This window comes from Mammaliicoccus sp. Dog046, assembly GCF_034039665.1.
In the GTDB taxonomy this organism is placed as follows: Bacteria; Bacillota; Bacilli; order Staphylococcales; family Staphylococcaceae; genus Mammaliicoccus.
The window spans coordinates 2,076,175-2,133,845 of sequence record NZ_CP120131.1 but is presented as its reverse complement, the minus strand read 5'-3'; the positions used below and the strand labels follow the sequence as shown (position 1 = coordinate 2,133,845).

Below are 57,671 nucleotides of genomic sequence, written 5' to 3'. Positions count from 1 at the left end.
TTGTTAGCTGTCTTACTACTTAGGGCGTGTTTTAATTATTTTAATCAATTATCAGGACAGAAGCTTTCTTATAAAGTGAAAAGGGATGTTAGACATCAATTAATGGATAAAGCATCACAACAATCTAAAGTAACTATACTTACAGAAGCAGTAGAAGGAATTCATCCTTTCTATGAATCTTATTTACCTCAAGTATTTAAATCAACAATCATTCCAATTGTTATTATCATTACATTGCTGTTTGTTCATTGGCCAGCAGCGGTAATAATGATGATTACTGCTCCGTTTATTCCTTTGTTCTATATTGTTTTCGGATTGAGAACGCGAGATAAAGCGAAAAATCAGATGCAATCATTAGATCGATTTGCAGCAGAATTTGTTGATTTAACAAAAGGACTTGTTTCATTAAAGTTGTTTAATCGAACACAACAAACAACGAATAAAATTCATCAATCTAGCACGTCTTTTAGAGATTTAACGATGGATATTTTGAAAAGTGCTTTCCTATCTGGTTTGATGTTGGAATTTATTTCTATGCTTGGGATAGGTATCGTAGCTTTAGAAGTTGGACTAAGATTAATTGTTTTTCACGATGTTTCATTTTTAGTGGCAGTGATTACATTATTATTAGCGCCTGAATTTTATAATGCGATTAAAGATTTAGGGCAAGCTTTCCACACAGGAAAACAAAGTGAAGGATATATTGAAATTATAGAAGATATAAACCAAAATCAAGAACTACAGAAAGAAATTCAAGTTGATTCTAAAATGGAAACTGATAAAATCATACAATTTAAAGATGTATCATTTTCATATCCAGAGCGTTCGGATTTCGCTATCAAACATTTGAATTTAGATATTATTGAAAATAGTCATACAGCTATCATTGGTAAAAGTGGTGCAGGGAAATCAACACTCATTCGATTAATACTTAATGAATTAAGTCCCAATGAAGGTGCGATTTATTATAAAAAATCATTAAAGTTGGGTTACTTATCCCAAAGACCTTATATTTTTAGCGCTACTTTAAAAGAAAATGTCACGATGTTCCAAAATGATGATGAACAGCAAGTTTTAGAAGTGTTAGATCAAGTTGGACTTACAGATAAAATTAATCAATTGAACAAAGGTATAGATACGATGATTGGTGATGGATATGAAATGCTTTCAGGTGGAGAAATGAGAAGAATCGAACTTGCACGTATCCTGTTACTCAATCCAGATGTTGTTGTTTTTGATGAACCAACGACAGGTTTAGATATTCAAACTGAGCAATTAATTGTAAATGCGGTTAATCAGTTTGCAAAGGAAAAAACAGTACTTACAATTGCGCATAGTGCATCAGTCATTAAATATGCAACGCACTTTATAAAGGTCGAGGATGGCGAAGCGTTTGAAGTGGGGAATCCTAGTGAAGGTGGTGACCAACTATGAAGAAATTAACCATTAAATTTGATAAAGACTTCTACCTTTCCATATTAATTGGTGTAGTTGGTATGTTAACAGCACTTGGTATGTTTGCATTAAGTGGTTACATGATTTCAAAAAGTGCACTCGGGACACCGCTTTATGCACTTATGATACTTATCGTATCCATTAAGTTATTTGGATTTGTAAGAGCAATAACACGTTACTTTGAACGTTTATACTCACACCGATCAACCTTTACGATGTTAAGAGATATACGTGTAGAGTTATTTAATTATTTAATTCCTATTGTTCCAAACATCTTTAGAAAATATCGTACGAGTGATTTGCTTACACAAATGGTTAACAATGTAGAACGATTACAGAATATATTATTGCGCGTGTATTATCCTCCGATAGTCATATTGATTACGACAGTGATAACAATATTAGTTATGATTCAAGTCAATATTTATTCTGGCATTATAATTGGTCTTTCAATGTTTATTTCAGTCATTTTAATACCAACATTGTCAGCGCGACGTGCACAATATTTAGCCACACGTGTGCAATCACATGAGGAAGCGTATATCGCAACATATTATGACTTTGAAAAAGGGCAATCAGAATTAAATAGATTTCAACGAGGTAAATATTTTAAAGATCAAGTATTAAATAAACAACATCAATACGAAGCTGAAAAATATAAAGAGCAGAGATTTTTAAGTACGTATGATTTTATGTTAAACGTAACATCTATGATCAGTATTTGGTTGATGACGATACTTTGTATTTGGCAAATTCTAGACGGTAAGCTAGATGCTGTGTTCTTTGCGAGTATGTTGATGATTACAATAACGTTATTTGAACAAGCGATTCCGATGACGAATGTTGCATTTTATAAAGCAGATACTGCGAGTAGTCTAGCAAATATAGAAGAAGTGATTAATCATACAAATAATGATGTGGCAACAGCGCATGTGAATAGTGACAGTCTTTATAAAGCTGAAGGATTAACATTTAAATATGACTATCAAGAACGTGCAACTTTGAAAGATATTTCATTTGAAATTAATGAAGGTGAGAAAGTTGCTATTATCGGTCCATCAGGTTCAGGCAAGACAACGTTGTTGAATTTGTTAATGGGCTTATATCAATCACATCAAGGTGCATTGTCATATCGAAATCAATCACTATCAAACTTGAATAAAGAACAGTATTTTGACCAATTGAATACAATGTTGCAGCACAATCATTACTTTGAAGGAACAGTAAGAGAGAATTTACTCATTGATGTAAATGATGATGAAATGAAAGCTGTGCTAAAAAGTGTGAATTTAGAACATATGCAATTAGATCAAATGCTAACTAAAAATGCAGAAAATATTTCAGGTGGAGAAAGACAGAGATTATCACTTGCGAGACTGTTTTTGAGAAATGCACACATATGGTTGATGGATGAACCAACAGCGTCATTAGATGATACAAATGAAGCAATTATAATGGAAAGATTATTTAACAAACAAGATACGATAGTTATCGTTACCCATCAATTAAAATATTTGCATCAATTTGATCACATCATTGTAATGAATGAAGGGCAAATATTAGAACAAGGCAGTTATAGCCAATTGTTAAATGAACAAGGATATCTGTATCAAGTTATGAATTATAATCAGTTTGATGTAGAAGGTTAGATGTCTTGATTACTTCAGAATGGGAGCGGGACAGAAATCTAATTTATAAAAAAAGATTTCGTAGTCCCGCCCCGGCAAAGATGACTAGAGTTGAAAAAAGCTTGATACAAGCGCATTTTCAACTCAGTCATCTACTGCCAAGATACTACAAGAGTCTGAGATATTACATTATGTCCCAGACTCATTTTCTTGCGTCGAACATTGCAAGTGAGGGTCGACAAGCAACATTGAGTATGGATTATGAGATAGTTCTGAGAAACAATCCTGTTAGCGTAATTTACTCATATAAAAATCGTTTTTTTTACAGTGAAAAAAGAGATTAAGACATAAACGTGTCTTAATCTCTTTTTAATTATTTCTCTTGATTAACGGTGTCTACATTTGCGATGAGTTTTTGTAACAATGTATTTAATTGCTCTGTTTCTTCATCGTTAAGTTTAGAAACATCTTGTATTAATTCTGGTGCTTTGTGTAGTTCTTGCTTCATTTGTTTGCTTTTTTCAGTTAAATGCACAAATACTTCACGTTGATCTAATTCAGATCTCTCACGTTTGATTAAGTCTATGTTTTCCATTCTCTTTAGTAAAGGAGAAACTGTACCTGTATCCAGTGCTAAGTCAGTGACTAGCTTTTTTACGTTGACCGGCGCTGAGTCCCATAAAATTGTAAGGACTAAATACTGAGGATATGTAATTTGATACTCTTTGAAGATTTTGTTTGAAAAATAACGGTTGACTTGTCTTTGTGCATTATATAAATTAAAACACAATTGCTTTTGGATACTTAAGTTATCCATCATAATCTTTCCTCCAAACTAAAATACAATGGTTCAAAAAAATTTCATTTCATCGTAATCATTATATAATGATTAAATTTAGTTTGTAAATATTTTTAATAAAGGTAATTTATTTGTAAAAATTAAGTCACAATTTCGGTTTTGACGGTAAGTTTTGTAGTTTAGTTTGATATATCATATAATTACGGAAAGGTGGTTTGAAAATGAGTACGAGTAACGAAACAAAAAGTAAAATGTCCGTCACAGTGTTGACTGGATTTTTAGGAAGCGGCAAGACAACTTTATTACAGAGATTAATTTTAAAAGCGAAATCATCTGGACAGAAGGTTGCAATTATAATGAATGAATTTGGTTCATTTGATGTAGATAGCAATTTGTTAGGAGATGATGTTACAAGTCAAAGTTTATTAAATGGTTGTATTTGTTGCTCATTAAAAGATGATATCGAAGTTGTGTTACACAATTTATATCATAAAGACAACCCGGATATCGTATTTATAGAAGCGACAGGTATTGCACATCCAGTAGAAATTATGGATGCATGTCAAAATCCTACATTAATAGATAAAGTGAATATGCCATTTATGATTGGTGTAATGGATGGTAAGCGATTTTTACAGCGTGATAAGTATACAAATCAAACGAAACATTTGATGGAAGAACAGATGACGTACTCACATTTTATTATTGTTAATAAAGATGAGGAGTTAACGGACGAAGAACGTGCTTCAGTGAAAGCAGCGATACAAACTTCTAAGAGACAACCTGAACTTTATTTTACAAACTACGCTAAAATAGATGATATAGATTTAAATGGTAAGGAAACTTGGTCAATAGAATCGCAGCATAAACATCAGCATGTAGGTATTCAATCAATGAGCTATACGTTTAGTGGGCCGATTGAAATGGCGCTGTTGATTCAATTCTTAAAAGATTTACCAGATTCAATATTAAGAATTAAGGGTTTCATGAAATTTAAAGAAGAGCCTGAACAAACGTATTTATTCCAATATGCTTTTGGCGTGCCTCAGTATGAACCTGAAATGATGAATATGCCATTAACAATTGTAATTATCGGTGAATCTTTAGATAAAGCAAGTTTGCGTAATAAATTAGATATGCTCAATTTTTCATAGGAGATGATGGGATGGAACGTATTCGTATAAATCAACATGTAAGTTATTCAAGAATTGTGCAAGGATTTTGGAGATTAAATGAATGGGGATTTAGTAACCAACAATTGAATGATTTTTTACACGAGTTAGTAGATCGTGGTATTACGACGATGGACCACGCAGATATTTATGGTCAATATACATGTGAATCTTTATTTGGCGATGCACTTGCATTAACACCAAACTTAAGAGAAAAAATTGAAATCGTTACGAAATGCGGGATTATTTTACCAAATGACAGTCACCCACATTTTACAGGTCACCGTTATGATCAAAGTTATGAACATATCATACAATCGGTCGACCAATCATTATTAAATTTAAAAACAGATTATATAGATACTTTATTGATACATCGACCTTCACCACTTATGGATCCTGAAGAAGTAACACGTGCCGTGATGGATCTCGTCAATGAAGGGAAAATCAGAGCATTTGGAGTTTCGAACTTTAAATGTAATCAATATGAACTGTTAAATGAAAGTTTGAAAAAAGAAAAATCACATATTTCGGTGAATCAAGTAGAAGTATCACCGTTGCAACTAGAAAATATTGAAGATTGTACTTTAAATAGAATGTTACAACACGATGTTAAAGTGATGGCGTGGAGTCCATTAGCTGGTGGTAAAATTTTCGATAAAGAAGATGAAAAAGCACAGCAAGTACTTTCCGTCATACAACCATTAGCAACGAAATATCAAGTTTCAGTTGGAACAGTTATTTATAGTTGGTTGTTAAGATTACCATCTAAAGTTATGCCAATTGTAGGATCAAGTAAATTAGATAGAGTAGACGAAGCAATAGCAGCAACAAAACTACAATTAACAGACCAAGAGTGGTTTGATATTTATGTAGCATCACGTGGAACAGATATTTTATAAGTATAAATGAGGGCTGAAACAATTTTTGTTTCAGCCCTCTACTATAGACAAATGATGAATGTATAGAACAATCCCGCTAACGAGATTGTTTCCGAGAACTATCTCATTAGCCATATACCTCAAGCATTTTTAGTGCTGACTTATGTGAGAAAGTGCCCACAGAAAGCATTCGTATAAAAAATGCCGGCAAAGTATATAACTTTGTCGACAATAGAGAAAGCGTGGAATAAAATTCCACGCTTTCTTTTTATATATTATTTTTTCTCTAATCTGTCTAGAGTGATTTCTCCTAGTGATTTAGCTGCTACTTGGAGACATTTTTCGTTTACATCGAATTTTGGATGGTGGTTCATATATGGTTCTGTTACGCCTTCTGGTTTACTACCTACGATATAGAATGAACCAGGGATTTTTTGTAAATAGTATGCGAAGTCTTCAGATCCTGTTACTTGTGGTATTTCAACTAGTTGATCGAAATAATCACCTTTACTTTGAGATAAAATTTCAGCAACTTTATCAGCTTGTTCTGGATGATTATAAAGTACAGGGTAACCGTAGTTGTAGTCTAGGTCATATTCGATATCGAATCCAACCGCAATGCTGTCGGCTAACTTTTTGATTTCTAAATACATTGTTTCTTCAAGTTCTGGATTTAAATATCTCGCAGTACCTTTAATTGTTACTTTATCTTGTATGATATTGTATCCGCCTGGTGCTTCGAATGCACCGATTGTAACAACACCCATATCAAGAGGGTCGATTCTACGTGAAACAATTGTTTGAACAGCATTCACGAAGTTTGTTCCTGCTACTAATGCATCATGTGTTTTATGAGGACTTGCTGCATGTCCACCTAAACCATTAATTGTTAATTTAAATGTTGAACTTCCTGAGAATGAAGGTCCTTTATTGTAACCGATAAATTCTGGACCTGCGACAGGTACGATATGGATACCATATACTTCATCTAAATCATCAAGTGCACCTGATTCGACGATTGCTTTTGCACCGCCTGGAGGTTTTTCCTCAGCATGTTGATGGATGATTTTGACTGTTCCTGGTAGTTCTTCTTTGATTTCGATAAGTGCGTCAGCAAGTCCCATTAAATATGCAGTATGCGCATCATGGCCACAAGCGTGCATAACACCTTCATTTTCTGATTTGAATGGTACGTCTGTTTCTTCAACAATTGGTAAAGCATCGAAGTCGGCTCTTAAACCGATTGTTCTACCTTCATGACCACCTTTAATTTCAACGATAATTGCATGTGCGTCATCGATAGGTTGCGTTACAGTTACATCTTTGTCCTTATAGAAAGCCTTAATGAAATCTGCTGTTTTAACTTCTTCAAAAGACAATTCCGGATGCTGGTGCAAGTGTCTTCTGATTTCAATGATGTCGTTTTCTTTCTCTTCAATCAACTTAAATAACTTTTCTTTTAAACTTTTCATAATACGCCTCCTAAAAATATACTAAAAAAGTATACCAATAATCGTTTAGTGCATAAAATATTTAGACTTATAAAACGAAAAAAATTTTTTGAATGATTTTGAATGAAAGTGGTTGAATGTGATTGACATTTGAATGAAAACGTTTTATTCTATCATAGAACAGGGGTGATTGTATGTTGACAGCGGAACGACATCAATTAATCATCGAAACGATAAATCAACGGGAAACAGTATCGCTACAAGAGCTTATTCAATTAACAGAATCTAGTACTTCTACTATTAGAAGAGATTTATCACAATTGGAGAAGAATGGCATGCTGAAACGTGTTCATGGTGGTGCAATGCATATAGCACAGCGTCATGAAGAAAGAAACATGACAGATAAAGAATTAAGACATCAAGATGAAAAAAGGGAAATTGCTCAATCAGCAGCACGACTTATTTCTGATGGAGATACGATTTACCTCGATGCAGGGACTACAACTTTAGAAATGATTTCATTTATTGATCAGCAAGACATTATTGTTGTAACAAATGGACTTACGCATGTAAGACCTTTATTAGACAAAGGCATTCGTGTGTATATGACCGGCGGAGAAGTGAAATCGACTACTTATGCAAATATTGGTGCTAATGCAGTGAAATCACTAGAAAGATATCGTTTTGATAAAGCTTTTATAGGAATGAATGGTATTGATTTGAAATATGGACTTACAACACCAGATCCTAATGAATCTGAAATGAAAGAAAAAGCAATACATTTATCTTCACAAGTCTATGTATTAATTGATCATTCGAAATTTAATGAAGTATCATTTGCTGAGGTTACTTATGAACATTCTATTGAAGTGTTAACATCTGAAAAGGCAGTAAATAATATTAGCAACATGGATCAATTTAAAGAAAAATATAATATAAATGGAGGATTATGATGATATACACAGTTACGTTTAATCCATCAATTGATTATGTAATGTTTACAGAACAATTTGAAGTCGGTGAATTAAACAGAGCGCACGAAACAAATAAATTTGCAGGTGGGAAAGGCATTAATGTTTCAAGAGTACTTAAGACATTAAATGTAGACAACACTGCTACAGGTTTTGTAGGTGGATTCCCAGGTGAATTTATTAAAGACGCATTAGCGCAATCGGATATTCAAACCGATTTCGTTGAAGTTGAAGATGACACTAGAATCAATGTTAAGTTGAAATCTGGTTTAGAAACTGAAATTAATGGACCAGGTCCAGATATTAGTTCTAATCATTACGAGCAATTTTTAGAAAAAATGAAAAATACAAGTGCAGCAGATACAGTGATTATTGCTGGAAGCGTGCCAAGCTCGTTAACGAAACCGGTTTATCAAGAAGTTGCTGAAATCTTGAAAGCTACTGGCGCAAAATTGATTGTCGATGCAGAAAAATCATTAATGAAATCAATCCTTTCTTATGGACCTGCATTCGTTAAACCGAACAAAACAGAATTAGAAGAAATATTTAATAAAAGTATAGATACAGATCAAGAAGTCATCGACTGTGCTAAAGAACTATTAAGTGAAGGTGCACAAGCAGTTATCGTATCACTAGGTGGCGAAGGTGCCATTTATGTAGATGCAAATACTAAATTAAAAGCAATCGTACCAAACGGACAAGTAGTCAATACAGTAGGTTCTGGAGACAGTACTGTAGCAGGTATGGTCGCTGGTTTAGAAACTGGAAAAGATATAGAATCATCATTTAAATTAGCCGTAAGTTGTGGAACAGCAACTGCATTTAATGCTGACTTGGCAGAATTGAATGATATAGAGAAAATTATTTCTGAAGTGGTTATTAAACACATTTAATACAGGGAGGGCATTACATTGAGAATAACTGAACTATTAACTAAAGAAACCATTGCAATGGATTTATCAGCACAAAGTAAAGATAATGTGATTGATGAATTAGTATCACAACTTAATGAAGCTGGGAAATTAAGTGATGAAGCAACATTTAAAGAAGCAATTCATGCTAGAGAATCACAAAGTACAACTGGTATAGGTGAAGGAATAGCGATTCCACATGCCAAGACAGATGCAGTTCAATCAGCAGCAATTGCTTTTGGTAAATCTATTGAAGGTGTAGATTACCAATCATTAGATATGCAACCAGCACATTTATTCTTTATGATTGCAGCACCAGCTGGAGGCGCACAAACACATTTAGATGCACTTGCTAAATTATCAGGCATTCTGATGGATGAGAATGTGAGAGCTGAATTGTTACAAGCTAAGAGCAAAGAAGAAGTACTTGATATTATTAACAAGCATGACGATGAAGCATCAGACGAAACGACAGAAGCTGCCGTTGCTACGACAGACGAAGCGGATACGGATAATGAAGGTTTAGTATTAGCTGTTACAGCTTGTCCAACAGGTATCGCTCATACGTACATGGCTGCAGACGCATTGAAAAATAAAGCTAAAAAAATGGGTGTGCCAATCAAAGTTGAAACAAATGGTTCAGGTGGAATTAAGAACCATTTAACTGATGAAGATATTGAGAAAGCTTCAGGTATTATTGTAGCTGCGGATGTGCATGTTGAAACTGACCGTTTTGATGGAAAGAATGTCATCCAAGTACCAGTTGCAGACGGTATTAAACGTCCTGAAGAATTAATTAACATGGCACAAGATACGTCACGTGAGCCATTTGTGGCTAAAGGTGGAAAACAAACAAGTTCAACAAGTAATGAAAAACAAAAAGTTTCTAAAGTCATTTATAAACATTTAATGAACGGTGTTTCTAATATGTTACCACTTGTTATTTCTGGTGGTATCTTAATGGCAATCGTATTCTTATTTGGCGAAAATTCATTCGATCCAAAAAATGCGCAATATAATGAATTTGCTGCAAACTTATGGAAGATTGGTAACGAAAGTGCGTTCCAATTAATCATTCCAATATTAGCAGGTTTCATCGCACGTAGTATTGCGGATAAACCAGGGTTCGCATCTGGTTTAGTCGGTGGTACGTTAGCAGTAGCTGGTGGATCTGGATTTATCGGTGGTTTAATTGCCGGTTTCCTTGCAGGTTATCTTACTGAAGGAATTAAATATGTATTTAAAAAGTTACCACAAATGTTCGAAGGTTTAAAACCAACATTAATTTATCCATTATTATCAGTAGGTATTACAGGGTTATTAATGATTTATGTGATTAATCCTCCAACATCATGGTTGAACAATTTACTATTAGATGGATTAAACAGCTTGTCAGGATCTAATGTAATGTTATTAGGATTAGTATTAGGTGCAATGATGGCTATCGATATGGGTGGACCATTTAACAAAGCTGCTTATGTATTCGGTACAGCTGCTTTAACAGAAGGTAATGCAACAGCAATTACTGCAGCAATGGTAGGTGGTATGATTCCACCAATCGCAATTGCAACAGCGATGCTTATTTTCAGAAAGAAATTTACAAAAGCACAAAAAGGTTCAATCGTTCCAAACTATGTGATGGGTCTTTCATTTATTACTGAAGGTGCCATTCCATTTGCAGCAGCCGATCCTTTACGTGTAATTCCATCAATGATGGTTGGATCAGGTATTGGTGGTGCATTGGCATTAGGATTAGGTTCTAATATCCAAGCACCTCACGGCGGAATATTTGTTATCTTTGCAACTGACTTTGGTCATGTACTACAAACGTTATTAGCAATTGTTGTCGGTGCATTGATTTCAGCAATCATTTACGGTTTAATCAAACCAAAATTAACAAAAGAACAATTAGAAATAGCTGAAGAAGCAGAATAATGAAAGAAATGAACACACGGATAACATAGGGAAAGCCATTCTATGTTATCCGCGTGTTTTTTTATGTTTTAAAATTGAATTATGAGGTAAATTTTTATATGATTAACTTACATATCAGCTCGTTATGTAGAATATGGTAAACATGGGGATAGATGCTAAAAATGTTATATTATAAAACGATAATAAAATCAGATGACTCAGAATGGGTTACATTGCTTCATGGTGCAGGCGGCAGTTCCTCAATTTGGTTTAAACAAATGAGATATTACCGAAAACACTTTAATGTTTTATTGGTAGACTTACGCGGTCACGGTAAATCTGCTAATAAAGAATGGAAGAAAAATGATTCATTTAAGCAATTAGCGAAAGAAGTCGTAGATGTATTGAATCATTTAAATATTAAGCAAACACATATTATAGGTATGAGTCTAGGTACTATAGTAGGCCAAACGATGGCTGAATCATATCCAGAAAAAATATCAACATTAGTACTTGGTGGCGCGATTATAAATGTTAATTTAAGAACAAAATTTTTATTAGCCATCGGGCGAACGATTATGAATTTTGTACCTTACATGTTGCTTTATAAATTATTCGCATACATTATCATGCCTAAAAAATCACACGAAGAATCTAGATTGAGATTTATTAATGAAGCTAAAAAAGTTTCTCAGAAGCACTTTATTAAGTGGGTGAAATTGACGAGACTTGTAAATCCATATTTAACGCATTTACAAGTTGCGACACGAGACATACCCACGCTTTTTGTTATGGGAGAAGAAGATTATTTATTTATGCCTCCAGTAGAAAGATTAGTAAAGGAAAACGAGAATTTTTCTTTAGAAGTTATCGAACAAGCAGGACATGTGTGTAATATTGATCAGCCAGACGCATTCAATAAGATTAGTACGCAATTTATTGTGAAGCATCAGCAAACAGCTGTGATATAATCAACAATGAAGAGATGTTTAATTTGAATTGGTGTAAAAATATGTTATACTTGAAATAATATGCTAATATCGGGGGAGGTGACGCTCAATGGGAAGGATTTAGTTTTAAATACAGAAAAAGTTGCACAATCAGTAGGACAAAATTATAACCAGGTGACATTGACGTCACCGCAAAATATTTGGAGGTGAATCCCTAGAAATAGGGAACTAATTGGAAATTTCGACCATAATAAACTTTATTATTTTCTTTGTATTAATTGCATTTACAATGGTATTTGTAGGATCTGAATTCGCACTTGTTAAAGTCCGTATGACTAGAATTGAACAATTGATTTCAGAAGGAAGTAAGTCAGCAAAAATCGTACACAAGATGGTAAAAGAACTAGATTATTATTTATCTGCGTGTCAGCTTGGTATTACAGTAACATCACTAGGATTAGGTTGGATTGGTGAACCAACATTTGAAGTGTTGATTCATCCAGTATTAGACTTTTTCAGTTTACCAGATGCTTTAACGACTACATTTTCAATGATTATTAGTTTTCTAATTGTTACTTTTATTCACGTAGTTGTTGGTGAACTTGCACCTAAGACTGTTGCGATACAACAAGCAGAACGACTTACATTAGTCTTCGGTAGACCATTGTACTATTTTGGTATCGTGATGAAACCATTAATTTGGTCAATGAACGGTGCGGCACGTATTTTAGTAAGGATGATAGGTATTCAGCCTACGAATGAAGAACAAGCAATGTCAGAAGAAGAATTAAAGCTTATCATGACACAAAGTTATCAGAGTGGTGAAATTAACCATACTGAACTTGCTTATATGCAAAATATTTTCTCATTCGATGAAAGATTAGCAAAAGACATCATGGTGCCTAGAACACAAATGATTACTCTAACAGAACCATTTAATATAGAAGAATTGTTAGATATCATAAACGAACACCATTACACACGTTATCCAATCACAGTAGATGGAGATAAAGACCATATTAAAGGATTTATTAACGTAAAAGAATTTTTAACAGAATATGCTTCAGGTGCACATATTAAAATTAACAATTATATTCATGATTTACCTTTAATACATGAGGTTACAAGAATCAGTGATGCATTGATAAAAATGCAGAAAGATCATGTTCATATGGCATTAGTTATAGATGAATATGGTGGAACAGCTGGTGTAATCACAATGGAAGATATACTTGAAGAAATTGTTGGTGAAATTCGTGACGAATTTGATGACGATGAAGTGAACGATGTCATTAAGACTGGTGAAGATACGTATCAGATTAATGGACGTGTGACACTATCCGAGATAGAAGAACAATTTGGAATTGAATTTTCAGACTCAGATGATATAGATACAATCGGTGGATGGTTACAAGCACATAATCCAGAAATTGAGAAAGATGACTATATCGATACGGACCATGATAAGTGGGTAGTTATAGATGTTGAAAATCATCAAATCAAAACAGTTGCACTGCATAAAGAATTTATTAAAGAACGTAAAAATATGTTAGATTTAGACGAAGAAGATGAGGACTAAAAAGTGAACAAAACAACTTTAACATCATTATATAGATTTACAGGATATTTAGAAGGTGGCTCATTATTGTTATTAGTGTTAATAGCAATGCCAATTAAATATATGTTGAATAATCCCAATGTTGTTACAGTCGTCGGCATGATGCACGGAGGATTATTTACACTTTATGTTATCACGCTATTCATTATGGCCTTTATTGTAAAAGTTCATTTGAAGTGGCCAATCATGTCATTTGTATTAGCTTTCGTACCATTTGGAACGTTTATATTAGATAGATACTTTGTAAGAAGCAATGCGTACCAGAATATAATAGAATAAATTGAAAGCCACACCCTTTAGAGGTGTGGCTTTTTTTATTTTTTACAAGTCTATTTTAACCTAAAAAATGGAATTTTTGTTATTTTTATTAGAAATCTTTTAAGCAAAGTCGTCGCTTAATGAAAGAGTTAATCTACGACATGAGCCAACTCTTGGATTAACTAAGGAATTAACTTACGACATGAGCCAACTCTTGGATTAACTAAGGAGTTAACTCACGACATGGCTCAACTCTTGGATTAACTGAGGAGTTAACTCACGACATGGCTCAACTCTTGGATTAACTAAGGAATTAACTCACGACATGGGCCAACTTTTGGATTAACTAAGGAATTAACTCACAATATGGGCCAACTCTTGGATTAACTAAGGAGTTAACTCACGACATGGGCCAACTCTTGGATTAACTAAGGAGTTAACTCACGACATGACTCAACTCTAGGATTAACTGAGGAGTTAACTCGCGATTCAACCAAACATCCACCTCACCCAAATCATTTTAATCCTCCAATATTTGTTTCTTTTTTTGTTTTAATGAAACGCATCATGTAAAATAGAAATATAGTAGATGAGAGAGGTACGCATAGTTATGAGAATTAATAAATTTCTAAGTGAAGCTGGCGTTTGTTCTAGACGTGGTGCTGATAAATGGATTACTGATAAAAGGGTGAAGATCAATGATGAATTTGCTACATTGGGTTCACAAGTAGAAGATTCGGATGTTGTTAAGGTTGATGGTGAGGTTATCACGATTGATAAGGGCTATGTCTATATCGTTTTAAATAAACCGCGTGGTATTACTTCAACAACTGAACGTCATATTAAAGGTAATGTTGTTGATTATGTTAATCACTCTGAACGTATTTTTCATATTGGTAGATTAGACAAAGATTCTGAAGGATTGCTTTTACTTACGAGTGATGGCGATATCGTGAATGAAATTTTGCGCGCTGAAAATGCACATGAGAAGGAATATGTCGTTTCTGTTGATAAGCCGATTACGAAAGATTTTATTAAACAGATGTCTTCTGGTGTGGAAATCTTAGATCAAACGACACTTCCAGCAAAAGTGGAACAAATCAATGATCGTACGTTTAAAATTATTTTAACGCAAGGGCTTAATCGTCAAATACGTAGAATGTGTGAAGCGTTAGGATATAACGTTAACAAGTTGAAAAGAATTCGTATCATGAATATTAAAGTGGATGGACTTAAATATGGTGAATGGAGAGACTTAACGAAAGAAGAGTTTGAAACGTTAACGTCAATGCTTTCATATACACCAAAAAGAGATCGTATGATATCCCAATAAGGAGCGGATGTACATGGTAAAGTTAAATAACAATATCGAAATTCCAGAGTTAGGATTAGGCATATATAAAATTGAAGAGACTGATGTTGAAAGAGTTGTAACTACAGCTATTCATGCGGGTTATAGAGCAATTGATACAGCATGGTTCTATAAGAATGAAAAAGCACTAGGTACAGCTTTAAAGAATATCAATATTGACCGTGAAGACTTATTCATTACAACGAAATTATGGAACGATTTTCAAGGGTATGATGAAACATTGAAAGCATTTGACGACTCAATGCGTGCATTACAACTTGAATACTTAGATATGTATTTAATTCATTGGCCATGTCCAGAAGATGAATTATTTATCGAATCATACAAAGCTTTAGAACATCTTTACAAAGAAGGAAAGGTTAAAGCGATTGGTGTATGTAACTTTAAAGAACATCATTTAGAAAAATTAATGGCAGAAACTGAGGTTGTTCCGGCGGTTAATCAAGTTGAATTGCATCCATTATTTAACCAAGCAGAATTACAAGCTTATTGTGAAAGTAAAGGGATTAAAGTGATGGCATGGAGCCCGTTGATGCGAGGTGGAGAGTGGCTTGAAAATCCTATATTAAGTTCACTAGCAGATAAACATCGTAAAACTGCAGCACAAATTATTATTAAATGGCATTTACAACAAAATCGTCTCGTTATTCCAAAGTCACAAAATGATGACAGAATTAAAGAGAACTTTGACGTATTTGATTTTGAATTAAGTAAAGAAGATTTAGAAGCAATTGATTCACTACACACAAATGAACGACAATTTAGAGATCCAGATGACGTTAAAATTGGTGACATGAAATAAAAAAATAAAACCTTCACATTTTTGTTTGAATTAAAAGATATTAAAAAAATATTTTTTAGTAAAATAAATATGTGGAGGTGTTTTTATATGAAATTTAAAAAGCCTAATCAACATGGCGTATGGTCGATGATTATCATACCGATTGCATTTGGTATCGCTGTAAGTGGTTTTACGTTTTATCATTTATTATTATATTTAGGTTTATTAGCATCATATTTTATGAGTGATCAAATCTTTTTCTATTTAAAGAAACGAAAAAAAGATTCAGGCTATTTGATGACAGCGAGTATATTTTTACTAATAGTAATATTCTCGTTCATTCCAATTATATTGTACAAACGAGAGACGTTAATGATTTTTATATTAATGGTGCCACTTTCGTTAATGAACGCTTACTTTGCAAAAAATAAAAAAGAACGTGCATTTACAAATGATTTAATTGCTGTGTCCATCTTTTGTTTGTTTGGTGTTTTGAGTACAATATTAAATGTTTCAATCACATCAATTCAAATATGGTTTCCTGTTTTTATTTTAAGTTTCCTTTATTATTTTGGAACTATTTTATATGTTAAAACAATGATTAGAGAAAAGAAATCAGCACTGTATAAGTGGAGTTCTTGGATATATCATTTATGTCTAGTAGTAATTGGACTAATGATCAGTCCATTGATAATGGTGATGTATCTGCCTAGTTTAATTAGAGCTGTACTGTTGTATGGTAAAAATATAAAAATCATGCATGTAGGTATAATAGAGATAGTTAATTCAGTTTTCATATTAATCATTGGAATTATTTATTTACATTAAAATAAGGAAGGCGCGAAATTTATTCTATGTCTAAAATACTTATATATGGCTAACGAGATAGTTTTAGAAAACAATCTTATTAGAAATTCTAACGAGATAGTTCATGGAAACAATCCCGTTAGAGCAAAAATAGACAGTGAAAAGCCCAAATGAACTGTAAAATGTGAGAAAATGACACGTTAACGAGATAGTTTTAGAAAACAATCCTGTTAGAAAATCTAACGAGATAGTTCTGAAAAACAATCCCGTTAGAACGGAAATAGCCCATATAAAAGCCTAATTGAATTACAAAATGTGAGAAAATGACACGCTAACGAGATAGTTTTAGAAAACAATCCTGTTAGAAAATCTAACGAGATAGTTCTGAAAAACAATCCCGTTAGAACGGAAACAGCCCATATAAAAGCCTAATTGAATTACAAAATGTGAGAAAATGACACGCTAACGAGATAGTTTTAGAAAACAATCTCTTTAAAAGAATTTTTTTAGGAATAGAGAAGAGGATTGGCCTATATTGCAAACGAAAAAAGGCATGGAATTTTATTCCGTGCCTTCTTTTCATTTAGTAATTTTATTCAAAACTTAGTTGTTACTATTTTTTTCTAATTAATTTTAAGATGAATGATAGTACAAGTATTAAAATGATTGAACCAATTAAAGCTGGTATAATTGCTACGCCACCCCATACTGGACCTAAATCACCTAATAATGCGCCACCGATTGCTGAACCGATTAAACCGGCGATGATGTTACCAATGATGCCACCAGGAATGTCTTTACCTAAAATGACACCTGCTAGCCAACCAATCAGACCGCCTACAATTAACATTAATATAAAGCCCATGAGCGTACCTCCTTAGTTTATCTTGTCTGTCTACAATTACCCTTTATGAATCTGCCGAAACATAGTATGTTGTTTTGAATAATTTTTGCCATAAAATAAAAGTAATATAAAAAAGAAATACAGGGACAAGAAGGAACCAATGTGGTGTAAGTACAATCATACATATTAATGATAAGGTGAACATGACTTCTCCTACTAATTGTGGATGGATAAAGTATCTGTATATACCTTGTTGATACATTTTAGCTAATCGTTTACCATCTGCTTCAATTGCTTTCGTAAATAAAGAAAGGTAAGCGATGATTTGTCCGAAAATAAATAAACTGACACCGAAATAAGGTACAGATTGATAAATTGAAAGTTTACTGTCTAAATAAACAATGTTTAAAGACATGCTAAATACAATTGTAATGATATATAGTACGAAAAATTGGTTTTCTATAATATTTGGAGCATATTTAATTTGAATCCATGTATGTATGAATGCCCATATAAGTAACATTGCTGTTACAGCGATCGTGATGAAATTGATTTCTTTGATGATTATAAAGGATATTAAACCATTCAAAGCAATTGTTATTGAAATGGCGTAATGATTGATACGCTTTTTCTTATTCATGACTACATAGTTATATGACATTAAGACGATACACAGTATGATATTAATTGAAACGAGAAATGCCATATCTGTCTCCTACCTTAAACTAGTCTCTAAGAATTATAACAATAACTTAACATTTAAGCACTTAATATATATTTGAAGAACTTTAAAGGCACTATGAGTGTGGAAAATAATATGATACAATCATACTAACTTGTAATACAAAGTAGTTATGTGAATTGGAAGAGGTTGAGTCTATGTCCATAAGAACACAAATGCGAAAGGGTCTGTTGGATGCGTGTATATTGGCAATCATTGAAACGCAACCCGTATACGGTTATGAACTGTCGAAGATATTAAACGAACGTCATTTTAAAGATGTGAGTGAAGGTACTATTTATCCTATTTTACTGAGGTTGTTAAATAAGCAGTTGATTTATAGTGAATTTCAAACGAGTGAAAAAGGACCAAAGAGAAAATATTATTACATCACTGAAGACGGAAAAAAAGAATTAGATACCGTTAAGCACGAATGGAATCAAATGCAAGCACCAATTAATGCTTTATTAAAAAAGGAGTACTAAAGATGACAACAAGAACGACGAAACAATTGATCGAAGAAAATAATATAAAGAGAAAACAATTAAATGAAGAAGATTTAAAAGTTTACGAAAATTTCTTGTTATATTTAAGAACAGATTTAAGGGTAAGTGAACACGAAACTGAAGTGATATTGATGGATGTATTAGACCATTTATTAGAATCGGTTTCTAATGGCAGCTCTGCAATTGAATTTTTCGGTCATGATGTTAAAGGACATGCTGATGAAATATTAAAAGCATTACCGAATGAATCTCGAAAAGCCATTTTTAAAATGTTGTACATGGGGATTTCATATTTCTATAGTATTTATTTTATCATTACAGGTTTAGTATTAATGTTTACGAATAGTAAGACACCTGTTATCTCAACTTTATTGTTAATCATAATGGTACCAATTGGTGGGTACATCATTATCAAATTGTTATATAGTGGCATTCAACGATATATCTTCGATCAGACGAAGTTTAAACAATATAAAGAAATGCTGTATTCTGGTGTTGTAGTAGGTATATTACCTGCGCTATTAATGTTAGTACCGTATATGATTTTTAAAAATAAGATGCTGGTGGATATACCTGGATGGGTCTTCATTGCGCTTAGTTTAATCATATTCATTGTTTATAAATTAACGAAAAAGAAAACGAAATAAGAAAAAGCGTATAACATTTCCTAGGAAATGTTATACGCCTTTTTTATTGCTCCAAAGCAATGTGTGTAATTGAGGTAATACATATATGTCATTGAGCGTGTCGTTCATAACTTTATCAATTAATGCTTCGTATTTTTCTAGTAGCTTTTCAGTATGATTCGAAACGCGATCGTCTAAATAAGGATTTCCGACTTGTACATAGAACGGGATAGACGGGTATCTTGCATGTATATCTTTAGCGAATTGATAGTCATCGTCATCGAATACAACGACTTTTAATGAAAGACTTTCTTCAACACACTGTGATATCACATCATCAAGGATAGGTAAGTTTGGTTTCATACCTGAACTTGGTGGTTTAGGGCTGATAGTTAAGTCATCAATTTGCGTCATCCACGATTGAAATTTAGATCCTTGTGTTTCTAAAGCAGTCTGAATGTTTCTTTCATTTAACGCTTCAACTAATGGACCGATATTTTTAATCAATGCTGGATTTCCTCCAGAAATCGTAACATGTTGATATCGTTGTGGCGCAAGTGCATCTAATTCGGCGATGATTTCTTCGGGTTCTAATAAACGAATGTCGTCCTTAGCAGAGCCGTCCCAAGTGAAACTTGAATCACACCAACTACAACGGTAGTCACAGCCACTCGTTCTGACAAACATCGTTTTCTTACCAATCACTGCCCCTTCGCCTTGTATTGTTGGGCCGAACATTTCTAGTACAGGTATTTTAGGCATGGTTATCTCCTTGATTTACAGGACGATACACAACATAACTTGTAGGTGTTTCTCTTACAAATACTTGAACGCATTGTGGCTTATTGTCACGTTGATCTAAAGATTCTTGTACGATTTTATATATCGTCTGTGCAACTTGTTCTGTAGAAGGGCTATGATCTTTAAATTCATCAAAATCATTAAGTAATTTGTGATCATAACGTTTGTGTATTAACGTTTTTAATTCGCTAAAGTTTACGAGAAATCCCATCTTATCTAATTCGTTACCTGCAATAGTTAAGTTAACAAAATAAGTATGCCCGTGAATGTTTTTGCATTTACCAGCTTCATCAAATGGAATGTAGTGTGCACTAGAAAAGTTAAAATCTTTATTTAATTCGAAAGCATATGGATGTTGTACGCTAGGGTATATTTGTTGTAGCATTATAAACTTCCTTTCGTTTCGAGGTATTGGTCAAGACCTTGTTTTCTTAATTGGCATGCTGGGCATTCTCCACAGCCATCACTCATAACACCATTATAACAAGTCAGTGTTTTTTCTCTTACATAATCAAGTGCACCTAATTGATCACTTAGTGCCCAAGTTTCTTTTTTATTTAACCACATAAGAGGTGTGTGAATCACAAAGTCTTTATCCATAGATAAGTTTAATGATAAGTTCATTGATTTAATGAAACTATCTCTACAATCTGGATATCCACTAAAATCAGTTTCACATACACCTGTAATAATATGTTTTGCGCCGATTTGATAAGCGAGTGCCCCAGCAAAAGATAAGAATAATAAATTTCTTGCAGGAACAAATGTATTAGGTATACCGTTCTCATCGTTTTCAATTGTCATAGAATGATCTGTTAATGCATTTGGTGACAATTGTGAAAGTAAAGACATATCAAGTAAATGATGCTTTAATCCTTGTTCTTGAGCGATACTTTCGGCAACTTTAATTTCTAAGTCATGTCTCTGTCCATATTGAAAAGTGACTAACTCAACTTCCTTGAAATGTGCTTTTGCATAAAAAAGACACGTCGTACTATCTTGTCCACCACTAAATACAACGAGTGCTTTTTCATTTTTTAATGTTTCTGACATGATGTTTCTCCTTTATAAAGGCATAAAAAAAGCCTGCCTTCTATAAAAAAGGTAGACGTGTGTGTCTAGTTTTTTATAGAGGGTGTAAGCTAGTAACCTCTGAGTTTATTGAATATACAAATGATAATATAATCATTGTGTAAAAGCAAGTTTAGAGTATGTTATGATTAGTTTGAAATTTAGGAAAGCAGAGCGTGTATACATATGATAATGATGATCGATAACCATGATTCATTTACATACAATATCATCGAATATATTAAAGTGATTACCAACAATAGTGATATTTGTGTGTTGAAATCTGAAGAAGTGACATTTGATAAAATGAAAGACATAAACCCAAAAGTGATTATTATCTCTCCTGGACCAGGACATCCAGATGATTATGTGAATTTAAAATCTTCTATAATCGAAGTTTATAAAGATATACCTATCTTAGGCGTGTGTTTAGGGTTTCAATTATTGATATCTGCATTTGGTGGCAATGTCATTAAAGGATTACGTCCAATACATGGACATACGACAAGTATTAGTCATGATGGGGAAGGTATTTTTGAAGATTTGCCACAGTCATTTCAAGTAACGCGTTATCATTCATTAATTGCAGATAAAAATCAGATCCCGGAAGATTTTATTGTCACTGCGTACAGTGAAGATGACATTCCTATGGCGATACGTCATCGTTCATTACCGATTGAAGCAGTACAATATCATCCGGAATCTATTTTAAGCGAATTTGGGATGGAACAATTTGCAAACTTCTTAAGGAAGGTAGGCGTTGAAGTTGAAGACACATATACAGTATAAATACATGTATGACCAACAAAATGTGGAACAACTGGATTTAAAATTTGAACATCCGGTTAAGCAATATGTTGCGAAACAGTTGGATGATGTCCCAACTTTAATCGAACAAGCAACACAATATCAAGAACGTGGATATTATGTTGTATTAACATTGCCATACGAAAGCGCGCCAGCTTTTGATGCATCGTTAGCTGTTTCATCGAATGAAGCAGGGAATTACGGCGTGATGCAAGTGTTTCATCAACCAGTTGAACATTTTGAGGAAAGAGTTGAACAATATCAACAAGAGCATATCAAATGGACAGCTACACATACAGATGATGAAATTGCGAATCACATTAAAGAGATTCAAGACCAAATTACATTAGGAAATACGTATCAAGTCAACTATACGACCCGATTAAAGGCACAGCCAATTACTAATACGTATGCGTATTTTTTAAATTTAATTTCAGCTTCAAATGGGGATTATAAAGCGTATATCGAACATGAAGATGAAACAATGATGTCGATATCTCCAGAACTGTTCTTCCAATATGGCCCTTATGAACAAGTGGCGCATATATTGTTGACGAAACCAATGAAAGGTACGATTGCGCGAGGAAGTAATGAAACTGAAGATGCTGATAATTTTCTAGCATTAAAAGCGTCTAAAAAAGACAGGGCAGAAAATGTAATGATCGTTGATTTGTTAAGGAATGATTTAAGTAAAATTTCTATTACGGGGACTGTAACAACAAAATCATTATTTGAAATAGAAAAATACCAAACCGTATATCAAATGACGAGTACAATTACTGGTCAATTGAAAGAAAATCATCATTTATTGAATATGCTTCAAGCGTTATTCCCATGTGGTTCCATTACAGGTGCACCAAAAGAATCTACAATGAAAATCATTAAAATGCTTGAACAACAACCAAGAGGCATATATTGTGGAACAATCGGTATTTTAATGCCGGACGGAAGAATGGTATTTAACGTCCCGATTAGAACGATTCATCAAAGGCGTGACCATGCCGTGTACGGTGTAGGTGCAGGGATTACGATAGACTCTGTTGCAGAATCTGAAATCAAGGAGTTCAAAATGAAATCTAAAATACTACAAAGCTCAAATGTACATTTAATAGAGACAATGAGAATGGTAGATGGTGTCATTCAAAGGCGTGCTGAACATACAAATCGTATTTCACAAAGTGCTAATGATTTAAATATACCGTTTCAATTAGAACGATGGGAACAGGTGTTGAATGAAGCGGAACAAAGTAGTAAAGTAGGTACTTACAAATTGCGAGTCGAATTAACACAACAAGGTGAATTCGATGTTGATTTACAACAGCTCATTGATTCTGATCAACCACTCACTTCTATATTAAAGAAAGCACAAACGGTACCGCCTGTATTTATCACAAATAAAACAACGGAACGACAACATTTTGCACATGATGGAGAAACGGATGTAGTTTTATATTATAATGAAGCATCTGAAATTACAGAATTTAATATTGGCAATGTCGTTGTTAAAGTAGATGATTCATATATAACACCACCCTATGAAGGTCAGATGTTAAATGGTTGTATGAGACAGTCACTTATTAAACAAGGTATACTTAAAGAACAAACGATAGAAGTAAAAACACTAATTAATGGTATTAAAAATCAAACGCATGAAGTATTTATGGTTAATAGTTTGAGAGAATGGACACGCATAGATTTAAAATTATGATGGTAATCCATAGGTACAAATAGTAAAATAGTAAACATCAAATAAGGACGGGTGAAAATATATGTTCTTAGCATTATTATATTTAGTCATTGTGATCGTAATTGCATTTTTCTTAAAACGCATCGTATTAAAGCAATTGAGAAATAACAAGAATAAACAAGGATTTGCATACTTATTCCTAGGATTTGTAGTTGCAATTGTGTTTGTTGGTTTATTCGTTAATCAATTGTCACATGTGTTTATCGATTTAACAGATGTATTTTACCGTAAACAATGATGCTATTTAAGGAAAATAGAATGAGGTGTCTTTAATGCGCATTTATCCAAAAGGAGATTCTGCACTTACTGTAATTAGTGATCGAGAAGCTTCAAGGCAATTAACGCATGAAATTAATGAATTTAGATTAGAAATATTGAAACAAGATATGCCATTTATTGATGAAGTCATTCCAAGTGAGACGAGTTTGATGGTCGTATATCATCCATATAGCATGATGATGAACCATAATATCGATAAACCATTTCAATATATGACTGAATTTGTAGAACGCATTATATATAAGAAGAAACAATATTTGAAAGATAGAGAAATCGTTAAGACATCAAACGTAGTCGAAGTTGTTATAGGTGGAAAATATGGACCGGACTTTAATGCATTAACAGATCTATCTATAGAAGAACAGAAGCAAGTACTTGAATCAAGAACTTATTTTGTCTCTATGATTGGTCATACACCGGGTTGTCCTTATTTATCAGGATTAAGCCATCGATTACATGCTACTAATAGCGATTATAAACAGTTCATTCCTAAAGGCTCTGTATGTATTGAACGTGATAAATTATTTATCACTACAACGAATACAAGTGGAAACTGGCCAGTTATTGGGTGGACGAATGATGAAATTTTTGATGTCGAAAGTAGTGACTGTAAGCTGAAATTTGGCGATGATGTTGTTTTGAATATTGTTGAAAACTTTTCAGATGAGGATGGAGGATATGAGCCATGTCAATCATAATTAGAGAACCTGGACTATACACTTCCATTCAAGATCTAGGCAGACAGAATCATCAACATTTAGGCATAGTGAAAAATGGTTCGATTGATCAATTAAATCATAGGCTTGCGAATATGTTAGTTGGGAATAAGGAAGATGAAGCACTTATTGAAATGACTTTTAAATTACCAACTATTCAATTCACAGAGCCTACACTTATTGCTATTACGGGAGCCAATTTTCCAGCGTATAAAGATAATAAAAAAATAACACCATATAAGTTACACTTAATGAATAAAGGTGAAGTACTGCAATTTAGCGATGCTGCAAAGGGCACAAGAGCTTATTTAGCAATCGCGGGTGGTATTGTTGCAGATGAGTGGTTAGGGTCTAAATCAACGAGTATCAGACTAGGTATGGGTGGTTTTAATGGACGCATCCTCCAATCAGGTGATGAAGTTGAATTTTGTAGAAGCTATACAACGCTTCAAAAGAAATTATTCGAGAACTTAGAATTTACACAGTCCGCTGAGTGGGGTGTAGATCAATATACATTGGCTATGAATTATTTTACGGATATCTTCCATGTTATATCAGGAGAAGGTGCGACGCATTTTAAATTTGATGAAGTAAGAAGTCTCGAAAATCAAATTTATAAAGTGTCTCATCGATTTAATAGAACTGGACTTACACTTGAAGGCAATCCTGTTATAGATAGACAAATGAATGATCAGTCATTCCTTAGTGTGAAGAAAGGAACTGTTCTACTAAACCAAGATCAGCAACCTGTCGTTATGCTGAATGATCATCAATCATTATCTAGTTACCCACAACTTGGGACAATTGCGTCATACCATATTGATAAATTAGCGCAAAAGAAACAAGGATCAAAAATGATATTTAAAATGATAACGATTCAAGAAGCGGAAAAGAATATGAAGAAACATGCACAGTTTATAAAACAAATCAAAACAGGTATCGAATATAAATTAAAAGAAGAACTTAATAAATAAATGGTGTTAAAATTGTGTCTATTATGTGCACTTTTTACACATTTTTAGTTTGGATTTTAGGTTTTTAGTTGAAATTTATTGTAAAGTAGTATAAATTAAAATACTGAACGTATAATGTTACGAGAATATTACAACTTTCAATAATATGTAACAAAATGATAAAGATACTTGTTATGAGTTGAGATACGGAGGAAAGGTATGAAAACTAAAGATAGGAAGATCGGCGTCTTTACATTCTTCTTGCTAACGATTTTAGCAATAGCATTAAAGACTTATTTTGCCTATTATGTAGACTTGTCACTAGGAGTAAAAGGACTTGTACAGAATTTAATTTTATTAATGAATCCATATAGCTTAATTGCTTTAATTTTAAGTGTGTTCTTATTCTTTAAAGGGAAAAAGTCATTTTGTTTCATTTTTATAGCCGGATTTGTATTGTCATTTTTACTTTACGCAAACGTAGTATACTTTAGATTCTTCTCAGATTTCTTAACATTCAGCACTTTAAATCAAGTGAGTAATGTAGAATCTATGTCAGGAGCGGTATATAGCTCATTTTCTTGGTATGACTTTATTTACTTTATAGATACAATTGTATTTTTATTTGTACTTATATTTAAAAGTAAATGGTTTACAACAAAAGCATTTCCAAAGAAATTTGTCCCAGTTGTTATGGGTGTAGCAGTTGCACTATTTTTCTTAAACTTAGCATTTGCTGAATCTGATAGACCAGAATTATTAACAAGAACATTTGACCATAAATATTTAGTGAAATATTTAGGACCATACAACTTCACAGTTTATGATGGTGTCAAAACGATTCAAAATAATTCACAGAAAGCATTAGCAAGTGAAGACGATTTAACAGAAGTTAGAAATTACACTAAGCAGAAATATCAAGAACCAAACAAAGAAACATTCGGTATTGCAAAAGATAAAAACGTAATCAAAATTCATTTAGAAAGTTTCCAATCCTTCCTAATTAATTTCAAAGTTAATGGTGAAGAAGTAACACCATACTTGAATTCATTAGCTAAAGGAGATCAAGGATATAAATATTATCCGAACTTCTTCCATCAAACAGGACAAGGGAAAACAGCAGACTCAGAATTAACAATGGATAACAGTATTTTCGGGTTACCACAAGGATCTGCGTACTCATTGAAGGGCGATAATACGTATCAATCATTACCTGCAATATTAAATCAACAGCAAGGGTACCAAACTTCTGTTATGCACGGTGATTACAAAACATTCTGGAATAGAGACCAAGTTTACAAGCACTTTGGTGTAGATAAATTTTATGATGCAACATATTATGATATGCAACAGAAAAATCTTGAAAACCTAGGCTTGAAAGATGAAGTGTTCTTTGATGAATCAATTGCACACTTAAAAGAACAGAAACAACCTTTCTATTCTCATCTCATAACGTTAACGAACCACTATCCATTTACATTAAGTAAAGAAGATGCAACAATCGCTAAACCTAATACAGGTAGTGCGACATTAGATGGATATGTTCAAACAGCACGTTATTTAGACCAATCATTAGAGAAATTTATGACTCAATTGAAAAAAGAAGGTCTATATGACGATTCAGTTATTATGATATACGGTGACCATTATGGTATTTCTGAAAATCATAATAAAGCAATGGCCAATCTGTTAGGTGAAGATGAAATCACACCTGCGAAATTTATGGACTTAAATAGAACACCATTCTTCCTAAAAGTTCCTGGACTTAAAGGTGGCGTTGATAAGACATACGGTGGTCAAACAGATGTAATGCCTACATTACTTGATGTATTAGGTATTAAATCTAGCAATTACATCATGTTCGGTACAGATTTATTATCAAAAGGACATGATCAAACAGTAGCATTTAGAAACGGTGACTTTATCACACCTCAATACAAATCAATAGGTAGTACTGTATACGACAACAAGAATAACCAACCAATGAAAACAAAACCTAAAGATTTAGATAAGAATAAAGATAAAGTTGAAAAAGAACTTGAACTATCCGACCAATTATTACACGGAGATTTATTCAGATTCTATAAAAATCCAGACTTCAAAAAAATAAATCCATCTGATTATTCATATAAATCAGGTCATGGCTATGAAGAAAAATAAAAAGAAGCTCGCAGCTGCGAGCTTCTTTTTTTGATAAATTATTGTGGAAGATAAGATAATGTAAAGGACAAAACAAGAGAGAAAAGTCCGCTAGAGCAGTGTAAAGGACAAAACAAGAGAGAAAAGTCCGTTAAAGCAGTGTAAAGGACAAAACAAGAGAGAAAAGTCCGTTAGAGCAGTGTAAAGGACAAAACAAGAGAGAAAAGTCCGTTAGAACAGTGTAAAGGACAAAACAAGAGAGAAAAGTCCGTTAGAACAGTGTAAAGGACAAAACAAGAGAGAAAAGTCCGTTAAATCAACATAAAAGACAAAAAAGAAGCCCATTACTATGAACTTCTTTTTATATTAACCTAATGCTACGTCTAATATCATCATGATAGTAAATCCGCCCATTAAACCTAATGTTGCTAAATCAGTATTATTACCTGATTGTGATTCTGGAATGAGTTCTTCTACTACAACGAATATCATAGCGCCTGCAGCAAATGCGAGTGCATAAGGCAGTATTGGTGTTGCGATGACAACTAACAATGCACCTAACATAGCGAAGACGGGTTCGACTAATGCTGAAGCTTGTCCGTAATTAAATGATTTCCATCTTGATAATCCTGAAGCGCGAATTGGCATAGATAATGCTGCACCTTCAGGAATATTTTGTATCCCGATTCCTATTGCTAAACCTAACGCTCCTAAAAGTGTTGCACCTTCATTACCTGTTGCAACTCCCCCGAAAGCAACACCGATAGCCATACCTTCAGGGATGTTATGTAGTGTAATGGCTAGGAACAGTAAAGTATTCTTACCTAATTTAGTATCCGGACCTTCGACTTTTTGATTTTTATCTACTGCATTTTGATGTGCGTGCGGTATAACAAAATCTAACAGTCTAATAAATAAACCACCTAATAAAAATCCAACTGCCGCTGGTAACCAAGGCATGGCTGAATGTGAACTTTGTTCTATGGATGGTTGTAACAACGACCAAAAACTCGCAGCGATCATAACACCAGCAGCGAATCCTTGCATTGTGTTAATGACCTTTGTATCGATATTTTTAAACAAGTATACAAACGCTGCGCCTAAAGCTGTTAATAGCCATGTGATAATACCAGCAAATAGTGCTTGTAAATATGGTGGTAACGTTGTGAAAAACTCTTGCATAGTTTGGGCTCCTTCATATCATTTGTTTGAAAAAAAGTGTATAATATATTAATTGAAAACTGAGAAAACTAAAGGATGTTTAATCATGGAAGCATACAAAATTGAAAAGCTTAATAAGCAATATGGTGATAAAGTTATATTTAATGATTTAGATTTATCCATTTCCTATAAAGAACGTATTGGATTGGTTGGCATCAATGGAACAGGTAAAAGTACATTACTAAAAGTAATCGCAAATTTAGATGATGACTTTGATGCAAAAACATCATATCCAAATCAATATCAAATCGCTTATGCAAGTCAAAAACCAGAACTCAACGGTGACTTAACTGTTATAGATGAAGTGTTGAGTAATGAAACTGAAATGACAAAAGTCATTACGAAATACGAAAATGCACTTAATCAATATCAACTGTCAGGTGATTCAAAAGATCTAGATATGATGATGACTTATCAATCAGAGATGGATCGATTAAATGCATGGGATTATAGTGCAGACGTTAAAACTATTCTATCAAAACTAGGCATCAATGACTATCTTAAAAAGATTTCTATGTTAAGTGGTGGCCAACAAAAAAGAGTTGCGCTAGCAAAAGAATTAATCAGAAAACCAGACTTATTATTATTAGATGAGCCTACGAACCATTTAGATATAGAAGGTATTGAGTGGTTAGTTAATTATATTAAACAGTATCCACATACGATTATGTTTGTAACACATGACCGTCACTTCTTAAATCAAGTTTCTACAAGAATTGTTGAATTATCAGATGGAAAATTAACAAGTTATCCAGGTAACTACGAAGCTTACATTGAAGCAAAAGCTGAAAAAGAAGAAATAGAAGCTCAGCAACATGTTAAGAAGAAAGCATTATATAAGCAAGAATTAGGTTGGATGAGACAAGGGGCAAAAGCAAGATCGACAAAACAACAAGCACGTATTCAGAGATTTAATAATTTAGAAGAAGATTTATCTAATAAGAAAATACAAGGTGAAGCAAGTTTAAATTTAGCGCATTCACGACTTGGAAAACAGGTCTTTGAACTTGAAGATATCTCTAAAACAATAGGCGACAAAACTTTATTTAAACCTTTCACAACGATTATTCAAAAAGGTGATCGCATTGGTATAGTCGGTGAAAATGGTGCGGGTAAAACAACGCTTTTAAATATTATAAGTGGACTAGACCAAACCTTTGATGGCTATTTAATAACAGGACAAACTGTAAAAATTGCATACTTTAAACAACAAGACGAAAGTTTGACTTCAAATAAACGAATGATTGATTATTTGAGAGATGAAAGCGAAGTAGCGAAAGAGAAAGATGGCACGGTTGTATCTGTTACGCAATTATTAGAGAGATTTTTATTCCCGAGCCAGACACACGGCACTCAAATTAGTAAATTATCGGGTGGAGAACAGAAACGTTTATATCTCTTGAAGTTATTAGTACATGAACCGAATGTATTAATCCTGGATGAACCTACAAATGATTTAGATACAGAAACATTAACGATTTTAGAGGCGTATATTAATGAATTTGGCGGGACAGTGATTACAGTCAGCCATGATAGATATTTCTTAAATAAAGTAGCCAATAAATATTGGTTTATACATGACCAACAAGTAGAACCTATGCTAGGTGATTTTGAAGATTATTTAACATATAAACGTAAGTTAGATAAAAAAGAAAACCAACAACAGAAAGAAACACAACAAAACGAACCACAAGCACAATCAAAAACTTCTACACGATTGTCATATAAAGAAAAACGAGAAATTGAACAATTAGAAAAAAATATTGAATATATAGAAACAAGATTAGAACAAATTGATTTAGAAATGGTTGAACATGCGACTAATTATGAAAAATTAAACGAACTCACAAATGAAAAGACATCAATTGAAACGCAATATGAAGAAGATTATGAGCGTTGGTCATCCTTATCAGAGAGATTATAAGCGTACAGAGGTGTATATATAGATGCAAAACATTTTAAAAGAATATTTCGGTTATCAAGAGTTTAGAGACGGGCAAAAAGATATTATAGATAGAGTAATTAATCATCGTCCGACGTTAGGTGTCATGCCAACTGGTGGCGGGAAATCTATATGTTATCAAGTCCCAGGTCTGTATTTAGACGGACTAACGATTGTTATTAGTCCATTAATATCATTGATGAAAGACCAAGTGGATAGCTTAAGATCAATGGGGATTAATGCAGAGTATTTAAATAGCACATTGTCTAAAAAAGAAAAAGATCGCGTAGAAAATGCGCTCGTATCAGGAGAATTAAATTTTCTATATATTGCACCAGAACGATTTAACCAACCCCAATTTATTCGTATGATTAATCAATGTAACGTTCAATTAATCGCATTTGATGAGGCACACTGTATTTCTAAGTGGGGTCATGACTTTAGACCAAGTTATCAAGAAGTGATTAAACATGTGATGAGTTTACCGCATCACTTTAGATTAGTTGCATTGACCGCTACAGCGACGAAGGAAGTTCAAGAAGACATCTCTCAGAAGCTGGGGATATGTGAAGAGGATATTGTTGAAACGTCTATTAAACGTGAAAATTTAACGTTTAAAGTGAATCATACATATCAAAGGTTAAATTTCATTAAAGAATATGTACAAGAACATCATCATCAATCAGGTATTATCTATTGTTCAACAAGAAAACAAGTAGAACAATTGAGTGAAACTTTTGATGATTTAGAAGTTGAAAATGTGATGTATCATGCAGGTTTACCTAAAGATGAACGTGAGCGCGCACAACGTAAATTTATCGAGGATGATATTAAATTAGCGATCGCTACCAATGCATTTGGGATGGGTATAGATAAATCGAATGTGAGATTTGTTATTCATTATAATATGCCACAAGATATTGAATCATATTATCAAGAAGCAGGGCGTGCTGGTAGGGATCAGCTAGAAAGTGAATGTATATTATTATTCTCAGATCGAGATATTGATTTACAAAAATTCTTTATTTCATCAAGTCCAGCTGATGATGAATATAAAGAAAAGCAAGGCGAAAAATTAAGACAAATGATTCAATATACAAGAACAACGAAATGTTTAGAAGCAATGATGATTCATTACTTTAACCCTGATGAAAAGTTAGAAGAATGTGGTCGTTGTTCAAGCTGTATGCAATCTGAGAAAACGTATAATATGACGACAGAAGCACAAAAGATATTAAGCTGTGTTGCTAGACTAAAACATAATGAAAAAAGAAATATGATCATACAAGTTTTACGAGGAGAAAAAGCACAACAAATCAAATCGTTAGGCTATGACGAGTTAAGTACGTATGGCATATTAAAAGATTATACGACGAATGAATGTCATCATTTATTAGATGAATTAAGATACAAAGGATATTTAAATGAGCATAAAGAAATATTAAGTGTCGATCAATCGGCGATGGATGTCTTAAGAGGTGAAGTGGAAATTATGACGACACCATTTAAATCTAAACCGAAAGAAATTGTTGATATTCAAACGATAACAGATGTAGATAGAAGTCTATTTAATCGTTTGATTGAAGTAAGAAAAGAATTAAGCAAAGAACTCGAAGTTTCTCCTTTATCCATCTTCTCAGATCAAATATTAGAACAATTTGCGAAGAGATTACCAGAATCTAAGAAAGAAATGATTTTGATTGATGGGATAGGTAGCTATAAATTAAAACACTATTGTCCAATTTTTATCGATACAATTAAAAGCTATAAGCAACCGATTTAATTGATTTGTAGGCATTATATTTTAATAATTGGGTATTAAATATATAACTATGCTTAAAAATAGAGAATAAATGGAAATGTGGTGTCTATAGATGATTAAATTTGAGAACGTTACTAAGACATACGGGGATAAAAAAGCAGTTGATGAAGTAAGTTTTAATATTGATGAGGGTGAATTTTTTGTATTAATCGGACCATCTGGTTGCGGTAAAACGACTACATTAAAAATGATTAATCGATTGATTCCATTATCAGAAGGGTTTATTTATTTTAAAGATAAGCCTATTAGTGACTATGATATTGCAGAGATGAGATGGGATATCGGTTATGTGTTACAACAAATTGCTTTATTTCCACATATGACAATTAAAGAGAATATCTCACAAGTTCCTGAAATGAAAAAATGGAAAAAGAAAGATATTACGACTCGTGTAGATGAATTATTAGAAATGGTAGGTTTAGATCCAGATGTGTATCGTGATCGCTATCCGAGTGAATTATCAGGTGGTCAACAACAACGTATCGGGGTTGTCCGAGCGTTAGCAGCAGATCCACCAGTCATTCTTATGGATGAACCGTTCAGTGCTTTAGATCCAATCAGTAGAAAGAACTTGCAAGATGATTTGTTAGAACTTCAGTCTAAAATAAAAAAGACAATCGTATTTGTCACGCATGATATTGAAGAAGCAATGAAAATGGGTGACCGTATTTGCTTGTTGAATCAAGGTCATGTTGAGCAAATAGGTAGTACGGATGATTTTATTCATAGACCGAAAAATGACTTTGTACGCTCGTTTATAGGCAATGTAGATGCACATGTATTGAAACAAGTGAAATTAGGTGATATTGCTCAACCTATTTCAGAAACATATGCAACATCTTCTAACCAGTATCCAAAGGTACAACCGAGCCAAACGATAGGCGATGTTTATGATTTATTAGCACAACATGAAGCAATTTTTATGGATAATGATCAAGCAGCCCCAACACATATTGTAACGAGACAATTTGTGTTTAGCTATTTAGCTGAAAAGAATAGAGGTGTTTCATAATGCAAGCATTATTTGAAACATTAGCGAGTCGAAAAGGGCAGTTATTTGAAACATTACTTGAACACATTCAATTATCTTTCATTGCGTTATTAATCGCAGTAGTGATTGCTGTACCACTTGGTATATTGCTGACTAAAACTAAGAAATTAGCTGAAGTCATTATCAATATCACGGCTGTTTTACAAACAATTCCTTCACTGGCTTTACTAGGGTTAATGATACCTTTGTTTGGTATTGGCAGAATACCGGCAATTATCGCGCTTGTGATTTATGCGTTGCTACCTATTCTAAGAAATACATATACAGGGATTAAAGAAGTAGATCCGTCACTGATTGAAGCGGCACGTGGGATAGGTATGAAGACGGGACGTAGACTAACTAAGGTTGAATTACCGCTGGCGATGCCAGTTATGATGGCGGGTATCAGAACAGCAATGGTACTTATTATTGGTACTGCAACTTTAGCTGCATTGATTGGTGCTGGTGGCTTAGGTGATCTCATTTTACTCGGTATCGATAGAAATAATTCATCATTAATATTATTAGGTGCGATACCAGCAGCGATTTTAGCGATATTCTTTGATTTATTTTTAAGAATATTAGAGAGAATTTCTTACAAAAAATCAATCATTATATTAGGCGCAATGTTGATTGTATTCTTGTTATCAGTTGTGATTCCTTTATTTGCACAAAAAGGAGACAAGCTCACTTTAGCGGGAAAACTTGGTTCTGAACCAGAAGTCATTACGAATATGTACAAAATCTTAATAGAAGACGAGACTGATAATAGTGTCGAAGTTAAGGCAGGTATGGGTAAAACATCATTCCTCTTTAACGCCTTGAAGTCAGATGAGATTGACGGATACTTAGAGTTTACTGGAACAGTCCTAGGTGAAATCACTAAAGAAACACCGAAATCGACGACTGAAAAAGATGTCTATAATCAAGCAAACCAAAGTTTAGATAAGAAGTATAAAATGCAGTTGTTAGACCCAATGAAATATAATAATACGTATGCTTTAGCTGTAAAGAAAGATTACGCGAAAAAGCACAATCTTAAAACAATCTCTGATTTGAAGAAAGTTGAAGGAGATATTAGACCAGGTTTCACTTTAGAATTTAATGATCGTGAAGATGGTTATAAAGGAATTCAAAGTAAATACAATCTTAAATTTAAAGATGTAAAAACTATGGAACCAAAACTCAGATATCAAGCATTAAAAAATAATGATATTGATTTAATTGATGCTTATTCCACAGATGCAGAATTGAAAGCATATGACATGGTCGTATTGGAAGACGATAAAAAATTGTTCCCACCATATCAAGGTGCACCTTTAATGAAAAAAGAAACAATTAAAGAACATCCAGAAGTTGTGAAAGCAATGAACAAACTTAAAGGTCAAATTACTGATGAAGAGATGCAAGAAATGAATTATAAAGTTACCATTAAAGACGAAGATGCATATCAAGTAGCGAAAGAATACTTAGAGAAGAAGAAATTGATTAATTAAATATCATTGATTTCTGAAAATGATTAGGTCTATAATACTAATAAATTACAAAAACGGTAAATGTGAATTTACCGTTTTTATATTTTAATATGGAGGTCGTCGAATATGAAGCAACAATTAACAGAATTACAGGCATACCAACCAGGTTTATCACCAAGACAATTGAAAGAAAAGTATGGCATTGACGGAGAGATGGTCAAGCTTGCTTCTAATGAAAACTTATATGGACCTTCACCAAAAGTAAAAGAAGCCATAAAAAATAATTTGGACGAATTATTCTATTATCCAGAAGTGAAACAATTTGAAGTGAAACAAACGCTTAGTGAACTTTTAAATGTAGATAAAGATCAAATCTTGTTTGGTTCAGGATTAGATGAAGTGATTATGTTGATTTCACGAACTGTATTAGAAGCGGGGGATGAAATTATTACGAGTGATATGACATTTGGACAATACAAGCATCATGCCATTATTGAAAGTGCAGTCGTTAAAACAACGCCACTAAAAGATGGATACTTTGATTTAGATGCTATGTATGATCAAATCACTGACAAGACGAAACTGATATGGATTTGTAACCCAAACAATCCTACAGGTACATACTTAGCACAAGATGTAATAGAAGATTTTATTAAGAAAGTGCCAGATGACGTCATTATATTAATAGATGAAGCATACATTGAATTTGCTGATGCTGAAGATATGCCAAATAGTTTAGAATTGTTATCTAAGTACGAACAAGTAGTTGTTCTAAGAACTTTATCTAAAGCATATGGATTAGCTTCACAGCGAATTGGTTATGCTGTTGCACAAGCATCATTATTAGATCAATTAGATATTGTCAGACTACCATTTAATGTGACATCTTTATCAGCGGTTGCCGCAGATGCAGCTATAAAAGATCAAGACTATTTAAATGACATGACTCAGAAGAACAGAGTTGAAATTGAAAAGTTCCTAAATGCTTCATTCAAAGAACACTTATATGATAGTCAAACAAACTTCGTATTTGTGAATACAGATGAACCACAAGTGTTATATGACTACTTAATTAAAGAAGGATTTATTACAAGACCATTCCCTAATGGTGTACGTATTACGATGGGCTTTAGTGAACATAATGACCAAATGATTAAAGTGTTAGAAGCATTTTTTGAATCGTATGGTTCGTAAGAAAGGAAAGGGAACCGTTTCTTTGATATACTAGTATACATTGAGTATTAAGAAGGAGTAGGTATAATGGCGAAGCAAACAATTGGAATTGATATGGATGAAGTACTAGCAGATACTATAAAGAAACTATTAAGACGCTTTAATGAAGAGACTTCATCAAATGTGACTATGGATGAACTTAAAGGAACTAAGATACGTAATATGATGCCTGAACATCAAGGCGTACTTACTCAAATTTTAAGAGAAGACGGATTCTTTAGAGATCTAGAAGTATTTAATGATGCAATTGAAGTTGTAAAGAAACTTAACGAATACTATGATGTTTATATTGTAACAGCAGCGATGGATGTTCCTACGTCATTTGCTGATAAATACGCTTGGTTAAGAGAACATATGCCATATTTAGACCCACAACACTTTGTTTTTTGTGGAGATAAAGGTATCGTCAATACAGATTATTTAATTGATGATAATCCAAAGCAATTAGCAAGTTTCAATAATCACGGAGTTATGTACGCAGCGGAACATAATGTAGATTATGATGAATGGCCAAAAGTATATAACTGGAAAGAAGTAGAGACATACTTCTTAGGTGAAAATGGCGAATATAAAAAACATAACAAAGTAAATTCAGAGACAATTTAATCTTTGATATGTGAAAGAGGAACAGGAAAACATCTTAATGTTTTAAATTTTTATGAGACGATGACTTAAAGGGTAGTGCCGAGATATCGTGCGATTCAGGGTCAATCGCACGATATCTTTTCTTATCATATTGAAAAGGCTGAGACACACTGTGTCTCAGCCTTTTTATCATTATTAATGTATGCCTTGCATGAGTTTTTTAATTTTTGGTGTCATTGTTAAGACTATTAAAGCAACGACAATCGCGATTGCTCCGATTAAACCAAAGTAATTTTGTTCTCCAAGTGGTTCAATGAGTTTTACTAGTTGACCATTGATACCTTGTGCAGTTGCATTTGTTAAATACCATAAACTTAACATTTGCGCTGAGAAGGCCGTTGGTGCTAGTTTAACAGACACGCTTGAACCGGTTGGTGATAAGCATAGTTCTCCGATTACACATAAGAAGAAGCTGAATATCAACCACATTGGATTCATTAAATCAGTATGTTGAACTTGCATAGCAATCATCATGACGATAAAGGAAATACCGGCAAAGATTAAACCTATAACAAATTTGAGTGGTGTAGATGGATTATATTTACCAAGTTTCTGCCACAGTAATGAAATGACTGGTGCAAATAATACGATGAAAAATGGATTGATAGATTGGAACCATCCAGCTGGTATTACGAAATTAATACCATACACACTTAAATCAAGTTGTGTCTTTTCTTCAGCAAAAACGCCTAGTACGTTTGATCCTTGTTCTTGGATACTCCAAAATAATACAGAAGCTAGATACAATGGAACGTATGCTAATAGACGAGATTTTTCAGTTTTATTGATATCAGGGCTTAAATACATAATGCCCCAATATATAAATGGAACAACGACCCCAATAATTAAAACAATTAAACTAATTGAATTAAACGTCAATTGACCCATGAAATACAATACGCCGATAAGTATAAGAATGACGATTGCACTTAAACTAAATATTTTTGCATATTTTATTTTTTCTTTATGATTCAACGGATTTGAAGGGTGGTTTTCAACTTGTCCGAGGCTATTTTTTTGAAATACGACATATGCTACTAATGCAAGTAACATACCGAAAGCAGCAATTGAAAATCCTTCATGGAATCCAACGCTTACACGTACTTTATCAATAATAAGTGGTGATAATAATGCACCCATATTTACAGACATGTAGAAAATAACGAAACCTGCATCTAATCTTTCGTCGTTCTTGTGGTATAAACCACCAACAACATTTGAAATATTCGGTTTCATTAATCCAGAACCTACAATAATTAATAACATAGAGATTAAGAATGCACCTAATCCAAATGGTAATGATAGAACTAAATGACCTAACATAATTAATACTGCACCATACATTAATGATCTACGTGAACCGAGTAATCTATCTGCGACCCATCCGCCTAATATACCCGTCATAAAGATGAGTGATCCGTACATAGACATTATTTGTTGTGCAGTTACTTTATCTAATCCTAGCCCGCCTTGGCTGACAGTAAAGTATAAGTAATATAGCAAGATTGCGCGCATACCGTAATAGCTAAATCTTTCCCAGAATTCAACAAAGAACAGTATACCTAAACCGCGAGGATGTCCAAAAAATCCATGTTGAGGAACGGACTCTACCATTTCCTCTCGCGTCATTTTGCTCATGAAAAATCGCTTCCTTTCTAAATACTTCCCCAATTTAGGCAAGTTTATAGAATATTGTATATCTTTAATTTGTAAAATTCAATAAAATTTTAATAAGTTCTAATCTTTTGAATAATTAAAATATTTATATAATATATGAAAACTTTCAAGAGATATAGAATCGTGTAAATAGGCAAGAAGAGGCGATATACAAGGAAAAACAAGCGATACTAATATAAAAAAGGCTGAGACATTATGTCCCAGCCTTTGCATTCATTAATATTTATTTAACGCCTGCCATTAATGATTTGATTTTTGGAGCAACGACTAATAATAAGATACCAATGACAATAGCTATGATTCCTGAGTATAAGAAATAGTCATTAGAACTTATACTTGTATAAACTTTAACCATTTGAGCATTTAAACCTTGTGCCATCGCATTTGATAAGAACCAAACACTCATCATTTGAGCTGTAAATGCTTTTGGTGCTAATTTTGTAGTCGTAGATAAAGCGATTGGTGAAATACATAATTCACCTAATGTAACTAATAAGAAACTTGCAAATAACCAGAATGGGTTAATTAATGAAGCATCACTTGATAAAGGTACAACCATAATGATATATGAAAGACCTGCAAGGAATACACCAATCGAGAATTTATAAACAGTTGGTGGATTGAATTTGCCTAACTTCACCCATAAGATTGAGAACAATGGTGCAAAGATAATAATAAACAATGGATTTAGAGACTGGAACCAAGCTGCTGGAATTGCGAAATCAATTGCGCCACCAGTAAGTTTAGCCATGCTTAATTCTGTCTTAGTATCAGCAAATTGAGCTAATACTGTTGAACCTTGCTCTTGTATCATCCAGAATGCAACCGCTGCTATAAATAACGGAATATATGCAAATACTCTTGAACGCTCGTAATCTTCAGTCTTTTTACTGAAAGAAATTTTGACGAAGTAGTAAATCGGTAATACAACACCTAATATAGAAATAAAGTTTGCAAAGTTAGGTAATGTTAACTTGCCAAACATATTTAAAATAATACAAATGACTGCTATTACTACAACGCAGATAGCAATGATTTTTGAGATTTTTTTCTTTTCTTCTTTTGATAATGGATCAGGAATTTCAACACCAGCTAGACCTAAATATTTTTTGTTTGTAACGAAATAGATGACTAGTCCGATGAACATACCAACTGCAGCAACTGCGAAACCAGCATGGAAACCTACGTTAACTTGTAACCAACCGATGATTAATGGTGAAACAAGTGCACCTAAGTTAATAGACATGTAGAAAATTGTAAATGCTGAGTCTAATCTTGGATCGTTTTTCTCATATAATAAACCAACAGTAGATGAAATATTAGGTTTAAGTAAACCTGTACCGATGATTAAGAATAAAAGAGCGAGTAATAACAATGTAAAGTTACTTGGTAGTGATAATAATATATGACCGATCATGATGAGTATACCACCATAGAATAGCGCATGACGCGTTCCCGTAATTCTATCGGCAATCCAGCCACCAATCACACCACTCATATAAACAAGTGCACCATAAATTGATACGATTTGTAATGCTAAACCTTGATCTATTCCAAATCCGCCTTTAGCTACTGAATAATAGATGTAGTAGGCAAGAATTGCTTTCATACCATAATAACTAAATCTTTCCCAGAATTCAGTAAAGAATAACGTTGATAAACCTTTTGGATGACCAAAGAAACCAGTACGTGGTGTACTTTGTATAATTTCCTCTTTAGTATAATGTTTGTTATCCATTTTTGTACTTCCCCTCACAATAAACTAGATTCTTTTTATAGATGTACTTAAAAATAGCACATGTTAAATTGTAATCGCTTCTAACAATAAATACAAGATAAATATTGACAATATTCATACAATAATGACAATTTAAAATCTGAGAAGTCATGGGTAGCAAGGGTTACAATAAATTTAAAAATTCTTCAAAAATGTAAGCGTTTACTATTATTGTTGTATAATTTAACCACTATTGTATAAATGTACAACAATGTAAAAAAACTCGAACAATGTTTACGTTCGATGTGATTTTAGAATGTCTCCATTTTTTATGAGCACACTTTTCTCGAAGGAGTCAGCGCTAAAAATGCTGAACATTGCAAGTGAAGGATGACAAGCAACATTGGAGCTTTGAACATTGCAAGTGAGGGATGACAAGCAACATTGAGGCGCTGAACATTGCAAGTGGAGGTCGACAAGCAACATTGAGGCGCTGAACATTGCAAGTGGAGGTCGACATGCAACATTGGAGCGTTGAACATTGCAAGTGAAGGATGACAAGCAACATTGGAGCGTTGAACATTGCAAGTGGAGGTCGACAAGCAACATTGAGGCGCTGAACATTGCAAGTGGAGGTCGACATGCAACATTGGAGCGTTGAACATTGCAAGTGAAGGATGACAAGCAACATTGAGAACGTCTAATGAGATAGTCTTGGGAAACAATCCTGTTAGAAAATCTAACGAGATAGAAAGTGAAAACAATCCCGTTAGCGGGTGAATGGACCGCATAAAAGTTATAGATTCACCTTTAGCTATAAATATTTTCTGCACAGTAAAAACCACCTCGAACGATGTTAACGTTCGAGGTGGTTTTATCTTATTTATCGGTTGTCTATGTTTTCTGGATATAAATCATGATTCATCATGCGGTATTCAGCCATTTTTTCGTATTTAGAATCTGGGCGTCCGTAATTTGTATAAGGGTCTATAGAAATTCCACCTCGTGGCGTAAATTTACCTAATACTTCTATATAATGTGGATCCATTAAATCGATTAAGTCATTCATGATTACGTTCATACAATCTTCATGGAAATCTCCGTGATTTCTAAAACTGAATAGATATAGTTTCAATGATTTAGATTCTACCATTTTTACATTTGGGATATAAGAGATGTAGATTGTAGCAAAATCGGGTTGTCCAGTAATAGGGCATAGTGATGTAAATTCAGGGCAATTAAATTTTACAAAGTAATCTCTTCCTTGATGTTTGTTGTCGAATACCTCTAGTACCTCTGGTGTATATTGGTCGTGATATTGATTGTTTTGATTGCCTAATAATGTGATATCTTTTAATTCGTCTTTATTTCTGCCTTCTGACATTATGATTCTCCTTCTTTAATTGAATTTTTTGGTTTAGGGTTACGTTGTGCTTTTTTAAACATATAATAACCTGCTAAGAATATAATAATATATCCAAGATAACTTAATAAATCTGGTACCTCTTTAAATATGATGAAACCGAGTAACGCACTAAAGATAACTGAAGCGTATACGAAGATAGAAATATCTTTCGCTGCTGCATAGCTATATGCGATTGTAATCCCGAATTGTCCAATCGTTGCGAAAACACCAGATAACATTAAAATTATAATTTGTGTTAAACTCATTGGTTCATATGTAAAAATCACAAATGGGATGAGTACAAAAGTTGAAAAGAATGAAAAGTAAAAGACTGTTGTGTATGATTTTTCACGACGCCCCAAAGGTCTAAGTGCTGTGTATGCACCTGCTGCGAATACGCCAGATAATAAACCGATGAGCGCAGGTATCATATCCGAATCAAATGAAGGCTTGATAATAAATAATGCCCCTCCAATTGCAACGATCATTGCAATGATTTGATAAGTCCTAGCTTTCTCATTTAAAAACAATGCGCAAAGTAATATCGTCCAAAATGGATTAAGCTTCATTAACATATCGGCGTCACTTAGTACCATATGATCGATGGCATAGATATTTAATAACACACCAGTAAGTCCGAGTGTTGAACGCAAAATCAATAATGGTTGGTTTTCTAATTTACCGAAAAATGGTGCGCGGTATTTTAATACAAAGTAAATTGGTACGATCATGGCAATGAGGTTTCTAAACAATGATTTCTGAAAGACAGGTAAGTCACCAGAAAGTTTGAAGAAGACAGCCATTAAGCTAAACCCGATGGAAGAAATGAGAATAGCAATAATACCTTTAATTGTGGAGTTCATTTTTACACCTTCTAAATTTTATCAATGAACATATATTATCATAAAATGACTTTGAAAAATATAAGTAGTGAAATTGAAATGAATTTGTTTTTATAAATTTTTATGTAAGCTATTTTCAAATGTTGATATAGCAAGACTTAAAAGGAATACCTCGAAAGTCAACCCTATTTTTTTATAAAAATTAAGGTATTATAAGTGTTATGGCTCGTCGATAGTGTTATAATAAATCACATAATATAGTATGTGCTTTTTTAGGGGGACACTATATATTGTGTTTCTGACATTTTGATTAAAAATGTGGAAAGTCACTATTTTTTTGTGTTTTTATATCATAAATGTTTGCGATTAAGTATGTACATATGGTAGGTGAAGTTTTATGAAAATCATTTATTACTCATTAACGGGGAATGTAAGACGATTTATACAGAGAGCTGAATTGTCTAATACGATGGCACTCACTGAAGTTAATAAAACACAAGAAGTACAAGAACCATTTATATTGGTTACAGGTACAATAGGTTTTGGTCAAATTCCTGATACTGTACAAGATTTCCTGGATATCAACCATCCATATTTACGTGCAGTAGCTGGAAGTGGAAATAGAAATTGGGGACAGAATTTTGCGAAAGCTAGTGAAGAAATCGCGAATAAGTATCAGGTCCCTTTATTGATGAAGTTTGAATTACATGGTAATCAAGATATAGCAAACGAATTTAGAGAAAAGGTGGTTACGCTCGATGAAGATGATAAACAAACAGAAGCAAAATCATATAGAATTAAATAACCAAGTAACAAAAAGAAGAGAAGATGGCTTTTTTGATATTGAGAAAGACCAAGAAGCATTAGCAGTGTATTTAGAAGAAATTAATGAAAAAACGATTCAATTTAATGATCCAATTGAACGTTTACATCATTTAGTAGATCAAGATTTCTATTATGATTTATTTAAAGAATATAGTGAAGAATCACTAACAGAAATTCATCAATTTGCTGAGACTATTCCTTTTCAATTTGCAAGCTACATGTCTGCAAGTAAATTCTTCAAAGATTATGCGTTAAAAACGAACGATAAATCTGAATATCTAGAAACATATAAAGAACATGTTATTATCGTATCGCTTTATTTAGCTAAAGGTAATGTTGAACAAGCGAAACAATTTGTTGAAGGTATGATCGAACAGCGTATCCAACCAGCAACACCAACATTCTTAAATGCTGGTAGAGCGAGACGTGGTGAATTAGTAAGTTGTTTCCTATTAGAAGTAGATGATAGCTTAAACTCAATTAACTTCATTGACTCTACTGCGAAACAATTAAGTAAAATCGGTGGCGGAGTAGCAATTAACTTATCTAAATTGCGTGCACGTGGCGAAGCAATTAAAGGCATTAAAGGTGTAGCTAAAGGTGTACTTCCTGTTGCTAAATCACTAGAAGGTGGCTTTAGTTATGCAGACCAACTTGGACAAAGACCAGGTGCTGGTGCAGTATATTTAAACATCTTCCATTATGATGTATTAGAATTCTTAGATACTAAAAAAGTAAACGCAGATGAAGATATTAGACTTTCAACGATTTCTACAGGATTAATCGTACCTTCTAAATTCTTTGATTTAGCTAAAGAGGGTAAAGACTTCTACATGTTTGCACCACATACGGTTGAACGTGAATATGGCGTAACTTTAGACGATATCAATCTTGATGAGTACTATGATGAATTAGTTGCGAATCCTAATGTCATTAAAAAAGCAAAAGATGCACGTGATATGCTGAATACAATTGCACAAACACAATTACAATCAGGATATCCGTACTTAATGTTTAAAGACAATGCAAATAAAGTACATCCAAACTCAAATATCGGTCAAATTAAAATGAGTAACTTATGTACTGAAATTTTCCAATTACAAGAGACATCTATTATTAATGATTACGGTACAGAAGACGAAATTAAACGCGATATTTCTTGTAATTTAGGTTCATTAAATATTGTAAATGTTATGGAATCTAAGAAATTTAGAGATTCTGTTCACATCGGTATGGATGCATTAACAGTTGTTTCTGATGATACAGAAATTAAAAATGCGCCAGGCGTGAGAAAAGCAAATAATGAACTACATTCAGTAGGTTTAGGTGTTATGAACTTACATGGTTACTTAGCGAAAAATAAAATTGGCTATGAATCAGAACAAGCGAAAGACTTCGCAAATGTATTCTTTATGACAATGAATTATTATTCAATTGAGCGTTCAATGGAAATCGCTAAAGAAAGAAAAGAAACTTATGTTGATTTTGAACAGTCTGATTATGCATCAGGTAAATACTTTGAAAAATACACACAAGCAGATATCAAACCACAATTTGATAATGTTGCTGAACTGTTTGAAGGTATGGATATACCTACAGCAGAAGATTGGAAAGCACTTGCAGAAGCGGTTAAAGAGAATGGTTTATATCATGCTTATCGTCTTGCAATTGCACCAACACAAAGTATTTCATACGTACAAAATGCAACAAGTTCAGTAATGCCTATCGTTGATCAAATTGAAAGAAGAACATATGGTAATGCTGAAACATTCTATCCAATGCCATTCTTGTCACCAGAAACAATGTGGTTCTATAAATCAGCGTTCAACACTGATCAAATGAAATTAATTGATTTAATCGCAACAATTCAAGAGCATGTAGACCAAGGTATTTCTACAATTTTATATGTTAATTCAGAAATTTCTACACGTGAACTTTCTAGATTATATGTATATGCACATCATAAAGGATTAAAATCACTTTACTATACACGTAACAAACTATTAAGTGTTGAAGAATGTACAAGTTGCGCAATTTAATCATTTTAATAAGATAGGAGAACTAACATGAAGGCAGTAAATTGGAATACACAAGAAGATATGACGAATATGTTCTGGCGTCAAAATATTTCACAAATGTGGGTAGAGTCAGAATTTAAAGTGTCTAAAGATATAGCAAGTTGGGAAACATTAACAGAACCTGAAAGAAATGCATTTAAAAAAGCATTAGCAGGATTAACAGGCCTAGATACGCATCAAGCAGATGATGGTATGCCTTTAATTATGTTACACACTAAAGATTTACGTAAAAAAGCAGTATATTCATTTATGGGTATGATGGAACAAATACATGCGAAAAGTTATTCACATATATTTACGACATTATTACCATCAAGTGAAACAAATGAATTATTAGATGAGTGGGTAGTAGAAGAACCACATTTAAAATATAAATCAGATATGATCGTTAATAATTATCATAAATTATGGGGTAAAGAAGCATCTATATATGATCAATATATGGCGAGAGTATCAAGTGTATTCTTAGAAACTTTCTTATTCTATTCTGGATTCTATTATCCTTTATACCTTGCAGGACAAGGTAGAATGACAACATCAGGTGAGATTATACGTAAAATATTACTTGATGAATCTATTCACGGTGTGTTTACAGGATTAGATGCACAAAGTTTAAGAAATGAAATGACACAAGATGAACAAGTAAAAGCAGATAGAGAAATGTATCGCATGCTTGATCTACTATATAAAAATGAATACGAATATACAAAATCACTTTATGATGAATTAGACTTAACAAACGATGTCATGAATTACGTGACATATAATGCCAATAAAGCATTAGCTAACTTAGGGTTCGAAGCATATTATGAAGAAAAAGCATTTAACCCAATTATTGAGAACGCGTTAAATACAAGTACTAAAAACCATGACTTCTTTAGTGTAAAAGGTGATGGCTACGTAATCGCCTTAAATGTAGAAGCATTAAAAGACGAAGACTTTGAATTCGGTAATTAATAAATAAAAAAACAGCATCCGCGGATGCTGTTTTTTTATTTTTTTCAAATGAAGCAGAAGATAAATAATAAAAGTTAACATATTATTCAATATTTAATCACTTTACACATAAATTTTTGTTTATAATGAAATTAATACATAAAGAAAGGCAGGTTTTAATATGAAGAGATGGCTACCTGGTATTTTAATAATATTGGTAATCAGTGTACTTGTAGCATGTGGAAATAATTCGGAAAAGCAGCATTCAGATCACAAATCTTCTGATAAACCTCAAGCATTAAAAGCAGACTTGAAAGTCCCTTCAGAAGCTAAAAAAGGAGAAACATCAGAATTATCAGTGGCAGTAACTTTAGGTGATGAAAAGGTCAAAGATGCGAGTGAAGTAAAATTCGAAATTGTTAAAAATGGAGATAAAGACCATTCAGAAATGAAGACAGCTAAAAATAATAAAAATGGTGAATATACTTTGAAATATGATTTCAAAGATGCTGGTAAGTATAACATTACAAGTCATGTTACAGCACGAGACCAACATACAATGCCAAACAAGAATGTGAATGTAAAATAGTAGCTTGGAAATTAATAAATGAGAATGCAACGTTGAACAAACCAAACTTTATGAAGTTTGGTTTTTTTGTTTTGTGTGAGGAATAGGTGGTGTTGTTATTAGCAGATTAAGGTGAAAGTGCAAATAAGAGTGCCGTTATTAGCATATTGAGGTGAAAGTGCAAATAAGAGTGCCGTTATTAGCATATTGAGGTGAAAGTGCAAATAAGAGTGCCATTATTAGCATATTAAGGCAAAAGTGCAAATAAGGATATCCATATTTGCAAGATATAGTAAACGTGCAATTACCTCAACAGCTATTATCCATCTTTATAATTCGTAAATATAAAGATTTCGCAATATTATACATAAATAGCTTAATTTTTTGAAAATTAGCGTTGCAATTCATTTTATTCTTCATTACAATGGAGATAATGATAATCATTATCAATGAGAGAAGAAGGGTGTTAAATGGGAAAAGTATTAATGCGTTTAGATGTTTTAATTGTTTTATTAGTAATTACAACATTCTTCTCAATTTTTATAGGTGTTTCTGAGGTTCAACCTTTACATATATTTAATTTATCTGATGAAGAAAAAAATATCCTATTTTCGAGTAGAATTCCTAGAACGGTTAGTATCATTATTTCTGGTAGTTCATTAGCGATTTGTGGATTGATTATGCAACAATTGACACGTAATAAGTTTGTTTCACCAACTACGGCTGGAACTATGGATTGGGCGAGATTAGGTATTCTCATCGCACTTATTGCCTTTCCGGAAGCGAATATATTATTGAAGTTATTATTTGCTACGGTATTGAGTCTTTTAGGTACATTGCTATTTATGCAAATTCTAAAAAGGATTCAATTCAAAGATGTCATATTCATACCACTAGTAGGGATAATGTTAGGTAATATCGTTTCTAGTTTTTCATCATTTATTGCGTTGAGAACGAATGCTGTACAAAGTATAGGTAACTTTATGCAAGGGAATTTTTCGATTATTACTAGTGGTCGATATGAAATTCTATATATCAGTATTCCATTACTGGTACTCGCATTTATATTTGCAAATCAATTTACAATCGCAGGTATGGGGAAAGACTTCAGTTTGAATTTAGGTTTAAATTATCAAAAGATAGTAAATATTGGATTAGTAATCGCGTCAGTTATTACCGCTTTAGTCGTTGTGACAGTTGGTATGATGCCTTTCTTAGGTTTGATTATTCCAAACTTAATTTCAATGTTTCGTGGTGATCATCTGAAGAATGCATTACCGCATACTGCTATATTTGGTGCATTATTTGTTATGATTTGTGATGTTTTTGGTAGATTAATTGTCTTTCCATATGAAATTACAATTGGTTTAACAATTGGCGTCATCGGTAGTTTTATTTTCATAGTAATGTTGATGAAAGGACGTAAGAGAAATGCTCAATAAATTAAATTCAAAGCATAAATTAATCCTTTTATCAGTGGTAACAATACTCATTATATTATTGTATTTATTTTATAATATTAATCCTGCGATATTAGAGTACCAATTGACAGGACGCTTGAGAAAAGCAATTGCAATGTTGTTGGTCGGAAGTAGTATTGCTGTTTCGACAGTGATTTTCCAAACGATAACAAACAATAGAATATTAACGCCGTCCATCATTGGTTTAGATGCGGTTTATATGTTTATTAAAACATCTTTAATATTTTTCTTTGGATCAACATCAGTCGTTGTATTAAATGATCATTTGAATTTTGTCATTACACTTGTCGGAATGATTCTCTTTAGTTTATTCCTATTCCAAATACTATTTAAATCGAAAGATCAAAATGTCTTTTTCATATTATTACTTGGTATTGTATTTGGAACATTCTTCTCAAGTTTATCTAGTTTTATAGAAATGATGATTGATCCAGAAGAATTCTTATCTATACAAAGTGCAATGTTCGCAAGTTTTAGTGCGATAAACGAGAAATTACTTATGATGTCAGGTGTCGCACTTATCGTCATGATTGTCATTGCATTTAAAATTCGACCATACTTGGATGTCTTATCTTTAGGTAGAGACCACGCGATTAATTTAGGTGTAAATTATATTCGTGTAACGAGATGGTTGATGGTGATGGTTGCATTACTCGTTACGATATCAACTGCATTAGTTGGGCCGATTACATTTCTAGGATTACTCGTCGTGAATTTAGCACATGAATTTATGAAACAATTTGAACATAAATATATTTTGCCAGCAGCAATACTTATAAGTTGGATGAGTTTATTTTTAGGACAATGGGTTGTTGAATACATATTTGATGGCAATACGGAAATTAGTATCATGATTAACTTCATAGGTGGCATTTACTTTATATTCTTAATTTTGAAGGGGAGAAAAGTAGCATGATTAAAGTCGAAGGATTATCAAAAGCATATCATCAAAATAAAGTCGTAGATGATGTAGATATAAATATTAATAAAGGTGAGATTACGTCACTAATTGGTCCAAACGGTGCTGGAAAAAGTACGGTGTTAGCTATGATCAGTCGTTTAATTGAAAAGGATCAAGGCCGTATTAAAATTGATAACGAAGATATCGCATCAATGAGAAGTAATGATCTTGCTAAAAAATTGGCGATATTAAAACAAACGAATCATACAGATTTAAAAATTTCAGTTCGACAACTTGTTAGTTTCGGAAGATTTCCATATTCAAAAGGAAAACTAAAAAAAGAAGACCGAATCATGATTGATAGAGCCCTATCATATTTAGGTTTAACGGAGATACAACATAAATATTTAGGAGAATTATCTGGTGGTCAAAGGCAGAGAGCTTATATTGCGATGACAATTGCGCAAGATACCGATTATATATTATTAGACGAACCTTTGAACAACTTAGATATGAAGCATTCTGTTCAAATAATGAAAATCTTAAAAAGACTCGTTAAAGAGATGAATAAAACGATTGTAATCGTGATACATGATATTAACTTTGCTTCTTGTTATTCAGATAGAATTATCGCAATTAAAGAAGGAAAAGTTGAAATTGAAGGTAGTAAAAATGAAGTCATCAATGAACCGACTTTAAGTGAAATTTATGATTTAGACATTAAAATACAAGAAATTAATGGACAACGTATTTGTGTGTATTTCGATAATGATTATGTTGAAGTAGACAAAATTCAGTCCTTAGCAATGTAATACGCGCGTTCAACAAAAATTGAAAGGAGTGATGCTCGATTTTAAATGGGCAGAAAGGCATTTTGGACACATTTCAAATCATTTATTTAGAAGGAGAATCCAGAAAATGAAAAAAGCATTTAGTTTTATATTAATTACATTATTGTCAGTTGTATTAATTGCATGTGGAAATAATTCTAGCAACAAAGAAGAAAAAACATCAAAAAATGATACTAAAAACGAGTCGAAAACTGTTGAGATACAATCGAAATATCAAGCACGTGGTGAGAAACAAGATGAGAGCGACGCTAAAACAGTTGATGAAAAAGTTACTGTTCCAGTGAATCCTAAGAAAGTCGTTGTATTAGACTACGGTGCTTTAGATACGGTTGAAGCATTGGGTGCTAAAGATGCTGTTAAAGGTGTACCTAAAGGGGAAGGTAATGCCACTCTTCCAGCATTCTTAAAAGCTTTCAAAGGTGATGAAGTTGTCAATACAGGGTCACTTAAAGAAGTGAATTATGAAAAAATCGCTGAAATTCAACCAGATTTAATTTTATTCTCTGGTCGTACTTCAGGAACGAAAGTACAAGATGAATTGAAAAAAGCAGCACCAGATGCAGCACGCTTATATATTGGTGCAGATGATAAAAAACTATTAAAATCAGTTAAAACGAATACAACGAATTTAGGTAAGATTTTTGATAAAGAATCTAAAGCGAAATCATTAAATGCAGATTTAGATAAAAAAGTTAAATCAACACAAGATAAAGCTGAAAAATCAGATGACAAAGCAATGTACTTATTAGTGAACGAAGGCGAGTTATCTACATATGGTCCAGGTGCAAGATTCGGAAGCTTAATATATGACGTGCTTGGTGTTAAAACAAGTGATGACAACATTAAAGCAAGTAGACATGGTCAACCGATTAGTTATGAATATATAACTAAGAAAAATCCTGACATTATCTATGCAATGGATAGAGGTAAAGCAATAGGTGGTAAGGAAAGTTCAAATAAAGCATTATCAAATGATGTTATAAAAGATGTTAACGCAATTAAAAATCAAAAAGTGATCAACGTTGATCCTGAATTATGGTATTTAGCTTCAGGTGGCGTTAGAACAACAGAAAAACAAATCGACGAAGTAGCTAAAGGGTTAAAATAACCAAAAAAACCACCGTCTATTCATCAAGATAATCTTATGATGAGTAAACGGTGGTTTTTAATTTAAATTAAACTATTTAATCTTCTAACGGTTCACCAATGATACGAACTTCTCTTTTAAGTTCGACATCGAATTTTTCTTTTACAACTTTTTGTACGTGTTTAATAATATTCTCATAATCTGTAGCAGTACCATTATCTACATTCACGATAAATCCGGCATGTTTTTTAGATACTTCAACGCCACCGATTCTATGGCCTTGTAAATCTGAGTCTTGAATAAGTTTACCAGCAAAGTTGTTTGGTGGTCTTTGGAATACACTACCACATGATGGATATTCAAGTGGTTGTTTATCTTCACGGCGTTGAGTTAAATCATCCATTGTCGCTTTGATCGTATGAATATCGCCATCTTTTAGTTTAAATGTCGCTTCTAACACAACTAAATGTTTGCGTTGAACGATACTAGTACGATAATCGAGTTCTAAATCTTCACCTTTGATTGTGTGTAAATGACCAGTATCATCGACTGCCTTAATATAATCGATACAGTCTTTAACTTCGCCACCGTATGCGCCAGCATTCATATATACTGCGCCACCAATAGAGCCTGGGATACCACATGCAAATTCTAATCCAGTTAAATGATGGTCACGTGCTCTTCTTGAAACATCGATGATTGCAGCACCACTGCCACAAGTGATGGATTGATTCTTAACTGTAATTTGATTGAATTGCAATAAACTAATTACAATGCCTCTAATACCACCATCGCGAATGATAATATTAGAACCATTACCTAGAAATGTTAATGGTATTTGATTTGTATATGCAAAATCTATGATCATTTGTACTTCTTTATAAGAAGTAGGTGATAAGTAAAAATCTGCGTTCCCGCCGGTTTTAGTGAATGTGTATTTCTTTAATGGCTCGTTTACTTTAATGAGTGACTTTGGGAGGAACTGTTTTAAACCCTCCAAAATAGTTTGATTATCCAACGTACGACGTCCTTTCTGTTTAAGCACTTAACTATATTATATCAAGATTTATATTCTTTAGCGAATGCGTTATTTTTTATGATTTTTTAAAAGTTGTAGAAACCACTGTTGCTTTTGATTTTCGTATTCATTGACACTTTGAACAGTTTGTAAAATGTCAGTTTTAAACGTATCAAATGATTGAATTACTGCTATATCATTTGTCAAAAGTGTGTCTACAGTTAAATAATCATATAACATTTGATTATTTTCTTCAACAATATGCAAACGCGCAATTTGTTTTAAAGTAACCATATCTTGAAATTGAGCCATCATGACTTTTTTCTTATAATCATGGTGAAGACGATAAATACGATGATAGTTGAGACGTTTTTCATCTAAGCTCGTAATGTCATGCAGTGATTGAACGGTAACGAGAACATCTACAATCGGTTCAGTAGCATAACGTGTTTGTTTCGTGCCACCTATGTGATGTACATCTTTCACGGGTGTATCTAATAAATCTACTAATAATTGTTGAATCCTATCGAAATTTGGTTTAAAATCATCAGATGATTGTAATTGTATAAAAGGTTGTGGCTGTTTTAACATAATAATTCCTTTCCTTTGTACATATATGAATATAATATAACATTTTCATTATCCATGAAATTATGTATAATACAAGTGAAACAGAGGTGCAATAATGAAAATTAAATTACTCTATTTAGTACTGTTCGTACTTGTCTTTGTTATTGCAGCTTGTGGTAATGAATTACATTCAGATCTTCAGAAGTATAAACGAGATATGAAGCCAATTTATAAAAAAGAAAATTCAATTCTTAAAGATATAGATAAGTTAAAGTTAAATCAATTAGATCAATTGATTGGAACTGAAGTTACGGCTGAAAAGCATAAAGCGTTAAATGACCTTCAATCTAAGCTTGAAAAGCAAATAATACCTGAAGTGAATGATCTGAAAAAACAAGCTGACAATATGGATATAAGTACAAATGAAGTTAAAGATGCGCATCAAATTTATATGAATAACATCCAGAAGAAAGAACAAACAATCAAGGAACTTAATGAATATATTTCCTTGTTTAAGCAATCTATTAACTCAAATGAGAAGATATTAAAATATACAAACACATTTGAAAAAAATAAATCAGACGCAGAAAAAAATGCAAAACTTGCTAAGAATAGTAATGAAGATAAGGCGGATTATGATGCATTAACTGCTGTTATTGATAAAAATAGTGATGAGTTAAATAATAAAGCAAAGTATTTAAACGACACACAAAATGTGCAAGATAAAGCAGATTACATTCAAAATGAAATCATTCCATTATTTAAAAAGAATGTGAAATCGCTGAACCAAACGAATATCTCATCAAATAGAGTAAATCAAATGAGACAGTCTCAAATAGAAATGTATTATACATTGATTAATTATTACAAAGAAAGAAAAAAAGGCATTATCATAGAAGATAAGCTACAAAATATTCAATTACCCAATGGTGTAAACGGACAATTCACATATTTAGGTAAAGATGATAAATATAATCGTGCTATTGAGAGACTAGAAAAATAAAAACGGGAGCGGGACAGTCATCTACTACCAAGATACTAAAAAGGGCTGAGACATTACTTTATGTCTCAGCCTCATAATGTGTGAATCATTGCTTGTCTTCTTTTTTTGTCTTTGATAAGTAAATGTTCTTACCAATAAGCGAGATAATCCAAATTGAAAATGCCACAATTAAAATATACGATAATGCAGGTTGTTTTTTAAAATCGAATAAAAACAGAATAGAAATAATAAATAAACATGCATTAATCGTATCAATTGCACCCCACCTTTTGATGAGAATGGGTGTTGGTTTTTTAGACAAAGTTAGCACCTCCTTTGTATATCAATAGTATAACAAAATAGCGTTGTGGTTAATATTGCAGAATAAGGGTAAAGTTAAATATAAAAATAGAATTTGCCATATAAAGGGATAGATGATATAGTGTTCAATTGTATTGGTTAAATTATGATAGAGGTGAATTAAAATGGTCGTGAAATTAACTTCCATCGATCAATTTGAAAAAGTACTCAATGATAATCCATACGTATTTGTTATGAAACACAGCAGTACTTGCCCTATTTCAGCAAGTGCATATGATCAATTTAACAAATTCTTATATGAAAGAGACATGGACGGGTATTATTTAATTGTTCAAGAAGAAAGAGAATTGTCTGATTATATAGCCGACAAAACCGGCGTCAAACATGAATCACCACAGGCGTTTTACTTCATAAATGGGAATGCTGAATGGAATGCGAGTCACGAACATATCACTGTGGCAAGTTTATCGAAAGCAGAAGAGTAATACGTGAAATAGGCAAACAGTCAATTGAGACTGTTTGTTTTTTTGTTAATTTGTTAAAAAAACAGTATAATGAATTATGATAAAAAGCATGAGGTGAAAATTATGAGAGTATTAGTTGCAATGGATGAATTTGATAGTATTTTATCTAGTTACCATGCAAATCGATTTGTCGAAGAAGCAATCAAGTCTCAATTTAATGAAGCGGATATTGTTCAAGTTCCTTTATTTAACGGACAACGTGAAGTCATCGACTCAGTATTGCTTTGGCAGTCAGGCACTAAATATTCAGTCGACCACCATGATGCATATATGAAACCGAAGACTTCTGCATATGCAGTTACTGAAAATAATATCACTGTCGTAGAGGCAGGAAATATATTAAGTTCTGATGAATCTGAAATAAATCCATTGAATACATCGTCATATGGATTAGGTGAAGTTCTTTTAGAAGTATTAAAAGAGAATAATCAAGAAATACTTATTTCAGTTGGTAATGTAGCAAGTTATGATGGTGGACTAGGCATGTTACAAGCGTTAGGTGCGAAATTCTTTGATGCAGAAGGTGCATTAGTAGATGTGAGCCAAGGTGCAAAATGGATTAAATACGTGAGAATGATCGATTTAGATGATTTAGACAAAAGACTTCTAGATAAAAATATTAAAGTCATTACAGATTTTGAATCTAAATATTATGGTAAAAATAGTCGTGTAATGAAAGAGAAAGAACTTAATCAAATCAATCAAGAAGATGCTGTTTCTGTTGATAATGCATTATGGTATATTAGTGAATTATTTAAGAGTCAACATAAGTTACTATTAAATAAGGAAGATAGAGGCGGTGCGGGTAGTGGCATCGCGGCATTATTTAATGGATTATGGAAAGCACAATTGTTAACAGGTGGAGACGTTGTTAACGAATTGACTTATTTAGATAAATTGATTGAGCAAGCAGATTTAGTTGTATTTGGTGAAGGATTAAAACCTAATCAACAATTACTAGAAACAACTTCAGTCAGAATTGCGGAATTAAGTCAAAAACATCAAAAAATTAACATCGCTGTATGTGCGACAGATGAGAAATTCGATCAATATATTGATCATGACGTGACAGCAATGTTTAAAGTGTTTAACAAAGGTCAAGATACTATGAGTGATTTAGAAATGGGTATTGCCTTAAGACATTTAACAACGCAAGCATTGAGATTATTAAAAACATCATTATAAAAGAATTGGCCCGGACTTCATTGAAGTTCGGGCCAATTTTAATTTATCTTTTTAATTTATCTTTTTAATTTATCTTTTTAATTTATCTTTTTAATTTATCTTTTTAATTTATCTTTTTAATTTATAAGGGATAGTTGAAAGTACGATGTTTTTTCGATAGAACAAATGAACTTTTAACATAAAGCTTGTCTGATTATGAAGGAGATTGTGCCATCTTTTATTTGTAATAAATTGAGGTATGATGACGGTTAATAAATAATCCTTATAAGCAGGTTTATGATTAATTTTATCAATAAATCGCGTAATTGTTTTAATCACATTTCTGTATTCTGAATGTATTACAACTAAACGAATTTCAGGATATAACGTCTTCCATTTCTTTTGCAATTGTTGCACATTAGTATCACCAACCGCCACATGGACAACAATAATATCATCGGCAGTTATTTTTGCATATGATATCGATTTGTCGACAGCTTTAGTAATACTACTTATAGGAATAATCGCTAAGTTTTTACTTTTAACGACAGGTTCGTTTTCTATATTGTCGACATTTAGTTGTTTAGCGATGGTAATGTAATGTTTGCGAATCGCTATAAATATAAACACGACGATAGGTAAGAATACTAAGATTGGCCATACATGACCTAATTTAGTAATTAATAATATTGAAAACACAGTGAAGCTTAATACTGTACCTAGTGTATTAATAAATAATTTTTTACGCCAATGCGTAGGTCTTTCTCGAATCCATTTTAACATCATACCAAGTTGGGCTAATGTAAATGGGATAAATACACCAACAGCATATAACGGAACTAAGTTTTCAGTTTTACCATTAAACCCTATAATTAATAATATTGCGAATACAGCAAGTATAATAATAGAATTTGAATATCCGAGTCTATCACCACGTACTGTAAACATATGAGGCATGTATTTATCTTTCGCCATATTAGCAGCTAATAACGGAAAAGCAGTGAATCCAGTGTTTGCAGCTAGGACGAGTATTAAAACTGTGACACCTTGTATGAAATAAAAGGCAATGTTATCACCAAATATTTGTTTAGCCAGTTGAGATAAGACAGTTGTTTCTGTTTGTGGCATGATGCCATAATAATACGTTAACGTAACCATACCAATGAGCATGAATGTTA

Annotated in this window: 54 protein-coding genes (2 of these 54 only partly in view); 38 read left to right on the top strand and 16 right to left on the bottom strand. The window is 32.8% G+C overall.

What is annotated here, in order from left to right; translation table 11 throughout:
• Together P3U32_RS10595 and cydC are read left to right on the top strand one after the other, a co-directional pair.
• Window positions 1-1,434 carry the 3' portion of an ABC transporter ATP-binding protein/permease gene (locus P3U32_RS10595; protein ID WP_323703107.1) on the top strand. The gene continues 177 nt to the left of window position 1, outside the view, so the window shows 1,434 of its 1,611 coding nt (coding positions 178-1,611); its start codon lies beyond the left edge, outside the window; its stop codon occupies window positions 1,432-1,434.
• Entirely contained in the window at window positions 1,431-3,104 is a 1,674-nt protein-coding gene (gene cydC / locus P3U32_RS10590; protein WP_323703106.1) for a thiol reductant ABC exporter subunit CydC, read from the top strand. Before P3U32_RS10595 ends, cydC begins: the two co-directional genes overlap by 4 nt.
• 352 nt (window positions 3,105-3,456) lie before the next feature.
• Here cydC and P3U32_RS10585 read toward each other — a convergent pair whose 3' ends face one another.
• On the bottom strand, window positions 3,457-3,903 hold the full coding sequence (locus P3U32_RS10585) for a MarR family winged helix-turn-helix transcriptional regulator (RefSeq protein ID WP_323703105.1): 447 nt from the start codon (window positions 3,901-3,903) through the stop codon (window positions 3,457-3,459).
• Window positions 3,904-4,103: 200 nt separating this feature from the next.
• Here P3U32_RS10585 and P3U32_RS10580 point away from each other — a divergent pair, with 200 nt between their 5' ends.
• Window positions 4,104-5,036 carry a CobW family GTP-binding protein gene (locus P3U32_RS10580; RefSeq protein WP_323703104.1) on the top strand — a complete coding sequence of 311 codons (933 nt, stop codon included), beginning with the start codon at window positions 4,104-4,106 and terminating at the stop codon, window positions 5,034-5,036.
• Between the two features lie 11 nt (window positions 5,037-5,047).
• Window positions 5,048-5,956, top strand: coding sequence for an aldo/keto reductase (locus tag P3U32_RS10575; RefSeq protein ID WP_323703103.1), 909 nt, complete (start codon window positions 5,048-5,050; stop codon window positions 5,954-5,956).
• A gap of 254 nt (window positions 5,957-6,210) precedes the next feature.
• On the opposite strand, the gene P3U32_RS10570 is transcribed toward P3U32_RS10575, so the two are convergent.
• A complete protein-coding gene (locus P3U32_RS10570; RefSeq protein ID WP_323703102.1) occupies window positions 6,211-7,407 on the bottom strand; it encodes a M20 metallopeptidase family protein in 1,197 nt (398 codons plus the stop codon).
• A 173-nt stretch (window positions 7,408-7,580) separates the two neighbouring features.
• Here P3U32_RS10570 and P3U32_RS10565 point away from each other — a divergent pair, with 173 nt between their 5' ends.
• From P3U32_RS10565 to P3U32_RS10525, 9 genes are all read left to right on the top strand, one after another.
• Window positions 7,581-8,339, top strand: a complete 759-nt coding sequence (locus tag P3U32_RS10565) for a DeoR/GlpR family DNA-binding transcription regulator (protein WP_323703101.1) — start codon at window positions 7,581-7,583, stop codon at window positions 8,337-8,339.
• Complete coding sequence (gene pfkB, locus P3U32_RS10560) at window positions 8,339-9,250, top strand: 1-phosphofructokinase (RefSeq protein WP_323703100.1); 912 nt, start codon at window positions 8,339-8,341, stop codon at window positions 9,248-9,250. The genes P3U32_RS10565 and pfkB overlap by 1 nt, the downstream gene beginning before the upstream one ends.
• Window positions 9,251-9,268: 18 nt before the next feature.
• The gene (locus P3U32_RS10555) at window positions 9,269-11,203 is read left to right on the top strand and encodes a PTS fructose transporter subunit IIABC (RefSeq protein WP_323703099.1); all 1,935 of its coding nucleotides are present in this window, start codon (window positions 9,269-9,271) and stop codon (window positions 11,201-11,203) included.
• A gap of 161 nt (window positions 11,204-11,364) precedes the next feature.
• Complete coding sequence (locus P3U32_RS10550; RefSeq protein WP_323703098.1) at window positions 11,365-12,153, top strand: alpha/beta fold hydrolase; 789 nt, start codon at window positions 11,365-11,367, stop codon at window positions 12,151-12,153.
• Window positions 12,154-12,364: 211 nt separating this feature from the next.
• Complete coding sequence (locus P3U32_RS10545) at window positions 12,365-13,711, top strand: hemolysin family protein (protein ID WP_323703097.1); 1,347 nt, start codon at window positions 12,365-12,367, stop codon at window positions 13,709-13,711.
• A 3-nt stretch (window positions 13,712-13,714) separates the two neighbouring features.
• Window positions 13,715-14,029, top strand: a complete 315-nt coding sequence (locus P3U32_RS10540) for a DUF3817 domain-containing protein (protein ID WP_323703096.1) — start codon at window positions 13,715-13,717, stop codon at window positions 14,027-14,029.
• A 589-nt stretch (window positions 14,030-14,618) separates the two neighbouring features.
• Entirely contained in the window at window positions 14,619-15,341 is a 723-nt protein-coding gene (locus P3U32_RS10535) for a pseudouridine synthase (RefSeq protein WP_323703095.1), read from the top strand.
• A 13-nt stretch (window positions 15,342-15,354) separates the two neighbouring features.
• The gene (locus tag P3U32_RS10530) at window positions 15,355-16,182 is read left to right on the top strand and encodes an aldo/keto reductase (protein WP_323703094.1); all 828 of its coding nucleotides are present in this window, start codon (window positions 15,355-15,357) and stop codon (window positions 16,180-16,182) included.
• Window positions 16,183-16,269: 87 nt separating this feature from the next.
• Window positions 16,270-16,989 carry a YwiC-like family protein gene (locus P3U32_RS10525; RefSeq protein WP_323703093.1) on the top strand — a complete coding sequence of 240 codons (720 nt, stop codon included), beginning with the start codon at window positions 16,270-16,272 and terminating at the stop codon, window positions 16,987-16,989.
• Window positions 16,990-17,581: 592 nt separating this feature from the next.
• Here the strand turns inward: P3U32_RS10525 and P3U32_RS10520 are convergent.
• Together P3U32_RS10520 and P3U32_RS10515 are read right to left on the bottom strand one after the other, a co-directional pair.
• On the bottom strand, window positions 17,582-17,833 hold the full coding sequence (locus P3U32_RS10520) for a GlsB/YeaQ/YmgE family stress response membrane protein (protein WP_323703092.1): 252 nt from the start codon (window positions 17,831-17,833) through the stop codon (window positions 17,582-17,584).
• A 43-nt stretch (window positions 17,834-17,876) separates the two neighbouring features.
• A complete protein-coding gene (locus tag P3U32_RS10515; RefSeq protein WP_323703091.1) occupies window positions 17,877-18,518 on the bottom strand; it encodes a DUF1295 domain-containing protein in 642 nt (213 codons plus the stop codon).
• Window positions 18,519-18,691: 173 nt separating this feature from the next.
• Between P3U32_RS10515 and P3U32_RS10510 the strand changes: the two genes are divergently transcribed.
• Both P3U32_RS10510 and P3U32_RS10505 read left to right on the top strand, forming a co-directional pair.
• Window positions 18,692-19,018, top strand: a complete 327-nt coding sequence (locus tag P3U32_RS10510) for a PadR family transcriptional regulator (RefSeq protein ID WP_323703090.1) — start codon at window positions 18,692-18,694, stop codon at window positions 19,016-19,018.
• Window positions 19,019-19,020: 2 nt separating this feature from the next.
• Window positions 19,021-19,686, top strand: a complete 666-nt coding sequence (locus P3U32_RS10505; RefSeq protein WP_323703089.1) for a DUF1129 family protein — start codon at window positions 19,021-19,023, stop codon at window positions 19,684-19,686.
• 30 nt (window positions 19,687-19,716) lie between these two features.
• Here P3U32_RS10505 and queE read toward each other — a convergent pair whose 3' ends face one another.
• The 3 genes from queE to queC are packed head-to-tail and all read right to left on the bottom strand — an operon-like array spanning window position 19,717 to window position 21,519.
• Window positions 19,717-20,427 (bottom strand): 7-carboxy-7-deazaguanine synthase QueE, encoded by a 711-nt coding sequence (queE, locus tag P3U32_RS10500; RefSeq protein ID WP_323703088.1) that lies wholly within the window; start codon window positions 20,425-20,427, stop codon window positions 19,717-19,719.
• Window positions 20,420-20,851, bottom strand: coding sequence for a 6-carboxytetrahydropterin synthase QueD (gene queD, locus P3U32_RS10495; RefSeq protein ID WP_323703087.1), 432 nt, complete (start codon window positions 20,849-20,851; stop codon window positions 20,420-20,422). Before queD ends, queE begins: the two co-directional genes overlap by 8 nt.
• Window positions 20,851-21,519, bottom strand: coding sequence for a 7-cyano-7-deazaguanine synthase QueC (queC, locus tag P3U32_RS10490; RefSeq protein ID WP_323703086.1), 669 nt, complete (start codon window positions 21,517-21,519; stop codon window positions 20,851-20,853). Before queC ends, queD begins: the two co-directional genes overlap by 1 nt.
• Window positions 21,520-21,723: 204 nt before the next feature.
• Between queC and P3U32_RS10485 the strand changes: the two genes are divergently transcribed.
• From P3U32_RS10485 to ltaS, 6 genes are all read left to right on the top strand, one after another.
• Window positions 21,724-22,326, top strand: a complete 603-nt coding sequence (locus P3U32_RS10485) for an anthranilate synthase component II (RefSeq protein WP_323703085.1) — start codon at window positions 21,724-21,726, stop codon at window positions 22,324-22,326.
• Window positions 22,298-24,052 (top strand): aminodeoxychorismate synthase component I, encoded by a 1,755-nt coding sequence (gene pabB / locus P3U32_RS10480; RefSeq protein ID WP_323703084.1) that lies wholly within the window; start codon window positions 22,298-22,300, stop codon window positions 24,050-24,052. The genes P3U32_RS10485 and pabB overlap by 29 nt, the downstream gene beginning before the upstream one ends.
• Before the next feature lie 61 nt (window positions 24,053-24,113).
• Window positions 24,114-24,329, top strand: coding sequence for a hypothetical protein (locus P3U32_RS10475; RefSeq protein ID WP_323703083.1), 216 nt, complete (start codon window positions 24,114-24,116; stop codon window positions 24,327-24,329).
• Window positions 24,330-24,363: 34 nt separating this feature from the next.
• Window positions 24,364-25,068, top strand: coding sequence for a carboxyltransferase domain-containing protein (locus P3U32_RS10470; protein ID WP_323703082.1), 705 nt, complete (start codon window positions 24,364-24,366; stop codon window positions 25,066-25,068).
• Window positions 25,056-26,060, top strand: a complete 1,005-nt coding sequence (locus tag P3U32_RS10465) for a 5-oxoprolinase subunit C family protein (protein ID WP_323703081.1) — start codon at window positions 25,056-25,058, stop codon at window positions 26,058-26,060. The genes P3U32_RS10470 and P3U32_RS10465 overlap by 13 nt, the downstream gene beginning before the upstream one ends.
• 198 nt (window positions 26,061-26,258) lie before the next feature.
• Window positions 26,259-28,199 carry a polyglycerol-phosphate lipoteichoic acid synthase LtaS gene (gene ltaS, locus P3U32_RS10460; RefSeq protein ID WP_323703080.1) on the top strand — a complete coding sequence of 647 codons (1,941 nt, stop codon included), beginning with the start codon at window positions 26,259-26,261 and terminating at the stop codon, window positions 28,197-28,199.
• 345 nt (window positions 28,200-28,544) lie between these two features.
• On the opposite strand, the gene P3U32_RS10455 is transcribed toward ltaS, so the two are convergent.
• A complete protein-coding gene (locus P3U32_RS10455) occupies window positions 28,545-29,360 on the bottom strand; it encodes a ZIP family metal transporter (protein ID WP_323703079.1) in 816 nt (271 codons plus the stop codon).
• A gap of 85 nt (window positions 29,361-29,445) precedes the next feature.
• On the opposite strand from P3U32_RS10455, the gene P3U32_RS10450 reads away from it, so the two are divergent.
• The 6 genes from P3U32_RS10450 (at window position 29,446) to P3U32_RS10425 (ending at window position 37,507) form a co-directional block, all read left to right on the top strand.
• The gene (locus P3U32_RS10450) at window positions 29,446-31,323 is read left to right on the top strand and encodes an ABC-F family ATP-binding cassette domain-containing protein (protein ID WP_323703078.1); all 1,878 of its coding nucleotides are present in this window, start codon (window positions 29,446-29,448) and stop codon (window positions 31,321-31,323) included.
• Between the two features lie 22 nt (window positions 31,324-31,345).
• Window positions 31,346-33,124 (top strand): DNA helicase RecQ, encoded by a 1,779-nt coding sequence (gene recQ, locus P3U32_RS10445; protein WP_323703077.1) that lies wholly within the window; start codon window positions 31,346-31,348, stop codon window positions 33,122-33,124.
• 91 nt (window positions 33,125-33,215) lie between these two features.
• The gene (locus P3U32_RS10440) at window positions 33,216-34,175 is read left to right on the top strand and encodes an ABC transporter ATP-binding protein (RefSeq protein ID WP_323703076.1); all 960 of its coding nucleotides are present in this window, start codon (window positions 33,216-33,218) and stop codon (window positions 34,173-34,175) included.
• Window positions 34,175-35,689, top strand: a complete 1,515-nt coding sequence (locus tag P3U32_RS10435; protein ID WP_323703075.1) for an ABC transporter permease/substrate-binding protein — start codon at window positions 34,175-34,177, stop codon at window positions 35,687-35,689. Before P3U32_RS10440 ends, P3U32_RS10435 begins: the two co-directional genes overlap by 1 nt.
• A 105-nt stretch (window positions 35,690-35,794) precedes the next feature.
• The gene (gene hisC / locus P3U32_RS10430) at window positions 35,795-36,862 is read left to right on the top strand and encodes a histidinol-phosphate transaminase (protein WP_323703074.1); all 1,068 of its coding nucleotides are present in this window, start codon (window positions 35,795-35,797) and stop codon (window positions 36,860-36,862) included.
• A gap of 66 nt (window positions 36,863-36,928) precedes the next feature.
• Window positions 36,929-37,507: a 5' nucleotidase, NT5C type gene (locus tag P3U32_RS10425; RefSeq protein ID WP_323703073.1), complete on the top strand. Its 579-nt coding sequence runs from the start codon at window positions 36,929-36,931 to the stop codon at window positions 37,505-37,507.
• Window positions 37,508-37,681: 174 nt separating this feature from the next.
• Here the strand turns inward: P3U32_RS10425 and P3U32_RS10420 are convergent, their stop codons facing one another.
• The 4 genes from P3U32_RS10420 to P3U32_RS10405 all read right to left on the bottom strand — a co-directional run bounded on the left by P3U32_RS10420 (window position 37,682) and on the right by P3U32_RS10405 (window position 43,208).
• Entirely contained in the window at window positions 37,682-39,184 is a 1,503-nt protein-coding gene (locus P3U32_RS10420) for a peptide MFS transporter (RefSeq protein ID WP_323703072.1), read from the bottom strand.
• A 262-nt stretch (window positions 39,185-39,446) separates the two neighbouring features.
• Window positions 39,447-40,961 carry a peptide MFS transporter gene (locus P3U32_RS10415; RefSeq protein ID WP_323703071.1) on the bottom strand — a complete coding sequence of 505 codons (1,515 nt, stop codon included), beginning with the start codon at window positions 40,959-40,961 and terminating at the stop codon, window positions 39,447-39,449.
• An 862-nt stretch (window positions 40,962-41,823) separates the two neighbouring features.
• Window positions 41,824-42,324 carry a preQ(1) synthase gene (gene queF, locus P3U32_RS10410; RefSeq protein ID WP_323703070.1) on the bottom strand — a complete coding sequence of 167 codons (501 nt, stop codon included), beginning with the start codon at window positions 42,322-42,324 and terminating at the stop codon, window positions 41,824-41,826.
• Window positions 42,324-43,208 (bottom strand): DMT family transporter, encoded by an 885-nt coding sequence (locus tag P3U32_RS10405; RefSeq protein WP_323703069.1) that lies wholly within the window; start codon window positions 43,206-43,208, stop codon window positions 42,324-42,326. Before P3U32_RS10405 ends, queF begins: the two co-directional genes overlap by 1 nt.
• Before the next feature lie 376 nt (window positions 43,209-43,584).
• Between P3U32_RS10405 and nrdI the strand changes: the two genes are divergently transcribed.
• From nrdI to P3U32_RS10365, 8 genes are all read left to right on the top strand, one after another.
• Window positions 43,585-43,992, top strand: a complete 408-nt coding sequence (gene nrdI, locus P3U32_RS10400) for a class Ib ribonucleoside-diphosphate reductase assembly flavoprotein NrdI (protein WP_323703068.1) — start codon at window positions 43,585-43,587, stop codon at window positions 43,990-43,992.
• Window positions 43,946-46,051, top strand: coding sequence for a class 1b ribonucleoside-diphosphate reductase subunit alpha (nrdE, locus tag P3U32_RS10395; protein ID WP_323703067.1), 2,106 nt, complete (start codon window positions 43,946-43,948; stop codon window positions 46,049-46,051). Before nrdI ends, nrdE begins: the two co-directional genes overlap by 47 nt.
• 27 nt (window positions 46,052-46,078) lie before the next feature.
• Window positions 46,079-47,047 (top strand): class 1b ribonucleoside-diphosphate reductase subunit beta, encoded by a 969-nt coding sequence (gene nrdF, locus P3U32_RS10390; RefSeq protein WP_323703066.1) that lies wholly within the window; start codon window positions 46,079-46,081, stop codon window positions 47,045-47,047.
• Window positions 47,048-47,207: 160 nt separating this feature from the next.
• Window positions 47,208-47,615 carry a FixH family protein gene (locus tag P3U32_RS10385; RefSeq protein WP_323703065.1) on the top strand — a complete coding sequence of 136 codons (408 nt, stop codon included), beginning with the start codon at window positions 47,208-47,210 and terminating at the stop codon, window positions 47,613-47,615.
• A gap of 449 nt (window positions 47,616-48,064) precedes the next feature.
• The gene (locus P3U32_RS10380; protein WP_323703064.1) at window positions 48,065-49,036 is read left to right on the top strand and encodes an ABC transporter permease; all 972 of its coding nucleotides are present in this window, start codon (window positions 48,065-48,067) and stop codon (window positions 49,034-49,036) included.
• The gene (locus P3U32_RS10375; RefSeq protein ID WP_323703063.1) at window positions 49,026-49,991 is read left to right on the top strand and encodes an iron chelate uptake ABC transporter family permease subunit; all 966 of its coding nucleotides are present in this window, start codon (window positions 49,026-49,028) and stop codon (window positions 49,989-49,991) included. The genes P3U32_RS10380 and P3U32_RS10375 overlap by 11 nt, the downstream gene beginning before the upstream one ends.
• The gene (locus P3U32_RS10370; protein WP_323703062.1) at window positions 49,988-50,788 is read left to right on the top strand and encodes an iron ABC transporter ATP-binding protein; all 801 of its coding nucleotides are present in this window, start codon (window positions 49,988-49,990) and stop codon (window positions 50,786-50,788) included. The genes P3U32_RS10375 and P3U32_RS10370 overlap by 4 nt, the downstream gene beginning before the upstream one ends.
• Before the next feature lie 106 nt (window positions 50,789-50,894).
• Window positions 50,895-51,935: a ferrated catecholamine ABC transporter substrate-binding lipoprotein SstD gene (locus tag P3U32_RS10365; protein WP_323703060.1), complete on the top strand. Its 1,041-nt coding sequence runs from the start codon at window positions 50,895-50,897 to the stop codon at window positions 51,933-51,935.
• 76 nt (window positions 51,936-52,011) lie between these two features.
• Here P3U32_RS10365 and murB read toward each other — a convergent pair whose 3' ends face one another.
• Together murB and P3U32_RS10355 are read right to left on the bottom strand one after the other, a co-directional pair.
• Entirely contained in the window at window positions 52,012-52,932 is a 921-nt protein-coding gene (murB, locus tag P3U32_RS10360; protein WP_323703059.1) for a UDP-N-acetylmuramate dehydrogenase, read from the bottom strand.
• A 69-nt stretch (window positions 52,933-53,001) separates the two neighbouring features.
• Window positions 53,002-53,523 (bottom strand): GrpB family protein, encoded by a 522-nt coding sequence (locus P3U32_RS10355; protein ID WP_323703058.1) that lies wholly within the window; start codon window positions 53,521-53,523, stop codon window positions 53,002-53,004.
• Window positions 53,524-53,617: 94 nt separating this feature from the next.
• Between P3U32_RS10355 and P3U32_RS10350 the strand changes: the two genes are divergently transcribed.
• Entirely contained in the window at window positions 53,618-54,505 is an 888-nt protein-coding gene (locus tag P3U32_RS10350) for an EMYY motif lipoprotein (RefSeq protein WP_323703057.1), read from the top strand.
• 85 nt (window positions 54,506-54,590) lie between these two features.
• On the opposite strand, the gene P3U32_RS10345 is transcribed toward P3U32_RS10350, so the two are convergent.
• A complete protein-coding gene (locus P3U32_RS10345) occupies window positions 54,591-54,806 on the bottom strand; it encodes a hypothetical protein (RefSeq protein ID WP_323703056.1) in 216 nt (71 codons plus the stop codon).
• A gap of 163 nt (window positions 54,807-54,969) precedes the next feature.
• Here P3U32_RS10345 and ytxJ point away from each other — a divergent pair, with 163 nt between their 5' ends.
• Together ytxJ and P3U32_RS10335 are read left to right on the top strand one after the other, a co-directional pair.
• Window positions 54,970-55,290, top strand: a complete 321-nt coding sequence (ytxJ, locus tag P3U32_RS10340; protein ID WP_323703055.1) for a bacillithiol system redox-active protein YtxJ — start codon at window positions 54,970-54,972, stop codon at window positions 55,288-55,290.
• Between the two features lie 102 nt (window positions 55,291-55,392).
• Window positions 55,393-56,514 (top strand): glycerate kinase, encoded by a 1,122-nt coding sequence (locus P3U32_RS10335; RefSeq protein ID WP_323703054.1) that lies wholly within the window; start codon window positions 55,393-55,395, stop codon window positions 56,512-56,514.
• 108 nt (window positions 56,515-56,622) lie between these two features.
• On the opposite strand, the gene P3U32_RS10330 is transcribed toward P3U32_RS10335, so the two are convergent.
• Window positions 56,623-57,671, bottom strand: partial view of an APC family permease gene (locus P3U32_RS10330; RefSeq protein WP_323704877.1) — the 3' portion only. The gene runs 778 nt beyond the window's last position; only the last 1,049 of its 1,827 coding nucleotides appear in the window; the start codon falls outside the window, past its right edge; the stop codon is at window positions 56,623-56,625.

Bases quoted from the DNA above. Each gene is read 5' to 3' on its own strand.
- cydC (WP_323703106.1), top strand. From the start codon at position 1,431: ATGAAGAAATTAACCATTAAATTTGATAAAGACTTCTACCTTTCCATA.
- P3U32_RS10585 (WP_323703105.1), bottom strand. From the start codon at position 3,903: ATGATGGATAACTTAAGTATCCAAAAGCAATTGTGTTTTAATTTATAT.
- P3U32_RS10580 (WP_323703104.1), top strand. From the start codon at position 4,104: ATGAGTACGAGTAACGAAACAAAAAGTAAAATGTCCGTCACAGTGTTG.
- P3U32_RS10575 (WP_323703103.1), top strand. From the start codon at position 5,048: ATGGAACGTATTCGTATAAATCAACATGTAAGTTATTCAAGAATTGTG.
- P3U32_RS10570 (WP_323703102.1), bottom strand. From the start codon at position 7,407: ATGAAAAGTTTAAAAGAAAAGTTATTTAAGTTGATTGAAGAGAAAGAA.
- P3U32_RS10565 (WP_323703101.1), top strand. From the start codon at position 7,581: ATGTTGACAGCGGAACGACATCAATTAATCATCGAAACGATAAATCAA.
- pfkB (WP_323703100.1), top strand. From the start codon at position 8,339: ATGATATACACAGTTACGTTTAATCCATCAATTGATTATGTAATGTTT.
- P3U32_RS10550 (WP_323703098.1), top strand. From the start codon at position 11,365: ATGTTATATTATAAAACGATAATAAAATCAGATGACTCAGAATGGGTT.
- P3U32_RS10535 (WP_323703095.1), top strand. From the start codon at position 14,619: ATGAGAATTAATAAATTTCTAAGTGAAGCTGGCGTTTGTTCTAGACGT.
- P3U32_RS10530 (WP_323703094.1), top strand. From the start codon at position 15,355: ATGGTAAAGTTAAATAACAATATCGAAATTCCAGAGTTAGGATTAGGC.
- P3U32_RS10525 (WP_323703093.1), top strand. From the start codon at position 16,270: ATGAAATTTAAAAAGCCTAATCAACATGGCGTATGGTCGATGATTATC.
- P3U32_RS10520 (WP_323703092.1), bottom strand. From the start codon at position 17,833: ATGGGCTTTATATTAATGTTAATTGTAGGCGGTCTGATTGGTTGGCTA.
- P3U32_RS10515 (WP_323703091.1), bottom strand. From the start codon at position 18,518: ATGGCATTTCTCGTTTCAATTAATATCATACTGTGTATCGTCTTAATG.
- P3U32_RS10510 (WP_323703090.1), top strand. From the start codon at position 18,692: ATGTCCATAAGAACACAAATGCGAAAGGGTCTGTTGGATGCGTGTATA.
- P3U32_RS10505 (WP_323703089.1), top strand. From the start codon at position 19,021: ATGACAACAAGAACGACGAAACAATTGATCGAAGAAAATAATATAAAG.
- queE (WP_323703088.1), bottom strand. From the start codon at position 20,427: ATGCCTAAAATACCTGTACTAGAAATGTTCGGCCCAACAATACAAGGC.
- queD (WP_323703087.1), bottom strand. From the start codon at position 20,851: ATGCTACAACAAATATACCCTAGCGTACAACATCCATATGCTTTCGAA.
- queC (WP_323703086.1), bottom strand. From the start codon at position 21,519: ATGTCAGAAACATTAAAAAATGAAAAAGCACTCGTTGTATTTAGTGGT.
- P3U32_RS10485 (WP_323703085.1), top strand. From the start codon at position 21,724: ATGATAATGATGATCGATAACCATGATTCATTTACATACAATATCATC.
- P3U32_RS10475 (WP_323703083.1), top strand. From the start codon at position 24,114: ATGTTCTTAGCATTATTATATTTAGTCATTGTGATCGTAATTGCATTT.
- P3U32_RS10470 (WP_323703082.1), top strand. From the start codon at position 24,364: ATGCGCATTTATCCAAAAGGAGATTCTGCACTTACTGTAATTAGTGAT.
- P3U32_RS10465 (WP_323703081.1), top strand. From the start codon at position 25,056: ATGTCAATCATAATTAGAGAACCTGGACTATACACTTCCATTCAAGAT.
- ltaS (WP_323703080.1), top strand. From the start codon at position 26,259: ATGAAAACTAAAGATAGGAAGATCGGCGTCTTTACATTCTTCTTGCTA.
- P3U32_RS10455 (WP_323703079.1), bottom strand. From the start codon at position 29,360: ATGCAAGAGTTTTTCACAACGTTACCACCATATTTACAAGCACTATTT.
- P3U32_RS10450 (WP_323703078.1), top strand. From the start codon at position 29,446: ATGGAAGCATACAAAATTGAAAAGCTTAATAAGCAATATGGTGATAAA.
- recQ (WP_323703077.1), top strand. From the start codon at position 31,346: ATGCAAAACATTTTAAAAGAATATTTCGGTTATCAAGAGTTTAGAGAC.
- P3U32_RS10440 (WP_323703076.1), top strand. From the start codon at position 33,216: ATGATTAAATTTGAGAACGTTACTAAGACATACGGGGATAAAAAAGCA.
- P3U32_RS10435 (WP_323703075.1), top strand. From the start codon at position 34,175: ATGCAAGCATTATTTGAAACATTAGCGAGTCGAAAAGGGCAGTTATTT.
- hisC (WP_323703074.1), top strand. From the start codon at position 35,795: ATGAAGCAACAATTAACAGAATTACAGGCATACCAACCAGGTTTATCA.
- P3U32_RS10425 (WP_323703073.1), top strand. From the start codon at position 36,929: ATGGCGAAGCAAACAATTGGAATTGATATGGATGAAGTACTAGCAGAT.
- P3U32_RS10420 (WP_323703072.1), bottom strand. From the start codon at position 39,184: ATGAGCAAAATGACGCGAGAGGAAATGGTAGAGTCCGTTCCTCAACAT.
- P3U32_RS10415 (WP_323703071.1), bottom strand. From the start codon at position 40,961: ATGGATAACAAACATTATACTAAAGAGGAAATTATACAAAGTACACCA.
- queF (WP_323703070.1), bottom strand. From the start codon at position 42,324: ATGTCAGAAGGCAGAAATAAAGACGAATTAAAAGATATCACATTATTA.
- P3U32_RS10405 (WP_323703069.1), bottom strand. From the start codon at position 43,208: ATGAACTCCACAATTAAAGGTATTATTGCTATTCTCATTTCTTCCATC.
- nrdI (WP_323703068.1), top strand. From the start codon at position 43,585: ATGAAAATCATTTATTACTCATTAACGGGGAATGTAAGACGATTTATA.
- nrdE (WP_323703067.1), top strand. From the start codon at position 43,946: ATGAAGATGATAAACAAACAGAAGCAAAATCATATAGAATTAAATAAC.
- nrdF (WP_323703066.1), top strand. From the start codon at position 46,079: ATGAAGGCAGTAAATTGGAATACACAAGAAGATATGACGAATATGTTC.
- P3U32_RS10385 (WP_323703065.1), top strand. From the start codon at position 47,208: ATGAAGAGATGGCTACCTGGTATTTTAATAATATTGGTAATCAGTGTA.
- P3U32_RS10380 (WP_323703064.1), top strand. From the start codon at position 48,065: ATGGGAAAAGTATTAATGCGTTTAGATGTTTTAATTGTTTTATTAGTA.
- P3U32_RS10375 (WP_323703063.1), top strand. From the start codon at position 49,026: ATGCTCAATAAATTAAATTCAAAGCATAAATTAATCCTTTTATCAGTG.
- P3U32_RS10370 (WP_323703062.1), top strand. From the start codon at position 49,988: ATGATTAAAGTCGAAGGATTATCAAAAGCATATCATCAAAATAAAGTC.
- P3U32_RS10365 (WP_323703060.1), top strand. From the start codon at position 50,895: ATGAAAAAAGCATTTAGTTTTATATTAATTACATTATTGTCAGTTGTA.
- P3U32_RS10355 (WP_323703058.1), bottom strand. From the start codon at position 53,523: ATGTTAAAACAGCCACAACCTTTTATACAATTACAATCATCTGATGAT.
- P3U32_RS10350 (WP_323703057.1), top strand. From the start codon at position 53,618: ATGAAAATTAAATTACTCTATTTAGTACTGTTCGTACTTGTCTTTGTT.
- ytxJ (WP_323703055.1), top strand. From the start codon at position 54,970: ATGGTCGTGAAATTAACTTCCATCGATCAATTTGAAAAAGTACTCAAT.
- P3U32_RS10335 (WP_323703054.1), top strand. From the start codon at position 55,393: ATGAGAGTATTAGTTGCAATGGATGAATTTGATAGTATTTTATCTAGT.